This window comes from Kribbella monticola (assembly GCF_003261635.1).
GTDB classification, from domain to species: Bacteria; Actinomycetota; Actinomycetes; order Propionibacteriales; family Kribbellaceae; genus Kribbella; species Kribbella monticola.
Genome location: NZ_QFXK01000038.1, coordinates 112,347 through 166,200, shown reverse-complemented (window position 1 = coordinate 166,200; position 53,854 = coordinate 112,347). Strand labels below are relative to the sequence as shown.

The 53,854-nt window shown below is 67.6% G+C and carries 58 protein-coding genes and 1 tRNA gene (2 of these 59 only partly in view); 30 read left to right on the top strand and 29 right to left on the bottom strand.

Features of this window, described 5'->3' with window-relative positions; translation table 11 throughout:
* From DIZ26_RS31000 to DIZ26_RS30985, 4 genes are all read left to right on the top strand, one after another.
* Nucleotides 1–58, top strand: partial view of a Rieske (2Fe-2S) protein gene (locus DIZ26_RS31000; protein WP_112247982.1) — the 3' end only. It extends 419 nt beyond the left edge of the window; 58 of the gene's 477 nt are visible here — the last part of the coding sequence; its start codon lies beyond the left edge, outside the window; it ends in the stop codon at nt 56–58.
* An 11-nt stretch (nt 59–69) separates the two neighbouring features.
* Nucleotides 70–630 carry a hypothetical protein gene (locus DIZ26_RS30995; RefSeq protein ID WP_112247980.1) on the top strand — a complete coding sequence of 187 codons (561 nt, stop codon included), beginning with the start codon at nt 70–72 and terminating at the stop codon, nt 628–630.
* Between the two features lie 73 nt (nt 631–703).
* Complete coding sequence (locus DIZ26_RS30990; RefSeq protein ID WP_112247978.1) at nt 704–1,753, top strand: aminotransferase class V-fold PLP-dependent enzyme; 1,050 nt, start codon at nt 704–706, stop codon at nt 1,751–1,753.
* Nucleotides 1,754–1,787: 34 nt separating this feature from the next.
* Nucleotides 1,788–2,222: a MerR family transcriptional regulator gene (locus DIZ26_RS30985; protein ID WP_112247976.1), complete on the top strand. Its 435-nt coding sequence runs from the start codon at nt 1,788–1,790 to the stop codon at nt 2,220–2,222.
* A 70-nt stretch (nt 2,223–2,292) separates the two neighbouring features.
* Here DIZ26_RS30985 and DIZ26_RS30980 read toward each other — a convergent pair whose 3' ends face one another.
* The 5 genes from DIZ26_RS30980 to alr form a co-directional block, all read right to left on the bottom strand.
* Nucleotides 2,293–3,816 (bottom strand): N-acetylmuramoyl-L-alanine amidase, encoded by a 1,524-nt coding sequence (locus DIZ26_RS30980; RefSeq protein WP_157979869.1) that lies wholly within the window; start codon nt 3,814–3,816, stop codon nt 2,293–2,295.
* Entirely contained in the window at nt 3,816–3,965 is a 150-nt protein-coding gene (locus tag DIZ26_RS37615) for a hypothetical protein (protein WP_157979860.1), read from the bottom strand. Before DIZ26_RS37615 ends, DIZ26_RS30980 begins: the two co-directional genes overlap by 1 nt.
* Nucleotides 3,966–4,049: 84 nt before the next feature.
* Complete coding sequence (locus tag DIZ26_RS30975) at nt 4,050–4,703, bottom strand: M15 family metallopeptidase (protein WP_112247974.1); 654 nt, start codon at nt 4,701–4,703, stop codon at nt 4,050–4,052.
* Nucleotides 4,700–5,680, bottom strand: coding sequence for a D-alanine--D-alanine ligase family protein (locus DIZ26_RS30970; RefSeq protein WP_157979859.1), 981 nt, complete (start codon nt 5,678–5,680; stop codon nt 4,700–4,702). Before DIZ26_RS30970 ends, DIZ26_RS30975 begins: the two co-directional genes overlap by 4 nt.
* Nucleotides 5,677–6,804 (bottom strand): alanine racemase, encoded by a 1,128-nt coding sequence (gene alr, locus DIZ26_RS30965; protein WP_112247971.1) that lies wholly within the window; start codon nt 6,802–6,804, stop codon nt 5,677–5,679. Before alr ends, DIZ26_RS30970 begins: the two co-directional genes overlap by 4 nt.
* Before the next feature lie 243 nt (nt 6,805–7,047).
* Here alr and DIZ26_RS37610 point away from each other — a divergent pair, with 243 nt between their 5' ends.
* Together DIZ26_RS37610 and DIZ26_RS30950 are read left to right on the top strand one after the other, a co-directional pair.
* Nucleotides 7,048–8,193 carry a hypothetical protein gene (locus DIZ26_RS37610; RefSeq protein WP_157979858.1) on the top strand — a complete coding sequence of 382 codons (1,146 nt, stop codon included), beginning with the start codon at nt 7,048–7,050 and terminating at the stop codon, nt 8,191–8,193.
* A gap of 24 nt (nt 8,194–8,217) precedes the next feature.
* Nucleotides 8,218–8,781, top strand: coding sequence for a CGNR zinc finger domain-containing protein (locus DIZ26_RS30950; RefSeq protein ID WP_112247965.1), 564 nt, complete (start codon nt 8,218–8,220; stop codon nt 8,779–8,781).
* Here the strand turns inward: DIZ26_RS30950 and DIZ26_RS30945 are convergent.
* A complete protein-coding gene (locus DIZ26_RS30945; RefSeq protein WP_157979857.1) occupies nt 8,719–9,432 on the bottom strand; it encodes a GNAT family N-acetyltransferase in 714 nt (237 codons plus the stop codon). The two genes, DIZ26_RS30950 and DIZ26_RS30945, sit on opposite strands and share 63 nt — an antisense overlap.
* Before the next feature lie 38 nt (nt 9,433–9,470).
* Nucleotides 9,471–10,622: an ROK family transcriptional regulator gene (locus tag DIZ26_RS30940; RefSeq protein ID WP_198676375.1), complete on the bottom strand. Its 1,152-nt coding sequence runs from the start codon at nt 10,620–10,622 to the stop codon at nt 9,471–9,473.
* Between the two features lie 201 nt (nt 10,623–10,823).
* Here DIZ26_RS30940 and nhaA point away from each other — a divergent pair, with 201 nt between their 5' ends.
* The 3 genes from nhaA to DIZ26_RS30925 all read left to right on the top strand — a co-directional run bounded on the left by nhaA (nt 10,824) and on the right by DIZ26_RS30925 (nt 14,471).
* Nucleotides 10,824–12,761 carry a Na+/H+ antiporter NhaA gene (nhaA, locus tag DIZ26_RS30935; RefSeq protein ID WP_112247961.1) on the top strand — a complete coding sequence of 646 codons (1,938 nt, stop codon included), beginning with the start codon at nt 10,824–10,826 and terminating at the stop codon, nt 12,759–12,761.
* Between the two features lie 101 nt (nt 12,762–12,862).
* The gene (locus tag DIZ26_RS30930) at nt 12,863–13,318 is read left to right on the top strand and encodes a rhodanese-like domain-containing protein (RefSeq protein WP_112247959.1); all 456 of its coding nucleotides are present in this window, start codon (nt 12,863–12,865) and stop codon (nt 13,316–13,318) included.
* 190 nt (nt 13,319–13,508) lie between these two features.
* Nucleotides 13,509–14,471 (top strand): methyltransferase, encoded by a 963-nt coding sequence (locus DIZ26_RS30925; RefSeq protein WP_198676374.1) that lies wholly within the window; start codon nt 13,509–13,511, stop codon nt 14,469–14,471.
* Between the two features lie 5 nt (nt 14,472–14,476).
* Here DIZ26_RS30925 and DIZ26_RS30920 read toward each other — a convergent pair whose 3' ends face one another.
* Nucleotides 14,477–15,430, bottom strand: a complete 954-nt coding sequence (locus DIZ26_RS30920; protein ID WP_112247954.1) for a YncE family protein — start codon at nt 15,428–15,430, stop codon at nt 14,477–14,479.
* Nucleotides 15,431–15,546: 116 nt separating this feature from the next.
* Nucleotides 15,547–16,557, bottom strand: a complete 1,011-nt coding sequence (locus DIZ26_RS30915) for a cation diffusion facilitator family transporter (protein ID WP_112248138.1) — start codon at nt 16,555–16,557, stop codon at nt 15,547–15,549.
* A gap of 322 nt (nt 16,558–16,879) precedes the next feature.
* Here DIZ26_RS30915 and DIZ26_RS30910 point away from each other — a divergent pair, with 322 nt between their 5' ends.
* From DIZ26_RS30910 to DIZ26_RS30900, 3 genes are all read left to right on the top strand, one after another.
* Nucleotides 16,880–18,088, top strand: coding sequence for a TRAFAC clade GTPase domain-containing protein (locus DIZ26_RS30910; RefSeq protein ID WP_198676373.1), 1,209 nt, complete (start codon nt 16,880–16,882; stop codon nt 18,086–18,088).
* 92 nt (nt 18,089–18,180) lie between these two features.
* On the top strand, nt 18,181–18,462 hold the full coding sequence (locus DIZ26_RS30905; RefSeq protein WP_198676372.1) for a hypothetical protein: 282 nt from the start codon (nt 18,181–18,183) through the stop codon (nt 18,460–18,462).
* Between the two features lie 291 nt (nt 18,463–18,753).
* Nucleotides 18,754–20,079: an MFS transporter gene (locus DIZ26_RS30900; protein WP_112247951.1), complete on the top strand. Its 1,326-nt coding sequence runs from the start codon at nt 18,754–18,756 to the stop codon at nt 20,077–20,079.
* Nucleotides 20,080–20,085: 6 nt separating this feature from the next.
* On the opposite strand, the gene DIZ26_RS30895 is transcribed toward DIZ26_RS30900, so the two are convergent.
* Complete coding sequence (locus tag DIZ26_RS30895; protein ID WP_112247950.1) at nt 20,086–20,904, bottom strand: endonuclease/exonuclease/phosphatase family protein; 819 nt, start codon at nt 20,902–20,904, stop codon at nt 20,086–20,088.
* Between the two features lie 115 nt (nt 20,905–21,019).
* Entirely contained in the window at nt 21,020–21,904 is an 885-nt protein-coding gene (locus DIZ26_RS30890) for a hypothetical protein (protein ID WP_112247949.1), read from the bottom strand.
* Between the two features lie 427 nt (nt 21,905–22,331).
* On the opposite strand from DIZ26_RS30890, the gene DIZ26_RS30885 reads away from it, so the two are divergent.
* The gene (locus DIZ26_RS30885; protein ID WP_112247948.1) at nt 22,332–23,207 is read left to right on the top strand and encodes a phosphotransferase family protein; all 876 of its coding nucleotides are present in this window, start codon (nt 22,332–22,334) and stop codon (nt 23,205–23,207) included.
* Nucleotides 23,208–23,331: 124 nt separating this feature from the next.
* On the opposite strand, the gene DIZ26_RS30880 is transcribed toward DIZ26_RS30885, so the two are convergent.
* Complete coding sequence (locus DIZ26_RS30880; RefSeq protein WP_198676371.1) at nt 23,332–24,003, bottom strand: GAF and ANTAR domain-containing protein; 672 nt, start codon at nt 24,001–24,003, stop codon at nt 23,332–23,334.
* Between the two features lie 542 nt (nt 24,004–24,545).
* Nucleotides 24,546–24,806, bottom strand: coding sequence for a nuclear transport factor 2-like protein (locus DIZ26_RS30875; RefSeq protein ID WP_112247946.1), 261 nt, complete (start codon nt 24,804–24,806; stop codon nt 24,546–24,548).
* Between the two features lie 46 nt (nt 24,807–24,852).
* On the opposite strand from DIZ26_RS30875, the gene DIZ26_RS30870 reads away from it, so the two are divergent.
* A complete protein-coding gene (locus DIZ26_RS30870; protein WP_112247945.1) occupies nt 24,853–25,137 on the top strand; it encodes an SbtR family transcriptional regulator in 285 nt (94 codons plus the stop codon).
* A 198-nt stretch (nt 25,138–25,335) separates the two neighbouring features.
* On the opposite strand, the gene DIZ26_RS30865 is transcribed toward DIZ26_RS30870, so the two are convergent.
* Nucleotides 25,336–26,244, bottom strand: a complete 909-nt coding sequence (locus DIZ26_RS30865) for an NADP-dependent oxidoreductase (protein ID WP_112247944.1) — start codon at nt 26,242–26,244, stop codon at nt 25,336–25,338.
* 247 nt (nt 26,245–26,491) lie between these two features.
* Nucleotides 26,492–26,564: transfer RNA gene (locus tag DIZ26_RS30860), tRNA-Lys, on the bottom strand.
* Nucleotides 26,565–26,786: 222 nt separating this feature from the next.
* Here DIZ26_RS30860 and DIZ26_RS30855 point away from each other — a divergent pair.
* The 4 genes from DIZ26_RS30855 to DIZ26_RS30840 all read left to right on the top strand — a co-directional run bounded on the left by DIZ26_RS30855 (nt 26,787) and on the right by DIZ26_RS30840 (nt 29,407).
* The gene (locus DIZ26_RS30855; protein ID WP_112247943.1) at nt 26,787–27,188 is read left to right on the top strand and encodes a DoxX family protein; all 402 of its coding nucleotides are present in this window, start codon (nt 26,787–26,789) and stop codon (nt 27,186–27,188) included.
* A gap of 54 nt (nt 27,189–27,242) precedes the next feature.
* Entirely contained in the window at nt 27,243–27,752 is a 510-nt protein-coding gene (locus DIZ26_RS30850) for a sigma-70 family RNA polymerase sigma factor (protein ID WP_112247942.1), read from the top strand.
* Complete coding sequence (locus DIZ26_RS30845) at nt 27,749–28,405, top strand: anti-sigma factor family protein (protein ID WP_112247941.1); 657 nt, start codon at nt 27,749–27,751, stop codon at nt 28,403–28,405. Before DIZ26_RS30850 ends, DIZ26_RS30845 begins: the two co-directional genes overlap by 4 nt.
* Before the next feature lie 327 nt (nt 28,406–28,732).
* Nucleotides 28,733–29,407, top strand: coding sequence for an ANTAR domain-containing protein (locus DIZ26_RS30840; RefSeq protein ID WP_112247940.1), 675 nt, complete (start codon nt 28,733–28,735; stop codon nt 29,405–29,407).
* A gap of 187 nt (nt 29,408–29,594) precedes the next feature.
* Here the strand turns inward: DIZ26_RS30840 and DIZ26_RS30835 are convergent, their stop codons facing one another.
* Together DIZ26_RS30835 and DIZ26_RS30830 are read right to left on the bottom strand one after the other, a co-directional pair.
* Nucleotides 29,595–29,834 (bottom strand): hypothetical protein, encoded by a 240-nt coding sequence (locus tag DIZ26_RS30835; protein ID WP_112247939.1) that lies wholly within the window; start codon nt 29,832–29,834, stop codon nt 29,595–29,597.
* A gap of 97 nt (nt 29,835–29,931) precedes the next feature.
* Nucleotides 29,932–30,639, bottom strand: coding sequence for an ArsR/SmtB family transcription factor (locus DIZ26_RS30830; RefSeq protein WP_112247938.1), 708 nt, complete (start codon nt 30,637–30,639; stop codon nt 29,932–29,934).
* A 65-nt stretch (nt 30,640–30,704) separates the two neighbouring features.
* On the opposite strand from DIZ26_RS30830, the gene DIZ26_RS30825 reads away from it, so the two are divergent.
* Together DIZ26_RS30825 and DIZ26_RS30820 are read left to right on the top strand one after the other, a co-directional pair.
* Nucleotides 30,705–31,340, top strand: a complete 636-nt coding sequence (locus DIZ26_RS30825; protein WP_112247937.1) for a flavin reductase family protein — start codon at nt 30,705–30,707, stop codon at nt 31,338–31,340.
* 86 nt (nt 31,341–31,426) lie between these two features.
* Nucleotides 31,427–31,822 carry a RidA family protein gene (locus DIZ26_RS30820; RefSeq protein ID WP_112247936.1) on the top strand — a complete coding sequence of 132 codons (396 nt, stop codon included), beginning with the start codon at nt 31,427–31,429 and terminating at the stop codon, nt 31,820–31,822.
* Here the strand turns inward: DIZ26_RS30820 and DIZ26_RS30815 are convergent.
* Both DIZ26_RS30815 and DIZ26_RS30810 read right to left on the bottom strand, forming a co-directional pair.
* Nucleotides 31,819–32,712, bottom strand: a complete 894-nt coding sequence (locus tag DIZ26_RS30815) for a serine hydrolase (RefSeq protein ID WP_112247935.1) — start codon at nt 32,710–32,712, stop codon at nt 31,819–31,821. The genes DIZ26_RS30820 and DIZ26_RS30815 overlap by 4 nt on opposite strands.
* Nucleotides 32,709–33,590 (bottom strand): LysR family transcriptional regulator, encoded by an 882-nt coding sequence (locus tag DIZ26_RS30810; RefSeq protein WP_112247934.1) that lies wholly within the window; start codon nt 33,588–33,590, stop codon nt 32,709–32,711. Before DIZ26_RS30810 ends, DIZ26_RS30815 begins: the two co-directional genes overlap by 4 nt.
* 131 nt (nt 33,591–33,721) lie before the next feature.
* Between DIZ26_RS30810 and DIZ26_RS30805 the strand changes: the two genes are divergently transcribed.
* The gene (locus DIZ26_RS30805) at nt 33,722–34,672 is read left to right on the top strand and encodes an MBL fold metallo-hydrolase (protein ID WP_112247933.1); all 951 of its coding nucleotides are present in this window, start codon (nt 33,722–33,724) and stop codon (nt 34,670–34,672) included.
* A gap of 54 nt (nt 34,673–34,726) precedes the next feature.
* Here DIZ26_RS30805 and DIZ26_RS30800 read toward each other — a convergent pair whose 3' ends face one another.
* The gene (locus DIZ26_RS30800; protein ID WP_112247932.1) at nt 34,727–35,503 is read right to left on the bottom strand and encodes a GntR family transcriptional regulator; all 777 of its coding nucleotides are present in this window, start codon (nt 35,501–35,503) and stop codon (nt 34,727–34,729) included.
* A 303-nt stretch (nt 35,504–35,806) separates the two neighbouring features.
* Between DIZ26_RS30800 and DIZ26_RS38445 the strand changes: the two genes are divergently transcribed.
* Nucleotides 35,807–36,937, top strand: a complete 1,131-nt coding sequence (locus tag DIZ26_RS38445; RefSeq protein ID WP_232828720.1) for a YeiH family protein — start codon at nt 35,807–35,809, stop codon at nt 36,935–36,937.
* Nucleotides 36,938–36,972: 35 nt separating this feature from the next.
* Here the strand turns inward: DIZ26_RS38445 and DIZ26_RS30780 are convergent, their stop codons facing one another.
* Nucleotides 36,973–38,805 (bottom strand): glycoside hydrolase family 2 protein, encoded by a 1,833-nt coding sequence (locus DIZ26_RS30780; RefSeq protein WP_112247930.1) that lies wholly within the window; start codon nt 38,803–38,805, stop codon nt 36,973–36,975.
* Nucleotides 38,806–39,067: 262 nt separating this feature from the next.
* On the opposite strand from DIZ26_RS30780, the gene DIZ26_RS30775 reads away from it, so the two are divergent.
* The gene (locus DIZ26_RS30775; protein WP_112247929.1) at nt 39,068–39,868 is read left to right on the top strand and encodes an epoxide hydrolase N-terminal domain-containing protein; all 801 of its coding nucleotides are present in this window, start codon (nt 39,068–39,070) and stop codon (nt 39,866–39,868) included.
* On the opposite strand, the gene DIZ26_RS30770 is transcribed toward DIZ26_RS30775, so the two are convergent.
* Nucleotides 39,854–40,723 carry an amidohydrolase family protein gene (locus tag DIZ26_RS30770; RefSeq protein WP_232828719.1) on the bottom strand — a complete coding sequence of 290 codons (870 nt, stop codon included), beginning with the start codon at nt 40,721–40,723 and terminating at the stop codon, nt 39,854–39,856. The genes DIZ26_RS30775 and DIZ26_RS30770 overlap by 15 nt on opposite strands.
* 60 nt (nt 40,724–40,783) lie before the next feature.
* Between DIZ26_RS30770 and DIZ26_RS30765 the strand changes: the two genes are divergently transcribed.
* From DIZ26_RS30765 to DIZ26_RS30755, 3 genes are read left to right on the top strand one after another with little or no spacing between them, the layout of a single operon-like run.
* Entirely contained in the window at nt 40,784–41,176 is a 393-nt protein-coding gene (locus tag DIZ26_RS30765) for an ArsR family transcriptional regulator (RefSeq protein WP_232828718.1), read from the top strand.
* Complete coding sequence (locus DIZ26_RS30760; RefSeq protein ID WP_112247927.1) at nt 41,173–42,201, top strand: serine hydrolase domain-containing protein; 1,029 nt, start codon at nt 41,173–41,175, stop codon at nt 42,199–42,201. The genes DIZ26_RS30765 and DIZ26_RS30760 overlap by 4 nt, the downstream gene beginning before the upstream one ends.
* Nucleotides 42,198–42,533, top strand: a complete 336-nt coding sequence (locus DIZ26_RS30755) for a hypothetical protein (protein ID WP_112247926.1) — start codon at nt 42,198–42,200, stop codon at nt 42,531–42,533. Before DIZ26_RS30760 ends, DIZ26_RS30755 begins: the two co-directional genes overlap by 4 nt.
* On the opposite strand, the gene DIZ26_RS30750 is transcribed toward DIZ26_RS30755, so the two are convergent.
* Genes DIZ26_RS30750 through DIZ26_RS30740 form a run of 3 tightly spaced genes read right to left on the bottom strand, consistent with a single transcriptional unit; the run spans nt 42,525 to nt 45,567 of the window.
* Nucleotides 42,525–43,763 (bottom strand): ATP-grasp domain-containing protein, encoded by a 1,239-nt coding sequence (locus DIZ26_RS30750; RefSeq protein ID WP_112247925.1) that lies wholly within the window; start codon nt 43,761–43,763, stop codon nt 42,525–42,527. The two genes, DIZ26_RS30755 and DIZ26_RS30750, sit on opposite strands and share 9 nt — an antisense overlap.
* A gap of 12 nt (nt 43,764–43,775) precedes the next feature.
* Nucleotides 43,776–44,522 (bottom strand): esterase family protein, encoded by a 747-nt coding sequence (locus DIZ26_RS30745; protein ID WP_112247924.1) that lies wholly within the window; start codon nt 44,520–44,522, stop codon nt 43,776–43,778.
* Nucleotides 44,512–45,567 (bottom strand): alpha/beta hydrolase, encoded by a 1,056-nt coding sequence (locus tag DIZ26_RS30740; protein ID WP_112247923.1) that lies wholly within the window; start codon nt 45,565–45,567, stop codon nt 44,512–44,514. Before DIZ26_RS30740 ends, DIZ26_RS30745 begins: the two co-directional genes overlap by 11 nt.
* 148 nt (nt 45,568–45,715) lie before the next feature.
* Between DIZ26_RS30740 and DIZ26_RS30735 the strand changes: the two genes are divergently transcribed.
* The gene (locus DIZ26_RS30735) at nt 45,716–46,057 is read left to right on the top strand and encodes an MmcQ/YjbR family DNA-binding protein (RefSeq protein WP_112247922.1); all 342 of its coding nucleotides are present in this window, start codon (nt 45,716–45,718) and stop codon (nt 46,055–46,057) included.
* A gap of 8 nt (nt 46,058–46,065) precedes the next feature.
* On the opposite strand, the gene DIZ26_RS30730 is transcribed toward DIZ26_RS30735, so the two are convergent.
* Nucleotides 46,066–48,900 carry a helix-turn-helix transcriptional regulator gene (locus DIZ26_RS30730; protein WP_157979856.1) on the bottom strand — a complete coding sequence of 945 codons (2,835 nt, stop codon included), beginning with the start codon at nt 48,898–48,900 and terminating at the stop codon, nt 46,066–46,068.
* A 233-nt stretch (nt 48,901–49,133) separates the two neighbouring features.
* Between DIZ26_RS30730 and DIZ26_RS30725 the strand changes: the two genes are divergently transcribed.
* Nucleotides 49,134–49,715, top strand: a complete 582-nt coding sequence (locus DIZ26_RS30725) for a dihydrofolate reductase family protein (RefSeq protein ID WP_112247920.1) — start codon at nt 49,134–49,136, stop codon at nt 49,713–49,715.
* 215 nt (nt 49,716–49,930) lie between these two features.
* On the opposite strand, the gene DIZ26_RS30720 is transcribed toward DIZ26_RS30725, so the two are convergent.
* Both DIZ26_RS30720 and DIZ26_RS30715 read right to left on the bottom strand, forming a co-directional pair.
* Nucleotides 49,931–50,668, bottom strand: coding sequence for a response regulator (locus tag DIZ26_RS30720; protein WP_232828731.1), 738 nt, complete (start codon nt 50,666–50,668; stop codon nt 49,931–49,933).
* The gene (locus DIZ26_RS30715; protein ID WP_232828717.1) at nt 50,665–51,972 is read right to left on the bottom strand and encodes a sensor histidine kinase; all 1,308 of its coding nucleotides are present in this window, start codon (nt 51,970–51,972) and stop codon (nt 50,665–50,667) included. Before DIZ26_RS30715 ends, DIZ26_RS30720 begins: the two co-directional genes overlap by 4 nt.
* A gap of 240 nt (nt 51,973–52,212) precedes the next feature.
* Between DIZ26_RS30715 and DIZ26_RS30710 the strand changes: the two genes are divergently transcribed.
* A complete protein-coding gene (locus tag DIZ26_RS30710; RefSeq protein WP_112247918.1) occupies nt 52,213–52,929 on the top strand; it encodes a M15 family metallopeptidase in 717 nt (238 codons plus the stop codon).
* A 137-nt stretch (nt 52,930–53,066) separates the two neighbouring features.
* Nucleotides 53,067–53,477: a hypothetical protein gene (locus tag DIZ26_RS30705; protein ID WP_112247917.1), complete on the top strand. Its 411-nt coding sequence runs from the start codon at nt 53,067–53,069 to the stop codon at nt 53,475–53,477.
* Nucleotides 53,478–53,562: 85 nt separating this feature from the next.
* Here the strand turns inward: DIZ26_RS30705 and DIZ26_RS30700 are convergent, their stop codons facing one another.
* Nucleotides 53,563–53,854: the 3' portion of a pilus assembly protein CpaE gene (locus DIZ26_RS30700; protein WP_112247916.1), read on the bottom strand. 95 nt of this gene lie beyond the right edge of the window; 292 of the gene's 387 nt are visible here — the last part of the coding sequence; the start codon falls outside the window, past its right edge; its stop codon occupies nt 53,563–53,565.

The window sequence follows — 53,854 nt, the reverse complement described above, 5'->3', positions numbered from 1 at the left end:
TAAGCCGTTGCCGGCCGTTGCGTTCAAGCAGCGCGACGGCGCGATCTTCCCGGCGTAGAAGGGCTCGTCATGTTCAAGAACCTGCCCACCATGCTCTGGGTCATCGGAGCCACTGTCGCGGTCGCTGCCTTCAGCCCGGCGGTCGGCAACGTCACGACCAGCACCCCGCCCGTAGTACAGCCGCCTGCTGTGCAACCACCAGCAGTCCAACCACCTGCAGCGAAGCCATCCGCAACGCCGTCTCCGACCACACCGTCAGCTGATGCTCCAGTAGTGATCAAAGCCGGTACTACGAAGCTCGGCCCGACTGCTGTCAACGCGGAAGGGTTCACGGTCTACCTGTCGGTGCTGGACAGCACCGACCCACCTCGGTCGGTCTGTGTGAGCAAGAAGTGTTTGACCGCCTGGAAGCCTGTGTATGTAGGGAAAGCGGGGGTCGTCGCCGGTGCGGGCGTTGACCAGGCGAAGCTCGGCAAGGTGGTTCGGCCGGACGGGGACGTGCAGGCAACGCTCGGTGGCTGGCCGCTCTATCTGTTCATCAAGGACAAGGTGCCTGGCGACGTACTGGGCGAAGGCGTGAAGGGCACCTGGCACGCTCTCAGCCCAGCCGGCAAGCGCGCCGCCCACTGACGGGCCAGCCGGCTTCTCCTTCGTGATCGAATAGGTAGTCGGGACTTTGGCAACGCGCGTCGGAGGAGTCGGGATGTCGGTCAGCGAATACGCCGAGCCGTGGGAGCCCGTGCCGGGGTGGTTGAACACTGCCTCGTACGGGCTGCCGCCGCGGTCCGGGTGGGCGGCCCTGCAAGCGGCGCTGCGGGACTGGCGGGTGGGGGCGAGGAGCTGGGAGCCGTGGGACGAGTCGACGACGCGTGCCCGGGAATCGTTCGCCCGGCTGGTCGGTGCGAACGCGGCGGATGTCTTCGTCGGCAGCACGGTGTCGGCCGCGCTCGTCCCGATCGCGGACTCCCTGCCGGACGGTTCGACCGTGCTGGTCGACGACATCGAGTTCACCTCGAACGTCTTCCCGTGGAAGGTGCACGAGGACCGCGGCATCCACGTCGTCTCGGCCGGTACCGCGGACTTTCTCGACGCGATCCGGCCCGGGATCGACCTGGTCGCGGTCAGCGCCGTCCAGTCGGCCACCGGTACCGTTCTCGACCTCGCGAAAGTGGTTGCTGCCAGCAAGGAAGTCGGCGCGCTGCTGGTCGTGGACGCCAGCCAGGCCGTCGGTTGGCTGCCGATCACGGTCGACGGTGTCGATGCGTTGGTCGCCCACGCGTACAAGTGGCTGATGTCGCCGCGCGGTGCCACCTTCGGATATCTCTCACCGCGACTGCAGGAACGCTGCCGACCGCTGGCGGCCGGCTGGTACGCGGGCGACGACGTCCACACCTCGTACTACGGAACGCGGATGCACCTGGCGCCGGACGCGCGCCGGTTCGACCAGTCGCCCGCCTGGTTCAGCTTCGTCGGGGCGGCGCCCGCGCTGGAACTCATCGAGGAGATCGGGGTCGAGCAGATCCATCGGCACAACCTGGCGCTGGCGAACGAGTTCCGGGCGGGACTCGATCTGCCCCCGGGTGACTCGGCGATCGTCAGCGCGGAGCTGCCCGGTGCGGAGGAGGCGTTCGCGGCGGCCGGCGTACGGGCCGCAGTACGGGGTGGGCGGTTGCGGGCGTCGTTCCACGTGTATTCGACCGAGGCCGACGTACGGCTGGCGCTGAAGGCGCTCGACGGCGTACGGAACTCCTAGAGCCGGCTCTAGGAGTTCGGCTATCTTGGCGGGTATGACTGCGGACTTGAGTATCGGGCAGGTCTCCGAGCGCACCGGGCTGAGCGTGCACGCGCTCCGGTTCTACGAGCGGGAGGGGATTCTCGCGGAGCCGGTGCGGCGGGAGACGAACGGGCGCCGGGTGTACAGCGAGGACGACGTGGACTGGCTGGAGATGTGCATCAAGTTCCGTTCGTCGGGGATGCCGCTGGAGACGATCCGCAAGTACACCGAGCTGATCCGGCAGGGGCCGGGTAATGAACAGGCTCGGCTCGACCTGCTGCGCAGTCATCAGGAGCATGTCGCCGCGCAGATCGAGGAACTCACCGAGTGCCTGCGGGTGATCACCTACAAGGTCGACATCTACACCGACCACCTGAACCGCGGCACTGCCGACACGTTGTGGGTGGGCCCGTCCACCAACGCCAACAGCTGCGAGGAATCAGCCTGACCTCACCAGCAGTGAACACCCGGATCCAACGGCAGGACGCGGGTGTTCACGCGATGGGTCGATCGGCAGTTCAGGGCGCCAGCGATCCGCCCCAGTTGTCGGTGACCAGTTGGGCGGACGCGTCGAGGAAGACCTTGTGTTCCAGCGAGCCGTCGGCGGTGCGGTAGAAGACGTGGTGGCCGTCGCTGGTGGACAGGCCGACGGGGTCGCCGGCGACGACGCCGACCGCGCCCCAGTTGTCGTTGGCGGGTGGGTCGATGGTGGGGGACCAGTAGAAGTGCAGCAGGTCACCGTTCTCCTTGCGGGCAAAGACGTGCTGCTGATCGCGATGGGTGAAGGCGTGCGGGTTGCCGACGAACGGACCGCCCGTCCAGGTGTCGCCGAGGATCTGCCCGGACGGGTCGTCGGAGAACCGGTGCTGCAACTGCCCGTCGGTGTTGCGGAAGAAGATGTGGTGCTGCGAGCCGTTGGAGAACCCGGTCGGATCGGACGCGACCCCGGACGCGATACCCCAGTTGTCGTTGCTCGGTGAACCGCCCGGGAACCAGTACCAGTGCTTCAGCGCACCGGCCGCGTCGCGAGCGAAGATGTGCTGCTGGTCCTTGTGCACAAAGGCGAACGGGTTGCCCACGAACGGACCGCCGGCCCACACGCCGGTGGTGATCTGGTCGGTGCCCTGGTCCCAGAACTTGTGCTCCAGGTTGCCGTCGGGGTTGCGGTAGAAGAGATGCTGCTGGCCGCCGTACGCGAACCCGCTCGGGTTCGACATCACCCGGCCGGTGGTGCCCCAGTTGTCCAGCACGGGGGCGCCGGTGCCGGCCTGCCACCAGTGCCGGATCGTGTTGTCGGTACCGCGGGCGAACACGTGCTGCTGGTTGTTGTGGATGTACCCGAGCGGGCGGCCGACCAACTGCGCACCCCCCCAGTCGGGCCGGACGATGTTGGTGGACGGCGACCAGGACAGGTTGGTCAGCGTGCCGCTGGTGCTGACCGCCGCGAAGTGCTGCTGGTCGCCGTACCGATAGGCCTGACCTGGTACTGCGCCGCCTCCGGCGATGAGGGCGGCCACGTCGGAGCGCATCACATCCAGGTCGATGAAGGACGGGTCGATCTTGCCCGTCGTACTGGTCTCCCGGTGTCCCCTGGCGTACGACGCGTCGCGGCCGAGCTGACGCAGTACGGCGGCTGTCGCCTTGAGGGATTCCGTGTACTGCGCGGGAGTCATGTGCTGATTGACCCCGTCGTAGTCGATCTCCCAGCCCACCAGCATGGTGTTGCCGTCACCGGCCGGGATCGGGCCGCTCGCCCTGGCGGGGCCGGCGTGGTTGGCCCGGTTCGCCGAGACCAGATGGAAGACGCCGTTGTAGTCGACCAGCGCATGACACAGCGGGCCTTGCAGATCGGAGCGGCCGTTGATGACCGTACCCAACGCGGGCGCCGGGTTGGTCGCGCTCGACCTGGCAGCGGTGTGATGCCACAGCACGCCGATCGGGTTGAAGGAGCCGGAGACGCCGCGGTTGCGCCAGTCGCCCTCCTCGACGACCTGGACGCCCGCCGCCCGCAGTACGTCGATCAACCACGGAATGCTCGCCATCAGGACGGCCTGATCAGATCGGCGACGCACTCGGGCTTCTTCTTCAGCGCCTGAGCCGGTGCCGCCGGCGCGGCGAACCTGGCAGCTACGGCGACAGCCGGGATGCCGAGCAGAACTCGGCGGCGGGACAGCTTGCGTGGCGGTGTCATGAGTTGCTCCTTCGACCGGGTTTCTGCGCCGATCAGATCAGCGCGAAAACCCCGGGGCAACGCATGTCACCTACATCTAAAAGGTCATTCCGGCGGCGTCGAAAGGGTTGACAGTTCGGGTCCGGCGGTCGGGCCGTAGATGGCGTTCGGCTGCTGCTCGCAGTACGCCCAGTAGCGGTCGCCGTACGACCAGTGCCACCACTCGGTCGGGTAGTTCACCAGGCCGGCCGAGGTCAGTACGTCGGCCAGCAGGGACCGGTTGGTGCGGGCCTCACGGCTGATGTTGGCGGCGTCGAAGAAGCACGCGCCGTTGCTCTGCTCGGGCGTCGCGTCGATCGGCGTACCGAGGTCGTACGGCCCGTTCTCGCCGATCAGCGTCAGGTCGACCGCGGCCCCGGCCACGTGCGGCGCGACCTCGACCGGCGAGACGAACCGGCTGGCCAGGGTGTGCGCTTCGGCGTCGGAGATGTCCGGGTTGAGGCTCTTCACCTCGGCCAGGTAGCCGGCGTAGATCTTCCGCTGACTCTCGAGCGGCCGCAGCCCCTCGACGACATGCAGCCGGATCCCCGTCGGCAGGAAGGTCTGCGCCACGGCGAGCCGGTCCGCGAGACCGGCCCGGACGTACTGGCGTCCTTCGGCGGAGATACCGACGGTCTCCAGGTCGACCAGCGCCTCGCCGCTCTCGATCGCCGGGATGCTGGTGATCCGCTCGTCGCTGATCAGGACGACAGAGCTCATGCCTGCACCTTGGAGTTGCGGGCGACGGCCGTCTCGATCAGGGTCTCGACGACATCGGCGTACGACAGGCCGGCCGCGGCCCACATCCGCGGGAACTGCGAGGCCGGGGTGAAACCGGGGAACGTGTTGATCTCGTTGACCAGCGGCGGCCCCTCGGCCGGGACGAAGAAGTCCAACCGGGCCAGCCCCGCGCAGCCGAGCGTGCTGAAGACCTCGATCGCCGTACTGCGTAGCCGGTTGGCCAGGTCGGCATCCATCGGCGCCGGTACGACGAACTCGGTCGCGGTGCTGTCGTACTTCGCGGTCGCGTTGAAGAACGGCTGGCTCGGATCGGCGTGGATCTCCAGCGCCGGGCCGACCTCGACCCGTCCGTCCGGGAACTCCAGCACCGACAGGTCGATCTCGCGGCCGACGATCTCCTGCTCGACCAGCACGTGCGTGTCCAGCGCGGCCGCGGTGCTGAGCGCCTCGGCCAGCGACGGCAGGTCCGTCGCCCGGGTCACGCCGATGCTCGAACCGCCGCTGTTCGGCTTCACGAACACCGGGAAGCCGATGCCTGCGGCCTTCAGTTGCTGGATGGCCGACTCGGCGTCGGTCAGGTCCGCGCCGCGCAGGACGATGCCCGGCGTGACCGGAATGCCGTGCGCGGTGAGGATCGCCTTGGTGAGCTGCTTGTCCATCCCGACGGCACTCGCGGCCACTCCGCTGCCGACGTACGGAACCTTCAGAGTCTCGAGGAAGCCTTGGAGGACGCCGTCCTCACCGCCTTCGCCGTGCAGCGCCGGGATCGCGACGTCGCAGTCGAGCAGGATCCGGATGGCCTCCTGCTGACCGGCCGCCCAGCTGCCGTCCCGCTCGATGACGAGCGGTGTCACGGTGTGTCCCTTGCTCGCGGCCGCATCCGCGATGCCGGCTCCGCTCTTCAGGGACACCTCGTGTTCCGGGCTGGCTCCGCCACTGATCACGACCACCTTCACCGCTGTGCCTCCTCGATGTAGCGACGCGGCACCCGGGCTCCGAGGCCGCAGTAGATCTCGTGCGGGATGGTCTGCGCCCACCCCGCCCATTCGGCGATCGTCGGCTCGCCGGAGCTGCCGTCGCCGAAGATGGTGACCGGATCGCCCGGCTCCACCACCAGGTCGCCGGCATCGACGACGAACTGGTCCATCGTGATCCGGCCGAGTACCGGCATCCGGACGCCCCGGCAGAGCACACTCGCCTGCTCGGCCGCGATCCGCGGGATCCCGTCCGCATAACCGATCGGGACCAGCGCGACCGTGGTGTCGCGAGGGGTGACGTAAGTGTGACTGTACGAGACGCCTTCGCCGGCCTTGAGCCGGCGGACCTGGGCGACCTTGCTCATCAGCTTCATCGACGGCCGCAGCCCCGCGCCGACCTCGTCGATCCCGAACAGGCCGGCGCCGATCCGGGCCAGGTTGCACTCGGGCGCGTCCAGCGTGATCGCACCGGCCGAGTTGGCCAGATGGATGTACTGCGGCGCCAACCCGGCCCTCTTCGCCAGGGCGACGCCGGTCGTGAGCAACTGGAGCTGGCGGCGGCTGTGGGATGCGTCCAGCTCGTCGCCATGGGACAGATGCGACCAGACGCCCCGGACGGAGATGGAGCCCTGGGCCTCGTGGTACGCCGCCGCGCGGGTCAGTTCGATCCACTGGTCCGGCGTACTGCCGCCGCGGTGCATGCCGGTGTCGAGCTTGAGGTGCACGTTCCGCACATTCGGAGCGGCGACCACGTGCTGCAGGTCGGCGACGTTGGAGACGCTCACGTCGACGTCGGCGAGCCAGATCAGCTCGGTCTCGTCGTACAGCCAGGTGAAGATCGGCGCGGTCAGCCCAGCGGCGCGCAACTGCATCGCCTCGCCGGCCCGCGCGACTCCCAGCCAGGTGGCTCCCGCGTCGAGGGCGGTCCGTGCCACCCGTGCAGCACCGTGCCCGAATGCGTCCGCCTTGACCACGGCCATCACCTCGGTGCCCGGGTGCACCCGGCGCCGGTAGGTCCGCACGTTGTCACGGATCGCCGACAGGTCGACGACGGCCTCGGCAAGCCCGAGGACACGCTGGGCCGAAGCCTCAACCAGGTTCATGTCGGTCATTGTTGTGGCTGGCAACGACGCACCGCATCGGACATTGGGGGGATGTTCTCCGTCATCGCTGTACGACCCTGGTAGCACGGGCTGGCATAACGCAGTCTGACCCGATAGGTGCCGGAGAAGGAAATCCTCCGCCTGCGGCGCCTGTGCGGTAAGACGCCGGTTCGAACGATTTGGTTGACCCGGACGGCTCATATGATCCGGCCTGGACCAGTAGCAGTGGAGGCCGGATTCCCGATGGCGCGCACCTATCCGTCGCACCCGCGACGCATACCCCGCAGCCTGGAGGAGCTGATCGAGGCGGCCCGCGACGCCGCCGTCAAGGTGAGTGGGGCCGATCACTCCAACTGGTCCGGCCAGTTGCAGAACGCCCGGCACATCCGCGGCATGCGCGTCGTCGGCGAGGCGACCTGGGGGCAGGGGCTGCGCCTCGATTATGCGTACGTGATGGCGCCGCTACGGCAGATGTACGCCGAGCCGGGGGCGCAGCACGACGCCCAGACGCTGCTGAAGTACCGCCGCGCGCTGGAGACGCTCTTCCACGAGCACGTGCACCTGCTGAGCTCCCACGGCACGAACCACACCGAGGCCGAGCCGTACATGCGGCAGCCCTTCGTCCAGGCGCTCGAAGAAGGTGTCACCGAGGCGTACGCGTTCACCAAGCTCGACGACTTCATCGACGAACTCGGCATCGAACGGATCGCCCCGGGGATCAAAGAGGTCGAGGACACCCCGACGTACGACGCTTTCACGCCGGGAGCGATGGAACTGACCAAGCTGGCCGACCGGGTCTCCGAAGCTGTCCCGGGAGTGGACGGTGCCGAGGTGCTCCGGCAACTCGCCATCCTGAATCCCCGCGACAAGTGGGGCCACGTGACCAGGATCACCTGGGACGCCTCCGGGCTGACCGACCTCGTGCCGCCCGCCCAGCGATCCGAAGCGGAGCGCAGAGTCGGCCGCGCGATGTGGAACGCGTACGCCGAGCAGACGACCAACGACTCTCTCTCACCGAGCTCCCAGCGAGCCGCCTCCCGAGGCGTCGCCGCCCTTGCCTTCCTCGCCGGCCAGACCGAGATCCGCACCATCCGCCACGAAATAGAAACCACCGGCCGCCTGGCCGCGCCCGACCCCACCCCATCCGCGACGGCGGCAGCCCCCTCTGCGCAAGCGGGAGCGGCGCCCTCCGCTCCAGCGGCGGCGCCTTCCGGTCCGCCGGCGGCGCCTTCCGGGGAGGCGAAGGGGATTCCGGCGGATGCTGCGAAGGCGATGGAGTTGACGCAGGCTGGAGTGGCTCCGGCGTCCGGGGTGACGGGTGATTCCGCAGTACAGGGCGTCTCTCGCCCCAGCGCCGCTGCGAGTAAGCCGGCGCTGGAGCGCGACTAGTTCTTCGGTGGGGATACTTGGCGGGTGGATGCGACCGATCACCTGAAGGCCTCGCTCGAGGCGGCGATCGCGTTGGCCAATGCGACCGGTGCGGAGTGGAGCCAGGGTCGCGCTCGCGCACCTCTGGATGAGGTGACAGTGGGGGCGGTGTTACGGCTCACCACCAACCGGATGCCGTCGATCGACGATGCCGCGGTCGCCGAGTTCGCCACCGGCGGCGAGCGTCTCTATCGCGCCCTGCTGTTGCTGACCGAGGGCGAGACCGACACGGCGGCGTCGGCGATCAACGAGCTGCTGGCGTCGACCCGAGCCGCGCCGGTCCTCGTGCGACACCCCGAGTCAGCCTGGCACCTGCACTTCGCTACCGAGGACGTCTCGATCGCGACCGGCTGGCTGGCTGAATTCGGTACTGCGACCGCCATGCTCCTCGGCAGCGACGACCTCGATCGGCTTCACCCCTGTGCCGCCGAACGCTGCGACAACCTCTTTCTCGATGCCACCCGCAACCATCGGCAACGCTTCTGCTCAACGGCTTGCCAGAACCGGACGAAGGTCGCCGCCTTCCGCTCCCGAGTCGCCCGGCCCTGAGCGCCCGGTCACCATCGTTGCCCGCAGCAACCACCCGAGCCGCCGATACAGCTGTACGCCGTCCGCCGTCGCCATCAGCAACCCAGTCGTGGCACCCAGCTCGACTGCCCGCAGGCTGAGCGTCGACATCACCACACTCCCCAGCCCTCGCCGCCGATGCGCCGGATCGGTGTGAATGTCGTGCATCACCGCATCCGTCCCCACCACCGCCGCCATCCCGCGCGCCGCAACGGCCCCGGCCGGATCAACCACCCGCACCAACTCCACAGCCCCGTACTGCGAAGCTGCCGACTCCAGTTCCACGGCGTACTCCGGCCTTGCGGCGGCAACCGGGTGATCCGCCAGGTTGATCGACATCAACGCCTTCCGCTCGGCGAACACCTCGAACCCGGTCGCGGCCAACTCGGCCGCCACCTCGTCCTCGCGCTGGGTGGTCGTCACAGTCACCCAGGTCTCCGGGCCGGCTGCCGCGACCAACTCCGCGATCGCCTCAGGCTCGTCGCTCAAGGTGAAGATCTCGTGAGCCCGCCCCGGCAACCCGAGCTCCGCCTCGATCCCACGCACTACCTCGTCCTGCGCCAGAAGCCGGGCCGGCGGTAACCCCCGGCACAGTCCCCAGCCACGCTGCCAACGCCTCACCAGTTCATCCATGACACCAATGTAACTGCTTATGGCGCGATAGTCAGTTACTAGTCCTGGCCGAGGACGAAGGTCTGGATGGCGGTGACCGCCGCTCCGCGGGCCCATTCGGTGAAGTCCGGCGGCAGTTGCACGAGTGGCGGATCGACGGCCAGCGGGTCCCGGCCCGAGTGCAGCCCCTCGAGCACCTCGGCTTCGGCAAGCGTCGCGAGGCGGATCCCCTCGCCGCCGAGGATCACCCGCTCGGGCAGCGTGAAATTGGCGGCCAGCGCTATCAACCGGCCGAGCGCCTGCCCCGCAGTACCGACGACTCTCTTGGCGACCGGGTCGCCGTTCGCAGCGAGTTCGAGGCACTCGTCGTACTCGACCGGCCGGCCGAGCGCAGTACTGACCTGTCCGGTGATGGCTGAGGAACTGAGGAGCACCATGGCGCAGCCACGGTGGCCGCGGTCGCAGAGCGGGCCGTCCGGGAGGAGAGGGATGTGCCCGATCAGGCCGAGGCTGGCGTCCGCGTTGTCGACCACCTTGTCGTGGACGACGAGGCCGTACCCGATCCCGGCACCGATCGTCAGCAGACAGAACCGGGTCACCCCGCGCCCCGCACCGAACCAGTGGGTCGCCTCGGTCAGTGCGAGGACGTCGTTGGCGACGACCACCGGTACGTCGGTGTGGGTGGCGAGCAGTTGCCCGAGGGAGACGTCGGTCCAGTCGAGGAACGGCGCCCAGCGCACCTCCGCGCGCCCCGCGACCCGCCCGCCGAGCGTCACCCCGATCCCGGTCAGCCCGCCAGGGGCTTCGAGTTCGTTCGTGAGGGACGAGGCCAGGTCGGCGATCACTGCGGCAACACTTTCGGGCGCGTGGTCGGTGAGTGGGCGCTCGGCCGACGCGATCACCTCTGCCCGGAGGGTCGTCAGTACGCCGACGGCGGCATCCGCTGTGAGCTTGATCCCGGCGAAATGGTGTGACTCGGGGATGATGTCGAGTGGTTGGGAAGGACGGCCGACGCGGGGATCGGTCGGGCCGGCGGAGACCTCGACGAGCAGCCCGGACTCGACCATCGGCTTGGTGATCCTGGTCAGGCTGCCGGGCGACAGGCTGACCCGGCGGGAGAGTTCGGCTCGCGACAACGGCCCGTCGAGCAGGATCTCCAGCGCGACCTGATGCGACGGCCCGCTCAGCGGACGCCAGACCCCGTTCGCCAACAGACTTCCCTCCCTCGCCCTGCGCAGCCTACTAGCGCCCCTGCCCGGTGCGGCGGCATCGCAGCGCACTGGACCGGCGGATCGCCGTGACGTCTGCCGCGGCGCCTTCCTTGATCAGGTCAGCACCAGCGGCTGCAGCGCGCGGCGGCCTCGTCTGCAGACTGGGTTGTAGGTCCCAATCGGGGCAGTATGCTGACGGCTATGAGCGACTTCGCGGCCCGCTGGAGCGGCCGCACGAACTGGACCCGCGAGGTCGCCGCGCCGATGCGCGCGTTCCTGACGACGGAGGCCGGCAGTTCCGGCGTCCTGGCTGCCGCCATCCTGGCCGCGCTCGCGTGGGCCAACCTGGCGCCGGGGTCGTACGACGCGCTGTGGCACACCGAGCTTTCGTTCGCTTTCGGCGGGCACGAGTTCGGTCTGGAGTTGCAGGAGTGGATCAACAGCGGGCTGATGACGCTGTTCTTCCTGGTGGTCGGGCTGGAGGCGCGGCGCGAGTTCGACCTCGGTGACCTGCGCGACCGGAGCAGGTTCGTTTTGCCGGTGATCGCGGGTGTCGCGGGCATGGTGACGCCCGTCGTCATCTACCTCGCCTTCAATCACGGTGGTCCCGGCGCGCACGGCTGGGGCGTCGCGATGTCCACCGACACGGCGCTGGCGCTCGGTCTGCTCGCGCTGGTCGGCCGCGGCGTACCGGATCGCGTCAGGGTCTTCCTGCTGACAGTCTTCGTGGTCGACGACCTGATCGCCTTGCTGGTCATTGCCGTCGTCTACAGCGAGAACATCTCTCTGCTGCCGTTGGTCATCGCGGTCGCTGCGTTCGCGGCGGTCCTGATCGCGGCGCTGCTCAAGTTCCGGCATCCGTCCATCTATGTTGCCCTGGGCATCGTTACCTGGGCCGCGTTGCTGACCAGCGGGGTGGATCCGGTCGTGGCCGGCCTGGCGATCGGGCTCACCGCGTCGGCGTACTCGCCCGGGCGCGACGAACTCGAGCAGGCGACCGGTCTCTTCCGCCTCTTCCGCGAGCAGCCGACCCCGGAGTTGGCGCGCACCGCGACGGTCGGCCTCACCTCGACGCTGTCGCCGAACGCCAGGCTGCAGCACTTCTACCACCCGTGGACGAGCTACCTGATCGTTCCGCTCTTCGGCCTGGCCAACGCGGGTGTGACGATCGACGCCGGCTTCCTGTCCCGGGCGTTCAGCTCGCCGATCACGCTCGGGATCATCGCCGGGTATGTCGTCGGCAAGCCGCTTGCCGTGATCGCCACGTCGTCGGCACTCGCCCGCTTCAGCGGTGGCCGGATCCGTCCGCTGGTCGGCTGGGCCGGCGTCGCGGGCAGCGGCACGATCGCAGGGATCGGCTTCACCGTTTCGTTGCTGATAGCAACCTTGGCCTTCGACGGTCCGGAGCTCGCGGAAGCGAAGGTCGGGCTGCTGTCGGCCGTCGTCTTGTCGTCGGCGATCACCTGGGTCGTGTTTCGCCTCGCCCGGATGCTCTCCCCGATGCGCAAGGCGAAGGCGCTGCTCGGCGACGTCGACCAACTGGTCGACCTGATCGATCCGGTCGACCCCACCCGCGACCACATCCGCGGTCCCGAGACCGCCTCGGTCACGCTGGTCGAGTACGGCGACTTCGAATGCCCGTACTGCGGGTTGGCCGAGCCCGTCGTCCGCGATCTCCTCCACGACGACGACCTCCGCTACGTCTGGCGGCACCTGCCGCTGACGGACGTCCACCCGCACGCCCAGCTCGCCGCCGAGGCGTCGGAAGCCGCGGCCGCTCAGGGCCGCTTCTGGGAGATGCACGATCTCCTGCTGGCGAACCAGGAAGACCTGCTGCCGAAGGACTTGATGGCGTACGCCGAGCAGGTAGGGCTCGATCCGCAACGCTTCCACGACGACGTGAAGCGCCACGTCGCCGCAGCCCGCGTCGCCCAGGATGTCGAGTCGGCGGACCTGAGTGGCGTCTCCGGCACGCCGACCTTCTTCATCAACGGCCAACGCCACTACGGCGCGTACGACGTCCCGACCCTCACCACCGCCATCAAAACAGCCCGCGCCCGAGCCGCCATCAAGACCGACGACTCCGGCCCGCTCTTCCGCCGTCGCCGCGCACCGGCGGGCTTGGATGAGCCCGCGTAAATCGTCTGGCAGTATTTTGTAGTAGTTGGTCTTTTCTGCCACTTTCCGCGATGAGCGGTGTGGCTGACGCTTGAGGCTCCTGAACGAGAAGGAGTTCTGCGATGTCATCGGTGCTGAGTACTCTGCCCGCCGCCCAGGAGGCCGCGGTCGCGCACTTCGCCGCCCGCTTGTCGTACGAGACCGACCCGTCGGACGTCGCCGCCGACATCGGTGCCGGCGTCACCGGTTGGGTGCTGATCGACAGCCGGAGCCAGGCGAGCTGGGACCAGGGCCACGTGCCCGGCGCGATCCACCTGCCGACTGCCGAGATCGCGGCCCGCGCGGCTTCCGTAGTACCGGCTGGATCTTCCGTCGTCACGTATTGCTGGGGGCCGGGTTGTAACGGTGGAACCAAGGCGGCGCTGGAGTTCGCCAAACTCGGCTACCCGGTCAAGGAGATGATCGGCGGCTTCGAGTACTGGACCCGCGAAGGCCTCCCGGTCGAAACCGCCGCCGGCATCGACCGCCGCGCCACCGACCCGCTGACCGCCCCACTGGGAATCGCCTGCGCCTGCTGACCCTGCCGGTGTGAATCTCCAGCACTGATCAAGGTGCGTTCACCATCGTCGCCGCCAGTTCCGGTGTCAGGTCACTCACCCCACCATCGTGCCCGCGCCCGTGTTCGGTGGGGTGCAGAGGTCGGCTCTGGTGTTTGCGGGCCGGGCAGCGGATGATCGGCGCATGGGGGGACGAGAAGAACTTCAAGCGATGATCACTGGGTTCCGGCTGTCGGCTGCGCTGAGCGTGGCCGCCGAGTTGGCGATCTCCGACCGGCTGGCCGACGGGCCGCGCACGATTGCCGAACTGGCGGCCGAGGCGGGTGCCGACGAGGACGCGCTGCTGCGGTTGCTGAGGGTGCTGTGCGCCGTGGGGGTGTACACGGAGGCAGACGGGTCGTATACGAATACGCCGCTGGGGGAGAGCCTGCGAACCGGCGTACCGGGAAGTCTTCGTCCGTTGGCGAGGATGATGCAGGATCCGGCGCTGTGGGCGGCCTGGGGAAATCTCACGCACAGCATCCGCACCGGCGAGAACGCGTTCAAAGCCTTGCACGGTGTGGATGTCTGGGAGCATCGGACCGAGCATCCTGAATTCAACGAGATCTTCAACGACAACATGGCGGCGCTCAGTTCAGTGGTCGCCGGTGCGGTCGCGGAGGCCTACGACTTCAGTGAGTTGAAGACCGTTGTCGATGTGGGCGGGGGACTGGGTGTCCTGCTGGCCGCAGTACTGGAGAAGTATCCGCACCTGACCGGGACGGTCTTCGATCAGGAACACGTCGTCGGCCACAAGCCGCCGCCCGGTGCGTCGCCGTCGGTCGAGGATCGCTGGTCCTTTGCCAGCGGCAACTTCTTCGAATCGGTCCCGGCCGCCGATGCCTATCTGCTCAAGTCGATCCTGCACGACTGGCCGGACGAGGAGTGCGTCTCGATCCTGCGCACCTGCCGTCGATCCCTCGCGCCCGGGGGTGTCGTCCTGGTCGTCGAGGGCCTTCTCGGGCTACCTGGTCATGAGGCCGAAGCGGCGTTCTCCGACCTCAACATGCTGACCCTTCCAGGCGGCCGCGAGCGCACGGAAGCGCAGTACGCCGCACTCTTCGCCGCTGCGGACCTCGAGTTGTCCCGGGTCGTCCACACCTCGGCCCGGATGTCCGTCCTCGAGGCCCGCTGACATCGCTATCGCTTCAGGACAACGAGGTTGTAGTCGGTGCCGGCCGGTACGCCGGTGCCCAGTGGCGGCGGGAGGCCGACATCGAAGCGGGCGTTGACCAGGGCGAGCCGGCCGTCCTGCTCGGCGACCGCGGTCGGGATCCGGAAGGCGCCGTGGACGTCCGCATCGGTGACCACCGAGGTGATCCGCGCAGTACGGAAGTCGTGGCCGAGTTTGACCGTGACCAGTCGCTCGGCGAAATTCTCGACGACGTACAACGACCTGCCGTGCAGCAGGATGCCGTCGGGTGATCCCGGGGTCAGAGCGCCGCCGGTCACCTGAATGCTGTGGCTGGAGCCGGTGCGCGGGTTGATCGTGACCAGCGTGCCCAGCGCGGAATGGTCGGCGATCAACGTGTGGTCGTTGGGTGCCGCGATCCCGTTGAGGTTGAAGCCGCCTGGGACGATCGTTGCCGCCGGCCCGCTCAGCGTGATCTTGTGCGGCCGGCCGATCCAGCCGTGGTACCCGATCGGCACCTTGTACAGCACGGGGTTGAAGGAATCGGTGAAGTACGCCGCGTGCGTGGTGATCACCACGTCGTTGATCAGCGATGCACCCGCCGTACCGAGACTGAGGTCCGCGATCGACCTGCCGGTCCGGGTGTCGTACACGTACGCGTGACCGGTCGGTCCGCCCGCGACCCAGAGCCGGTGATGGGCCTTGTCGTACTTCATCCCGAGCGCCGTCCGCCCCGCCGGCGCATCGATGAAGACCTTGCCGTGGTGGCCGCGGAGATCGGTGCGATAGATGTCCCCGTCGACCAGCGAACCGACGTACAGGGTCGATCCCGACCCCGCGGCGATGCCTTCCGGTGAGAAATCGTTCGGCAGCGGGATGGATCGCACCGAGGGCGGCGCGCCCATCCCGAGCATCATCACCATGGCCGGCACAGCGACCAGCAGCCTCGTGACCTTTCGCATGACGTCCCTCCCCTGACCGTGCCCCTTCCTTTCGACGCTAAGCCTGTATTTGCGGACCGTCCAGACTCCGAAACCGCTGTCACTGCATGCCAGTCAGCGGCTTCATAGAGTCGCCGTCACAGCGACGGTTCGTCCGGTGCCGAAAGGCTCAGTACTGCGCCCGCTACCGCGGGGGACGCGCTGATCCGGGCTTCGAGAGCGCGCAGACGCACAGCTACATGGGATTCGGTGTCGTCCCCGGCCAGGTCGACGTCCCCGATGACCGAAATCATCCGCGGGCCGACGATCTCGAGCCGAAGATAGGTGACCCGGGCAACTTCCGGCGCAGCCAGCAACGCCTGCAACGCCGCCTCGCGAACCCGCGGATCGGCCTCCTGCCCGACCAGGAACCGCCGATTGCGGTTGATCAGCAGCAGCGCGACGTACGCAAGCAGTACGCCGACCAGGATCGACCCGATCGCATCCGGTGTCGCCGAGCCGGTCAACTGATGAGCGACGAGGCCGCCTGCCGCAATGACCAGCCCACTCAACGCGGCCGCATCCTCGACGAACACAGCCCGCAGCGTCGGATCCGAGGTAGCGAGGACATGCTCGATCAGGTCCCGCTGCAGCGTCTGGGCCTCCGCTTTGGCCTGCCTCGCCGACTGCAGGAACGAGATCCCTTCCAGCACGAAGGAAACCGCCAGTACGACGTACCCAATGACGAAGTGCCCCGCCGGCTCGGGTGTGATCAGCTCCTGGACCCCATGCGTGATGGACACCGCCGCGCCGGCAACAAACAACCCGAGCGCCGCGAACAGCGACCACACATACGCCTCCCGCCCATGCCCAAGCGGATGCAGTTCATCAGACGGCTTGTGCGCCCGCCGATTCGCGATCAACAGAAACACTTCGTTGCCCGCATCAGCCCAGGAGTGCGCCGCCTCCGCCAAGATCGACGCCGACCCGGTCATGAACGCCGCCACCGACTTGGCCACCGCAATCAACACATTGGCCCCGAACGCAACCAACACAGTCGTCAAACTCTCCGACCCACCCCCACCGGCCTGCGACCCCGGCACCTCCTTCAACAACTCATGCCGCGATTCGCCCGGCTCCACCCGCTCCTCATCCCGCTCAAACACCATCAGCCAGTCGTAGCACACCGAACTTTCGCCCGCGGGTTGAACACTTCACGTACGCCGGAAAAGCGCCCACATCGCCCCTCCTACGTCGGCGCTCGACCCACCCACCCCATCCCGCCGCTCCTCCGTCGCGGCTCGCGATCGCGCGCGGGTTGCTTGCCGTCCGGGGGTTCCCCTCATCGTCGTTTCCTCGCACTCCTCGTCTGTGCCTCGAACCTCACGCCGTACAACTGATCAGGACGAGATCGGCCGCCGGAGACCGCTCTCGCGACCCGGGCGGGGGACTGCGCAGCCAGTTGTCCGAGTCGCCGCGCCGCATCCGTGTGTGAGGTACGTTCGCGCCATGGCGAAATACCCCAGAGTCCGTGAGCAGCACATCGCGGTTTTCGGAGAGAGCGGCTCCGGGAAGACGGTGCTGGTTTCCTCGTTCTTCGGCCCGACGCAAGAGGGCTCATATTCGAACGACCTGTGGGACCTCGTCGCAGACGATACCGGCCAGGGCAATCGGCTCTACCAGAACTACCTCGGCATGAGAGATCGCGGGCGAGCGCCGGCGCCTACCCGGTTCGCGGCTACGACCTACATGTTCTCTGTGAAGCTCAAGGGCGGAGACAACTCCGAAGCGAACAAGCGGCCGTTCGACGCCCTGCGACTCGCGTGGCACGACTATCCGGGGGAATGGTTCGAGGAGACGCCGAGCAGCGAGGAAGAGGCCAATCGCCGGGTCGACACGTTTCGGTCGCTGCTGGGTTCCGATGTCGCGCTCCTGCTGGTGGACGGCCAGAAATTGCTGGACTACAAGGGCGAGGAGGAGAGGTACCTCAAGTCGCTCCTGACGAACTTCCGGCAAGGCGTGCTGCGACTCAAGGACGAACTGCTCCGCGACGACGACCTGCTTGCCGAGTTCCCGCGGATCTGGATCATCGCACTCTCCAAGGCAGACCTCTTCCCAGACTGGGATGTCTACTCGTTCCGCGACCTCGTCATCGAGAAGGCGGCCAACCACCTCGACGGCCTGCGCTCGACGCTGAAGGAGTTCGTCGAAACCCCCGACGCACTGTCGGTGGGCGAAGACTTCATGCTGCTCTCCTCGGCCAAGTTCGACCTCTCCGCGACTGGTCCGGACCCGGTAGAGATCGATGTGACCCAACGCGTCGGGCTCGACCTCATCCTGCCGGTGGCCTCAATACTTCCTCTGGAGCGCCGAGTTCAGTGGAACGAGCGGATGGAGATCCCGAGGAGGGTGCTGGACACCCTGGCGGACGGCGCCGAGACCCTAGCTGCGGTACTCGTGGCCGCGAAGGGTCTTGGTATCGAGAAGCTGGTGGCGAGGCTGCCGATAGTCGGTCCCCTCGCGGGCAAAGCGGCGGTCCCTGCCCTAATAGCGGCCACCAAGATGGGTGGAGCGCAACTCAGGGAGATCAACGCCCAGGCTCGAAAGCACCACGACTTCCTGACCGCGACGATCACCCAGTTCAAGCTGGACCTCGACCAGGGCCTCAAGGACAAGCTGCTCATCAAGAGTCTCAAGTGAGCGTCGACCTATCCGAGAGCCTCATCTGGGCTACTCGAGGCCGCTCCTGGGGTTTTCGGTTCCTCCTGAACGGAGGGCGGCCCGACCCACTCGTGGATTACGAACGCAGCTTCGCAGATCTCGATGACGAGCCGACGACTTGGCGTCGTGCCGCTGGGCAGGTCGCGCTGCGCTTTCCTGATCCGTTGGGACGGAAGGACGCAGCCGGTCGCGTCATCCCACACGAGTTCGTGGTTTCCGGAGACTTAGCCGATGAGATCGAGTCTGTCGAAGACGGCGTGCACGAGATCTGGCCGCTTGTCGCACCGGCTTACGCCAGAGTCTGGGATGCCGAGAGTCCACCCACGGCTGCTGAACTCGGCTTCACCGCCTAAGGCTGCTTGCCCCTCGACGCCTCCCGGTGTGCTGACGGCGATAGCGGCGATAGGCGGGCAGGACGGTGGGGCGACTGCTCAATCAGGGGGCCGCCGTGCGCGACCGTCGTCGTTCCACGAATTCACCTCAGCTCCAGTTGACGAGCGCTACCGCTCAATTGCAGCTTTTGCCGTAGCGAATGCTCTGTACAGAACGCCGACCGCAGTTGACAATTACGGCGGCTTTCTACCGGTGGTTGATGTCCAAAGTCTGAATCACGCGGCGGTTCCGATTCGAGGAGGCGGGGGGCCATGGCCGAGGAGGTGACCGGCGTACGGGTTTCCAGGTTTTTGGTGAATCGGGACTTTGCTCGGCTTTGGTACGGGCAGGCGGTTTCGTCGATCGGTGACTACGTCTTCGACACGACGCTGACGCTGTGGATCGCCACCGAGCTGCTGGCCCACAGCCACTGGGCGCCCGCGGCCGTCAGTGGGCTGATGCTGTGCGCGTTCTTCGCGACGATGGTGGTCGGCCCGCTGGCCGGCGTGTTCGTGGATCGCTGGAGCCTTCGCCGTACGCTGCTCCGTTCGGAAGCCATCCGCGGCATCGTCGTCGGCACCCTCGCGTTGATCACCCTCCTGCCGACCTCCACCCTCCCGGTCGGCGTCTGGCTCATACTGCTGTACGCCGTGGTGCTCGTCGTCAACTCCGCCGGGCAGTTCTTCAACCCCGCGCGCTTCGCCACCATCGGCGAGATCGTCGAAGGTGAAGCCGACCGGGCCAAAGCCTTCGGGCTCGGTCAGGCGACCGCCGCCACCGCCGTCATCCTCGGTCCGCCGATCGCCGCGCCGCTTTTGTTTGCCCTAGGCATCAAATGGGCGATGTTCATCAACTGCGCCTCGTACGTCGTCTCCTACCTCGCCATCCGGTCGGTCCGCTTCCCGGCCACCGACGCCAGCCGCACCGATGTCTCGACCGCCGAGCGGACGCCATGGCGCACGCAGTTCGCCGAAGGCATCAAGATGTTCGCCCGCAACCGCTTCCTCATCGCTCTGCTCGCGGTCATGGTCATCTCGTCGCTGGGCACCGGCGCGCTCACCGCGTTGATGGTCTTCTTCGTCACCGACAACTTGCACGTCAGCGCCGGCCTCCTCGGCATCCTTTGGATGGCGTACGGCGCGGGAGCGGTCTCGGGCTCCCTGATTTCAGGCCGCCTGACCAAGCTGCTCCACGCCCGCAACGTCACCTGGCTCGGCCTGATCCTCGGCGGCACCGGAATCGCCGCCCTCTCGCGCACAAGTCATTACCCCGTCGCAGTGGCTCTCATGTTCGTGATGGCGATCCCGGTTGCCGTCATGAACGCCGGCATCAGCCCACAGTTGCTGGCGGTGACCCCCAAGGAGTTCACCGGCCGCATGATGGGCGTCATCAACCCCGTCGTCACGGCCGCTTCGATGATCTCGGTGGTGGTGGCCGGCTCCTTGGCCAGCACCACCCTCCGCAACTTCCACGCCACCGTCCTCGGCCTCCACCTCGGCCGAATCGACACGATCTTCCTCACCTCAGCGGCCCTGATCCTCTGCGCGGGCATCTACGCCTACTTCGCCTTACCCCCGACAACCGTTGCGACCGACTGACTTCGATCAGCCGAGGTCGAACGTGGTGGCCAAGGGAAGGTGGTCGGAGGCCAGCGTGCTGGGCGTTTTCGCGGTCTTCGCCTTCAAGGCCGAAGAGTGCAAGGTGAAGTCGATCCGGGAAGTCGGGAGCAACGACGGATTGGTGAACCCCAGCCCGAAGCCGACCTCGGCCCAGGTGTCGGCCCAAACCGCGGTCAGCGTCTTGATCTCCGGCGACGTCGGTACGCCGTTCAGATCGCCGACAAGCAACGTCGGGGCAGTGGACCCCGACAACAGCTGAACGATCTTCTGCGCCTGCTCGACCCGCTCCGCCGAGGTCAGCTTCGAGAGATGAGTATTGGCGAACCGCACATCCCGCCCGCCCACATCCAGGGTCGCCACAGCCAACCCACGCTGCTCGCTACCGGCGTACAAGGGCAGCAAGGTATTGCTGAAGTCCTTGATCGGGTACTTCGACAGAATCGCCGTACCGTACTGCCTCCGCGGCTCGCCTTCATTCACCGGCGGCTGATCGAGATTTGCCGCGAACCGATATTCCATCCCGAGCCGATTCGCCAGCCAGGCAGCCTGATCCACCCAATTACTCCGCGCATCGAAGTGAACATCCACCTCCTGCAACCCGACCACGTCAGCCCCCGACTGACTGATCACCCCAGCAATCCGCTCGAGATTCACCACTCCATCCACCCCGGCACCGTGATGAATGTTGTACGTCAACACAGACAACGCACTGACCTCCCGAGCCGGCGCCGCGACGGCAACCGTCGGCGTCAGCAAAAGCAATCCGGTCAGTACTGCGAACAGGCGGCGGCTGCTCTTACGCACGGCACAACCCTTCTGGTGTAGTCCAGTTCTCCTCCCCAAACCGAACCACACCACTGGGTCACTCCCACTAGGTCACCAGGAGAGTAGGGACCGCCGAGGAACCCGCAGTACCGGTTCAAGCCTCGAAGGTTGCGATCCGCTTCAGTTGCGCGTCACGCCGTCGTCGTACCATCGCGGCGGTGCGCGTTGCCCGGTCCAGTGCCCGTTCAAGCCGTGCTGTTTCGCGCTGTGTGGCCTTCAGCTGTTGTCGGGCTTGGTCGAGTTCGTCGGTCAGCCGGCCGATCGTGGCCTGCAGATCGCTGGCGTGATGCTGGTGCGCGTCGAGGACCGACTCAGCTTCGGCCCGTTCCTTCTCGGCCTGCAGATACTCCTGCTCGAGCTCATCGGCGTGGGTCTGTAGCTCTTCCCGGCGCCGCTGCAGAGCCCGCTCAGCACCAGACTGCTGCGGCCGCGCCAACTTGGCCGCCTTCTTGGCCGGCGTACTGCGGACAGCGCGAGGTTTCATCGGCGCGAACTTGGCCGGCTCGCCGGCTTCGTCGACGACACCGAACCCGACATGCCGCAACGCGCTGGTCAGTTGCCCAGTCCGGAGCAACTGCGCGGCGCCCGGATCGATGAGCGCGGCATCAAGCGTCTCGGTAAGGCGCTCAACGACCGCGGGAGTGATCGACCGGCCGAGGACGCCTGCTTCAGTTCTGGCGGAGGCCACCAGCTCCTTGACCAGGGCGTGGCGTTTCGGGGTCAGGGAGCGCAGCCTGGCGCCGTCGGCCGACAGGTGAGCAGCGCGTAGCTCTTCGCCCAACTCGGTGAGGGCATCAACGCCGTCCGGGTTGGTCCGTACGAGCAGGTTGGCCAGCCACGCCGCCAGGGTCGGCCTCCGCAGCGCCCTGATCGCGGCGGCGGCCTGGCCGCCAACTGTCTTGGCCAGTTGGTTGCGGGCAGCAGTGAACTCCTCCGGCGCAAGCCCGTACAGCTCCACCGCCACCGCATCCAGATCCACCCCTCCACAGTGCACCGCCGCCTCTCCACCCGTCCAGACATTCCCGCGCGGCGCAGCAAATGCTGATGCCCCGGGCAATCAACGTTCGCCCGGGGACCACGATCCCGAAAGGAAATTGGCCCGAACAGCCGCACGGAGTGGTCAACTGAGGACATTCAGCAACTACCGAACTTGCCGAGGGCAACATCTCGGCCGATGTAATCAGCCGGTGACGAAGCCGCAGCGAGGACTCCGGCGGCCGTATCACCTGTCTCTGGCGGCGGCGGGGTTAGTTAGAAACCCGTATCGCCGCAGGCCTCGGACGAATAGGCTCGCGCTCATGACCGACGGCGGCTGGGCTACCGATCCGGCGCTGCGGAGGACGCTGGCGGCCGCTGGTTTGCCAGCAACGGGCCGCTTTGTTCCAAAGGCCGGCTGGGTTAGCCGCGTGTGGGTCGGCGACGAGTACGTAGTACGGCTGAACACGAACGGACAGTTCCGCGGTGCGTATCGCCACGAGGCTACAGTCGTCAACCTGCTCGCCGGCAGCGAGGTTCCGCACGCCCGGCACCTCGCGCACGGCGACGGCCCGGACGGGCCGTGGTACGTCTCCGAACGCCTGCCCGGCCGAACCCTGTACGACGCATGGCCGGCGGCCGACTCGCACACGCGCCAAGCAATGATCGAAAGCCTCGGGGCTGCGTTGCGCGCACTTCACCGTGTTCCTGTCCCGGCCGACCTGCTGCCGCCCTGGCTGGCCGACGCGCTCGCCGGCAAGCCGTGGCCTGCGTTCCACCCACCCGTAGTGAGCGCGACGCTCCAGCAGGTCGAGGCTGCCCGGCGACTGCCCAATCATGACTCGCGCCTGCTCGCGGACGTCGCCGACTGGGTCCAGGACCGGCTGGCGCTGTGCGCCGCCGACGAACCCGTCCTCGTCCACGGTGATCTCCATGGCTCCAACGTGATCGTCGACCAAGGACGCGTCACCGGTCTTATCGACTTCGCGGAGGCGTTGGCTCAGCCGGCGGATGTCGAGCTCGACACCATCCTGCGCTGGTGCGCGAGGGCGCGAGAGTACCCACCCACACCCGACGAACAAGGCCTCGACGAGACCACCCTCGCTGAGGTCCCCGGATGGCTGCACGGCGCGTATCCGGAGCTGTTCGAGCGCGAGCATCTACGCGAGCGGTTGAACTTCTACGACATGTACGTGGAGCTCGCGCTCTACGCACACCACCCCGAGCCTGACATACGTGCAGCGGCGCAGGACCGCATCGCCCGCCTGCTTGCCGGCCGCAACCATCTGGACGGACTCGTCTGGTAGTACCTGGAACTAGCCCGGGCCAAGAACAAACTTCCCAGGTCCAATGCCGGGTGGTTCGCGGTTCAAGTTGAAGCGGATGGCTTCTTCCACTGAACCGTCAAGGTCTCGGGCGGAGCGCGAACTACTACTGCGGGAGATTGCCGGTCTCGATGACGTGGAGAGCGACCGTGCGTAGGCGCTCGTTGCGGGTTTGGGAGTAGCGCTGAAGTACGCCGAAAGCGTGGATGGCGTCGAGGCCGTACCGCTCCATCAGCCGCCCGACCGCCTGGCCGACTTCCTTGCGCGAGTCGATAGCTTGACGCAGGTTGGCCTCAACCTGAGCCGAGCAGATCGCGATTGAGGCGTGCAGTGCGAGCAAGTGGGCTGCTTGACGGTCGCTCTCGTTGAAGATGAATGGTTCCGAGGAGACCAGGTTCAGGGCGCCGCTCGTGGTGTGCGTGGTGAACAGCCGGATCGCCAGCGCACTGCGAATTCCGTTGGCGGCGGCGGTTGGTGCCCACTTGGGCCAGCGGAGCTCGGTGGTGGTGTCCTCGACCAGCACATCGTCGTGATCGGTGATGGCCAGCAGGCTCGGCCCCTCGCCGAGGTCGATCTGGAACTGGTCCGCGGCGGTGATCAACTCGTCGGTTGCGGCAATGGTTTGCGCGTGCTTGCGGTGCATCAGCAGCACGGAGGCGTGGTCGTAGTGCAGTACTTCGACCGCGAACTGCAGGACGCCTTCGACTGTGCCCAGAACGGTGCTCTGGTTGTGCAGGCTCATCGCCAGCTCGCCGAAATCGCCGGCTTGGTCGGTCATCCGTCTTCTCCTCGCGCAGACAGGGTGCGGTGGCCAAGGTGTGGAGCTTGCACTAGAACCCATTCTTGTATCAGCGCCGACGTGGAACCGTGTACCGACACTTTGTCACGGGGCAGTTGACCGCGAAACAGGACGGCCGCCCGCGCTGTTAGCTCAACGCGTGCGACCTGAGCCGACCAGCAGTCTCGAGCCCAAATAGCCAACTTGAAGCGACCGGTGCCCTCCGATCCGCCATGGAAACTCCCGTCTCGCCGCTTGAGACCCAACCGTGAGGCGAGCAGGTTCGAATGCCGGTCTCGATGATGGCGCGTTCTCGTCGTGATCCAGCAATGCGCGGCTGGTGCTCGGCCGCTTCGGCAATCCCACGATCTCCGACACCCACTGTCCCCAATAGACGCGGTCAGCCTCAGCCCAACGCCTGCACCCTGGCATACGTGTTTTGGTATTCACGCCAGCCCGCGATCTTGCCGTCCCGCACTCGCAGTACACCGACGAATTGCCCAGCAGCTTGCTCACCGGTGACAGGGTGCGCACCCGCCAGCTCATACTCCAGTACGGCGATCTCTGGGGCCGTCGTCTCGTACACGACCAACGGCGTAAACCGGTCGAACCGCACCGGGGTATCCCGCGCGCGCCGGCACCGCGAACGCCAGCCACTCCTCGCGCCCATCCCACCGCGCCGGACCGCCCGCCGCGAACGGCGCTTCGATCACCACATCGTCGGCCAGCAGGTCGTCCATCGCAGCTCGATCGCCGGTCCAGCTCCGGCCGAGACTCTCGATGATCATCCACAGATCAGTCATGACGACCTCCAAAAATGAGTGTCCACTCAGGTTGTCGCGGACTACAGTGAGTGTCTTCGATGCCGTCGTCGACGAAGCCGTCCGGACCAGGATGGTCGTTATCACACTCGGCGATCCAGGGCTGGACATCGGCGACGCGCTGCAGAGTCTGACCGACAGCGTCGCGCAACTGCTCGATCAGGCGAAGGCGACCGGCGCAGCCCGGCCAACCGCACAGGTCGATGAGGTGATGGCGCTACTGACGGCAGCGACGTACGCCGCCCAGCAAGCATCCTGGACGGCAGACCTCCGTCAGCGCACGCTGGCCGTGATTCTCCGCGGCCTCAAGTAGCGGCTCACAAAGCAACGCCGACTTCGATCCGCTCAAGCCGACCGCCTGGAGTGCCGAGGATTTTCTGGGCTACCTGCCACCAGAAACAATGACCGCGGCCGTTTCGCGGGAGATGATCCACGGCATGCCGCCGAAATTGACTGTCGTTTAGGCCGCTTTCGGTCCTACGGCGTACCGGTAAAAGGACGGTTGATTCATTCATTTCACCGTGATGATGATCCTGTCGCGTGTGCGCTCTGTGAAGGCGGCGGGGGCGTCGGCCAGGTCGCGGACGGCCGTGACGAGCGGTGTGAGCCTCCCATCGCGCAGGCGAGCAGCCAACTGGGCCGTCTGTTCGCGATGGGGCTCGACGACGAAGAAGATCGCCCTGCCGTTGGCAGGGTGGACGGTTGGCGGCGCGGCAACGGTGACGAGGGTGCCGCCGGGGCGCAACAGCGCGGTGGAGCGGTCGAGGATCTCGCCGCCGATCACGTCGAACACCACGTCGACCTCGCCGGCGTCCTCGAGGCGCTCGCTGTCCAGGTCGAGGAACTCATGGGCGCCCAGTGTGCCGGCCAGATCCCGGTCGGCGGCCCGGCCAGTGCCGATGATGTGGGCTCCGATCTCGCGCGCCAGTTGTACGGCGACCGAGCCGACCGAGCCGCCGGCGCCATGAATAAGGACGGTCTGGCCCGCTTCGAGATGACCGTGGTCGAACAGCGCCTGCCAAGCCGTCAGCCCCGGCATCACCACAGCCGCTGCGGTCGTGTGGTCGACGTCGGCTGGCAGCGGTGCCAGGTTGCGAGCCTCAACGGCGGTGTACCCGGCGAGTGAACCGTTGCGGGCCCAGTCGGTCAGCCCGAAGACTCGCTGCCCGATCGTGAGGCCGGTCGTTCCGTAGCCCAACTCGACAACTACGCCGGACACCTCGTGGCCGAGGACACTCGGTGTGCGATCACGCCCCGCACGGTCGGTCCAGGTACTAGGCCACTCCGGCTCGCCCCGAAGAAACCCGGCGGCGTGAACCTGCACGACAACGTCATTCTCGGCAGCGCTAGGAGACGGCAGCTCGGTCAGAGACAACCCATAACCGTCGGCCTCCCGGTCCCGGACAGTGATGGCACGCATGAGAATCCTTCGCAGTCGTCGTTTGTGATGCCTCCCCTCGACCGTAGGCACCCGCCCCACGCAACCACTGGTCCATTCAGAAGCAGTTTCGATGGGCCACTGGGCGGCTCAGCGATCGCCTGAGCGAACCGGCAGAACCCGCACCCGACCGCGAGCCGCGACGGAGGAGCGGCGGACTGGGGTGGGTGGGTCGAGCGCCGACGGAGGAGGCGCGACGCGGGCGTACTTCCCCGGCGTACGAGATGCGTAGGCCCCGTCGGACTCGAACCGACAACCCGCGGATTAAAAGTCCGCTGCTCTGCCAATTGAGCTAGAGGCCCCTGGGTGGTGGGGACAGTGTGTCAGGTTGGGGGGTGGTTTGGCTCGTTGGGGTGGTCTAGCGGGTCGGAGGGTGGGATGTCAATGGATTCGGAGGGTGATTAAAAGATTACGGACGGTTGAACCGGATGGTGGGGTGGTTCGTTCCTGCGGGAGAAGGGCGCTGCTGGGCGGGTGAGGCCGGCCGGTGGCGTTGAACCCGTCCGTTCACCTGAGGAGTGAGTATGGAGCGCTGGCGTCACGAGGTACTGGGGTTGTTCCGGATCGTGGTGGGATTCTTGTTCGCCACCCATGGAGCTGCCGCGTTGTTCGGGGTGCTCGGAGTCGCGAAGATCGAGCCGATGGTCTGGCCGGGGTGGTGGGCTTCGGTGATCCAGGCGGTCGGTGGACTGTCCGTGATGCTCGGGTTGGGGACGCGGTACGCCGCGTTGCTGTGCTCCGGGTCGATGGCCTACGCCTATTTCACCGTGCACCAGAAGGACGCGCTGCTGCCTGTGCAGAATGGCGGCGAGAAGGCGGCGTTGTTCGCGTTCGCGTTCCTGCTGATCGCGTTCCTCGGGTCGGGGGCGTGGGCTCTGGAGAGCAGTCTTCAGCGCAACCGTGAACTGGTTGCTACGGCAGACTGACCCGACTGACCAAGAATCGAAGCCGCACCGACGATGACAGAAGCGGGAGCGCCGATGGCCGACGACCGGGCGGCGCTGTTGCGTGAGTTGCACGATGTGCACGCGCCTTCGTTGTGGCGGTTCGTGGTCCGGCTGACGGGAGACGACCGGTTCGCCGAGGACGTCGTTCAGGAGACGCTGCTGCGCGCTTGGCGCCGGCCGCAGATCCTGACCGAGGACGAGGCGGGGGCCCGGGCCTGGCTGTTCACGGTGGCGCGCAATCTGGTCATCGATGATCGGCGCAGTGCCCGGGTCAACCGGGAGGTGGCCAGTGACGACCTGCCTGAGCGACCGAGCGCCGACCACGCGAACGCAGTACTGGATGCGTGGTTGGTGTCCGATTCGCTCGCGCAGTTGTCGCATGACCATCGGCAGGTGATCGTGCGCGCGTACTACGGACGTCGCACGGTCACCGACATCGCCGAGGAGCTCGACATCCCGGCCGGGACGGTCAAGTCGCGGTTGCACTACGGGTTGCGGGCGCTGAGGCTGGCGTTGCAGGAGAGGGGGGTGACGAAGGAATGAGCGATCCGTACCGCGAGTGGGATGCGGCGTACCTGCTCGGCGCCTTGTCGGCGCAGGAGAGACGCGAGTACGAGGAGCATCTGCGCGCCTGCCCGGATTGCGCCGAAGAGGTGGCCTCGCTGGCCGACGTGCCGAGCACGCTCAAGGCCCTGCCGGACGACCGGGCGCTAGCGACGATCAGCCCGCCGAACCTGCTGCCGGGGCTGGTCCGGGCTGCCCGCAAGGACGGCCGGCGCCGCAAGCTGCGGCTAGCCGGACTGATCGCCGCGACTGCCGCCACCGCTGCCGCGGTCGGCGCGGTGGTGGCGGTGCCGCTGGCCGGGAACGAGCCGTCGGGCGACTACGTGGTGCTGGCGAAGACGGTGGCGAGCAAGTTGTCGGCCGACGCGCGGCTGGTCGACGAGCGGTGGGGCACGACGATCGAGATCAGCTGCCGGTACGACGAACTGGCGACGCCGAGTGAGCGCGCCCGGGGGTACGAGCTGTTCGTGACCGACGAGTCCGGAAAGGCGACGCTGATCGCCAGCTGGACCGCTGCCCCCGGTACGACGGTGAAGCCGGCCGCCACCACCAAGCTGCACCGCGGCGAGATCCGGGCGCTCGACATCCGGAGTTCGGAGACCGGCCGGATCCTCCTCGCCGTGCATTTCTGAGTGTTCGCTGAAGTCAGGGGTCGCGGCAACGAATGGGCACCACCGTTTAGGGCACCAGTGAGGTCAGGAGTGACCGGTCGCTCGAGAGGCCGTTCAATCCAGGTCCCGGCGTCCAGACACGTGCGTCGGGATCGCCCCTTTCCAGACCACTTTTCAGATCAGTTTCCAGACGGCTTTCCGGGCCGCCGCGCTGAACGCCCGGGTGTTAAAGTTCAACTCGGTTGGGAAGTCAGCCGGCGACGGAGCATGCCGCCACGAGCGGTTCCGAACCCCTGAGGACCAGATCCCCGTGACGACAGTGCCTCTGCCTTTCCCGGACAAGGCAGCGTGAAGGACGGCTTTGCCCAGGATCTGGCCCGGATGGCGCAGGTCCTGCATGACCAGCCTGACGTCGAGCAGACCGCCGAACGATTCCTCGAGTTCGTGCTGACCGCGCTCGCCACCAACCACGCCAGCGTCGTGCTGACCCAGCGCGCGGGCCGGCTCGAGCCGGCGGTCAGTACCGACGCCCTGGTCGAGGAGGCCGACCGGCTGCAGGTGGAACTCGGCGAAGGACCGGCGTACGACGCGGTCCAGGAGGAGCGGAGCGTGCTGAGCGGGAACGCGGCCGCCGACGAGCGCTGGCCTCGATGGTCGGCCGAGATGACCGAGGTCGCCCTGCGGAGCGTGTTGTCGGTCCGGCTCCGGACGCCGACCCGGACGGTCGGCGTACTGAATCTCTTCGATCCGGCGACCGACCGGTTCGGCGAGTCCGACGACGTGACGGCTCAGATGTACGCCGATCATGCCGCCGTCGCGGTGGCGAACGCCCGCAGCGAGTCCAGCCTGTGGGAGGCGATCGACTCGCGGCGGCTGGTCGGCCAGGCGCAGGGGATCTTGATGGAGCGGTTCGGCCTGACCGACGAGCAGGCGTTCGCAGTACTGCGCAGGTACTCGCAGGACAACAACGTGCGGTTGCGGGAGGTGGCCGAGCGGCTGATCCGGACGAGGAAACTTTCCTGATTCGTGTAACACCTGGGGTGTGATCACCGATACACCGTGTGTAACGCCACTGAGGATCCCGCCCCAGGTCAACCGCCCGAAGGGCCTGGGGCGGGGTTCTCGTCTGTCGCTCGAGGCGCCCCGACCTTGTCGTTACGCGCGAAGGCCCCCTGGAGATCTCCAGGGGGCCTTCGCGCTGTGCCTCCTCCTACGACGCTCGCTCAGTCGGCCGGTCCGACTCCGGCAGAGCGATCCGGTCCGCCGGCAGGCGTTCCGTCCGTTCCGTACCGTCGTCGGCCTCGTACTGCACCGTGCCGGTCCATCCCGTCTCCTCGTGCTCGCGGCCGATCAGCCAGCCGCGGTACCAGCGGCCGTCCACCAGGACGACCACATGGCTGGGCAAGGAGAGACGGGACACCAACTCGGTGTCGGGCTCGAAACCAGTCATGGCCGAAGGGTAGGCCGAATCCGCGCGGAATGCTCATCCGCTGCGTGTCCCGGCCGGCGATCTCACGCCCTGGCGGGAACGGCGGATTTTTCCCGGCTCAGCCTCGGGACAGTAGATCTCGTACGACGCCCGCGGGTAACCCGAGATCGCGCACCGATCCGGTCACCTTGAGTGCACGGCCACCCGTGATGTGTGTCACCCAGCCTTGTTTCAAAGCGTGTTCGCACAACGCCGCACCCACCCGGCCGGCCAGGTGCGGCCGCCGCTCGGTCACGTCGAGGCACGACCGGACCAACGGCCGGCCGCGGCCGGGGTCGACCTGGATGCCGAGGTTCTCCAGCCAGCGTTGACCTTCCGTGGTCAACGCGACACCGTCGGACCAGTCGAGCAACCCGCGCTCGGTCATCGCGTCGGTCAAGGCGACCCCGAGTCTCCCTGCGAGGTGGTCGTAGCAGGTGCGGGCGCGGGCGAACGCGTCCCGCTTGCTCGCCGCCGCGAGGCTGGTGGCAATTTCCGTACGCCGAGGCGCCAGCGCCGCCAGTCCTTCCAGCAGCTCAGCCGTCTCGGGTCCGGCCAGCTTCACATAGCGGTGCCGCCCTTGCCGTACTTCGGTGAGCAGGCCGCCGGCCACCAGCACGTTCAGGTGTTCGCTGATCGTCGGCCGCGAAACGCCTGCCAGCCGGGCGAGTTCGGTCGCCGTCCACGCCCGTCCGTCGAGCAGCGCGAGGCACGCCGTGGCGCGGGTGCCGTCGGCGAGCATCCGTGCCCAGGACGCAAGCTCCTGGCCTTCGCTGGCGATGTTCACCCCACCATCCTGCCTCGCGGATGGTTCGGCGGGCACCGAAGCATCTCGCTCCTAGCGTCGAACGCATGGCTCATCTCACCATCGAACCGTCCATCCTGTACGTCGGAACGCCGGTCGAGCTGTTGTCGACGGAGAACCCCGACGGCACCTTCAACCTCGCCCCGATGTCGTCGGCCTGGTCCCTTGGGGATGTGGTCGTCCTCGGCCTCGGCAAGGAGGGGCAGACGGCTGGCAATCTGCGGGAACGACCTGACCTGGTGATCAACTTCCCGTCACCCGAGTTGTGGCAAAACGTCGAGCGGATCGCCGGCTGCACCGGTCGCGACCCGGTCCCGGCGGCGAAGCAGGACCGGTTCCGCTACGAGCCGGCCAAGTTCGAGACGGCCGGGCTGACGCCGGTCCGGGCCGAGTTGGTCCGCCCACCGCGGGTCGCCGAATGCCCCCTACAGTTCGAGGCGCGCGCGGACGACGTACAACTGGATGCCGGGGGCAACTTCTACATCGTCCAGGCAAAGGTCTTGCGAGTCCACGCTGACGAGCGCGTCGTCGTACCGGGCACCTCGTACGTCGATCCCGGCGCCTGGTCGCCCTTGATCTACAACTTCCGCCACTACTTCGGCCTGGGCCCCGAACTCGGCGAGTCCTTCAGAACCGAGACGCCGCGAGCCCGGGTCGCGGCCGGCGCCAGTGGCCATTCCTGAGCGGCATGCCGGGTATGCGAAGTATGTGGTGGTGCGGGGCGAGTGGGTCGGCGAGGATGGGGGTCTGATCGACTCTGGAGGAATCCTTGACGAATCTCTCGTATCCGAAGCCCGAAGATGTTGCTCCAGGCAACGGTTATAGCCATGTGGTGACCGGGCCGGGACGCTGGGTGGCGATCGCCGGGCAGGTCGCGCTGGATGCCGACGGCAACCTGGTCGGCGACGGCGATCCAGCAGCGCAGGCGAAGCAGATCTTCACCAACCTGGAGCGCTGTCTCGCCGCTGCCGGAGCGACCTTCGCCGACGTGGTGAAGTTCGGCGTCTATGTCACCGACATCGCGTTCCTGCCGGTCATCCGGTCCGTGCGCGATACCCACATCGACACGGCCAACCCACCGGCCAGTACTGCGGTGCAGGTGGTCTCGTTGTTCAGCCCCGAGGCGCTGATCGAGATCGAGGCCTTCGCGGTGGTGAACGACTAGCGCAACAGATCGACCGCGACCCGGGCGGCCTCGCCGATGGCGGCGTCGACCCGGGGAAGGCGGCTGTCGCTTCGCGCGGCGAGGGTGAGTACGGCGACGGCGTACGCGTCCCCTCCGGGCAAGGTCACCACGGCGGCCTCGTGCCGGAGCGCCCCGAAGGTGCCGGTCTTCCCGGCGACGCGCACCCCGTCGTACGGGAATCCCGCGGCGATCCGGTGCTGGAAGATCTGACGTTCCATCGTGGTTCGGGCGAAGTGGGTTTGTTCGGCCGAAAGCAGGTCGCCGGTCCACAGCCGGCTCAGGAGCCGGGTGAGCTCGCGAGCGGTGCCGGACGACGCGTTGGCGGCTTCGTAGACGCCGGGCGGATCGGTCCGGTCGTTGTCCGCCAGTACTGCGAGCGCCGCGTCGGCGTCAGGTGCGCCCGTACTGCGCTGCAGCGCCCGGAGGTTGTCGGCGGCTCCGCGTCGGATCCGGGTCCGGGTCAGGCCGAGCTCGCCCAGGATGGTCCCGAGCCGGTCGAGACCGACGTGGTCGAGGAGCGCGTCCGCCGCGGCGTTGTCGGAGACCGTCATCATCAAGACGGCGAGGTCGCGCCGCGAGATCGTGATCGGATCGGCCAGCAAGGAAAGGCCGGTCGGACCAGGAGTCCTTGCTTCAGGCAACAGAGTGACCTGCTCGCGTGGGTCCAACCGGCCTTGGTCGACGAGCTGGCAAAAGCCCACGAGCAGGGGCAACTTGTAGACCGACGCCAGCGGTACTACGGCGTCGGAGTCGATCTCGATGGTCTCGTGCGGTCGGTCGAGCGGGGTCGCGTGCAGCCAGCCGCGAACGCCGGCGTCTTCGAAGATCGCCCGGATCCGGCCGGTGGACTGCGCTTCGGTGGCGTTCATGAGGCGGCCAGCGCCTTCGTCAGGTGGGGAATGACCTCGGCGGGGAGCGCGGACGGCGTACGGGACTGGGGCCAGACCAGGCGGAGCCGGACTGGGAGTGGATCGTCGACCAGGCGGTGGCGGCCGACGCCTGCCGCTTCCAGCTGAGGGTCGGCGGTCACCAGAATCGCCTGTCCGGCTGCAGCCATTGCCAGCCCTGCGCGCTCGTCTGTGACCACTACCGTGCCGCCGGTCGGGCGGTGCAGAGCAAGTGTGTCGAGGAACAGGTCGCGCGCCGCGGGTGCCTCGGCGCGCGGTCGGACCGCTACCGGGAGCCCGCTGAGCTTTCCGAGGCGCAGTGGATCGCCGTCGTCCGGTACGAGCGAAGTCGGTACCAGAGCCCACGTCGGCAGCAGTGTGACTGGCCCGGCTTGCAGTCCGTCCAGCACTGCAGGATGCAGTACTGCGGCCAGCCCGAGCCGCCCGCTCGCTACGGCAGCCACCAGCGAGCTTGTGGGAGCTGTCACGACGGAGACTCGCGTACTACGAAGGGCCTCGGTGCAGGCGGCCGCTACTGCGGCACCGACGGCCGCGGGGACTTCAGGCGCCAGGCCGAGGCGTAGCTCGGGTGCCTCTGGGTCCTGGGCGCTCGCCGCCTGGTGGAACTCTTCGAACGAGTTCAGGGCGCGGCGGGCGAAGGGAAGGAGGGCCGCGCCGGCGGGGGTGAGTTCGACCTGCCCGGGGCCGCGCTCGAACAGCTTGGCGCCGACCAGAGCCTCCAGTCGGCGCAGGCCCTGGGATAACGGTGGCTGGGTGATGCCGACGACTCGGGCTGCGTCGCCGAAGTGTCGTTCGTCGGCGATCGCCACAAAGATCTGCAGGTGCCGTTCAGTCAGCATGACCTGGCTGACCTGCGTCGATATCACCAGCGGATCGGTTCATGTTTAAGAGCATATTCGACATGAACCGTCGTCGGCACTTTGACTGAGGACCGCTTGCCGGGCAGGCCGGCGGGCGGGAGGAGGCGAGAATGTCGGTCAGTCGGAGACGGGTCCTGCTAGGTGGAACGGCGGCGACTGCAGCGGCGGTGGCCGGAGCGGCCGGAGTACGGGCTGCTGAAGGCGCCGATGCCGCAACGGGATCGGCAGCTCGAGTCAGCGGTGGGGCGCGGGAGCCGGTGGAGTTCACGTGGTGGGGGAATCACGCTTGGCAGATCCGGTGCGGGAAGTACGTCGTACTGACTGATCCCTGGTTGACGCGGTTTCACACCGGGACGTATTCGGCCGCGGGTGCCGATTCGGCGACGCGGATCGTGAGCTCGCCGGCCGTGATCGACCGCTACGTGACCGCGGCCGACGCGATCCTCGTGCATCACGGTCACTACGACCATCTCCCCGATGTGCCGTACGTCGCGCGCAAGACGGGCGCGACCGTACTCGGCAACGAGAGCCACCTGAACCTTCTCCGGGCTCTCCGTGCGCCGGCGGACCAGCTGTCGCAGGTGTCGGGTGGTGAGTATCTGCCGTTCGAAGGGTTCACGGTCGAGGTGTTCCGGTCGGTGCATTCTTGTGGCGGGAAGCGGCATCAGTTCGCCTTCCCCGGGACGCGGCCGGGCGCAGTACCGGCCAGGCCGCGGACGATCGCCGATCTTGTCGAGGGCGGGACGTTGGCCTATGTACTGACCATCGGTGGGCTGCGGATCTTGAGTCTCAGTACTGCGGGGTTCGATCCCGGGGCGCTGCGCGATCTGCAAGTCGACGTAGTACTGGCTGCGCCCGGTGGTGAGCCGGGTGTCACCGATCGGCTGCTGGCGACGCTCAAGCCGGTGAAGACGGTGATCGCCACGCACTGGGACGACTTCGACCAACCTCTGGACAAGCCGGCCGTCGACTGGGGCGGCCTCAGCAAACTCCGTACGTCGGTAGCCACCGCCGGGGCCGAATTCGTCGTGGTCGACCATCTCCAGTCCACCACGCTCTGACCGAGGGGGCCGCGTGGCTGGCGGTGGCGACCTGGCCCTCGGTCACGTCCTCGGTCAGGGGAGCGAGGTGGCGGTGGTGGCGGGGGTCAGGCGGTAACCCTGGTGGGCGGAGAACTCGGCGGCGAGGGCGAAGCGGTCGCCGCGGACGACGGTGTGGCGCCATTCGATCTTGCGGCCCTGAGCGTGCCCGAGGCGGTTGATCGAGAAGGCTGCGGCGTCGGCGGGGCAATGGAGGAGGGCGCGCTCGGCCGGGGTGGGGTTGACCGCGCGGATGTCTTCGCGGCCGTGGTCGAGGCGGAGGCCGGTGCGCTCGGCGAGCTCGTTGTAGAGGCTGGTGTGGCTGAAGTCGGCGTCGAGCAGTCCTTCAGCGACGGCCTTCGGCAGCCAGACCCGGTCGAGCGCCAGCGGTTCGTCGCCGGCGAAGCGGACGCGCTCGAGATAGACGAGCGGGCTCGATGCTTCGAGGTCGAGGCGGCTCGCGATCACGCCGTCGGCGCGGACGTCCAAGGCGCGTACGACGCTGTGCTGGGGGAGGCCGGATGCTTCGACCGAGGAGAACAGGCTGTACAGCGCGCCCATCGGCTGACGGATCTCCGGGGTGGTCGCGACGCGTGGTTGGCGGCCGCGCTCGGCGACGATCAGCCCGTCCGCGCGCAGTTTGGCGAGCGCCTGGCGGACGGTGTGGCGGCTGACGGCGTAGTCCTCCACCAGGGCGAGTTCGCCGGGGAACAGGTCGTCGAACTCCCCGGCCCGGAGCCGTCGGACCAGGTCCTGCTGCAACTGCTTCCACAGCGTCTGACCACCACTGCGGTCGAGCCTGCGCTCGGTCATCCGGTCGTCAGCTCCCACTCCTCCAGGGACGGCGCAGCCCGCCGTCTTGCCAAATGTCCGGTCATCTCTTAGCGTAAATGTGCGTACATTTACTCCGGAGAGGTCCGCCGCATGCTGCACGTCGAGGTTAGGTCACCCAAGCACCCCCCGACCCCAACCCCGTCCAGCACCGCAACACCAACCGCGACCGACCGCGACTCCGCCGTGCCGGCGCACGCCGTACCCGCGTCCGTACTTGGTGTTTCCGCCGCTCCTGTCGGGTCTCTTGCCAGGTGGGTGGGGCGATTGCCTGGGGTTGGGGTTGTGGTCGTGTTGGCGGCGGTCGCGGTTGGGCTGGGGCGGTTGGTGCCGGTCGTCGGGGGACCGGTGTTCGGGATCGTGCTCGGCGTACTGGCTGGAGTTGTCGTGCCGGTGTTGCGGCGTGAGCGGTTGCGGCCCGGGTACGAGTTCGCCTCGAAGAATCTGCTGCAGTTGTCGATCGTCGTGCTCGGCACCGGGTTGTCTCTGCAGCAGGTGGTGCGCGTGGGTGGGTCCTCATTGCCGGTGATGCTCGGCACGCTGACCGTCGCACTGGGTGGCGCCTGGGTGTTCGGCCGGCTGCTCGGCGTACGGGGGGATACGCAGACGTTGATCGGAGTCGGTACTGCGATCTGTGGCGGGTCGGCGATCGCCGCCGCGACGGCCGCGATCGGGGCGAAGCGATCGTCGGTGGCGTATGCGCTCGCCACGATCTTCACGTTCAATGTCGTTGCTGTGCTGGCGTTTCCGCCGCTCGGCCATCTTCTCGGGCTCAGCCCGGAAGCCTTCGGCCTCTGGGCCGGTACTGCGATCAACGACACCTCATCGGTCGTCGCGGCCGGCTACGCCTACTCCCAGTCGGCAGGCGACCAGGCGCTCGTCGTCAAGCTGACACGCTCACTCACCCTCGTCCCCATCGTCCTCACCCTGGTCCTCCTCAAGTCCCGCCGAGACGCCCGCACAACGCCCGCCACCGCCGAGTCGACGCACCCCGCGGGCGCCGAGCCGACGACCCTCACCGCCGAGCCGACGCCCCCCACCGCCGAGCCGACGCCCCCCACCGCCGAGCCGACGCCCCCCACCGCCGAGCCGACGCCCCCCACCGCCGGGTCGGCGCAGGTCGACGCGGTCGAGCGGCGGAAGTTGCCCTGGCGGAAGCTGGTGCCGCTGTTCCTGGTCGGCTTCGTCGCGGCCGCGGCACTGAGGAGTGCGGGCCTGGTCCCCGACGCCTGGCAACCGGGCCTGACGCTGACCGGCACCTTCCTGATCACCTGCGCCCTCGCCGCGATCGGCCTCTCGCTCCGCCCCGCCGAACTCCGCGCCGCCGGCCTCCGCCCCCTCCTGCTCGGCGCCATCCTCTGGGTCGCAGTAGCCGCCACCAGCCTGCTCCTGCAGCTCGTCACCAACACCCTCTGACCCGGCGCTGGGTCAGAGGGTGTTGCTGAGCTGAGCTATTCGCCGGCTTCGAAGGCAGCGGGCCGGATCTGCGCGGCACGGATCCGTTCGACGTCCAGCTTGACCGAGCGGTCGAAGCGGTAGATCCCGTTCTCCTCCTGGAAGACGTCGGTCAGTTGCGTGTAGCAATAGCCGAACATCAACGGGTTGTCGAGCAGCACGTCGACCAGGCCGGTGAACCGCTCGTAGAAATCCTCCTCGTCCGCGACTCGTTGCCCATAGCCCCAAGATTCGGTGTTGTCGTTCCCCGACGAGCTCTCGGCCGCCTCCGGGTTCCACCAGATCCCGCCGAACTCGCTGCAGAAATAGGGCTGCCCCGCATAGGCCAGCGAGATCGGCCGATCGTCCGCACCGCCGGTGTTCCCGTACGGCGTTCCGTCGACCAGGCCGGCCATCTGCTTGCCGAACTCGACCGGGTCCTGTTCGTAGTTGTGCGAATCCCAGATGTCCGTTTCAGGCACGCGGTGCGAGTAGCCCGACGCGTCGAGCACCGGTCGCGAGGTGTCGGCGGCCTTCGTGGCAAGGAACATCGCGCGGGTGACGTCATCGAGTTGCGTGATGCGGTCGTGCAGTAACTGATGCGTCTCGTTCAGCGGGCACCAGCCGATGATCGACGGGTGGCTGTAGTCGCGCTCGACCGCTTCGAGCCACTGCGTCACGAACGATGCCGTCGGCTGCTGGTTGTCGTCCCCGGTCCCGGCGACGCTCGCACCCCAGTCACCGAACTCGCCCCAGACCAGATACCCGAGCCGATCCGCGTGGTACAGGAACCGCTCCTCGAAGACCTTCTGGTGCAACCGCGCCCCGTTGAACCCGGCCGCGAGACTCAACTCGATGTCGGCCACCAAGGCTTCTTCCGAAGGAGCCGTCATCAGGCTCTCGGGCCAGTAGCCCTGGTCCAGCACGAGCCGCTGGAACACGTGCTTGCCGTTGATCAGAACGGCCTGCCCGTTGATCGACACCGACCGCAGGCCGGCATAGCTGTCGGCACTGTCGACAATGTTGCCGGAGGCATCGATCAGCTCGAGCCGTACGCCGTACAGGTGGGGGTCGGTCGTGTCCCAGAGCCTGACCCGGTCGGCGGGGACGGCCAGCACGAGTCGCGGCGCGAGATCGAGATCGGCCCGGACCTCGGCGCTCACCACCTCGCCCGCGTCGTCGGTCACGACGGCGCGCACCTTCCAGCCCGGCTTGTTCGCCGAGATCGGAACGGAGAGATGGAACGAAGAGCCGGCCACGTCGGGGGTGATTCGCGGCCGCAGCAGATGCACGGTCGGGACAGCCTCCAGCCAGACGGTCTGCCAGATCCCGGTCGTCCGCGTGTAGTGGCAGTCCGCGTTGAAGTACGGCTGACTCTGCTTGCCACGAGCCTGTACGCCGTACCGCGTGTCTCGCGCACGGACCACGATCACGGCCTCGTCGCCGGGCTCGGCCACGCCTGCCAGCGAAGCGCTGAACGGGGTGAAACCGCCACGATGGCGGACCACCTCGACGCCGTTCACCCAGACGGTCGCGTCGTGGTCGACGGCCTGGAAGTGCAGCACTGCCTCCCGGCCGGACCAGGAGGCCGGGACGGTGACCGTCGTCCGGTACCAGACGGCTTCCAGGAAGTCGACGTTCTCGATCCCGGACAGCTGCGACTCGGGGGCGAACGGGACGACGATCCGCTGCAACAGGTCGCGATCGCGGACGCCGCGCTCGAGGCCGGAGTCGGAGCGGTCGAGTTCGAACTGCCACTCGCCGTTCAGGGTCAGCCAGTCGGGCCGGACGAACTGCGGCCGGGGGTGCTCGGCGCGGGGTGGTCCGGACTGGACCGGGGTGGATGACATCGAGGGCCTCCGATGCAATGAGTGCGCGGTCGCGATGACACTACAACGTTGGAATAACTGCGGCAATGGCCTGCCCATCGGTGAAGACAGCGTTGTCAACACTTTTCGAGAAACCTCGAATTGCAGCAAGTTGCAGGCCCGGGACCAACCGAACGGTGCCGAGCCTCGTTAGAAAGGAAGTCAGCACCGAACCAACTCGTGGTTCGGCGCATCATGCTGGGGGAGATGCGGTCGGTACGGGGAGATGGGTGGAGGTCGTCGGGTGGGAATCGAGCGAACTGCGGAGGTCCGGGAGCTCCGGCTCCAGGTGCCGCAGGCCGAGCTGGAGTCGCTGTACCAGCGGCTCCGGACGTTCCGCGCGGGCGGTGACTACATAGCAGCGGGCCTCGACCGCATCGTCCCGGCCGTCTACGCCGACGACCTGCTCGACTACTGGGTCACCGGCTACGACTGGCGGGTGCACGAGCGTCGTCTGAACGCCTACAGCCACTACAGCACCGAGATCAGCGGTCAGTTCGTGCACTTCCTGCACCTGCGGTCCGCCCATCCCGACGCCCGGCCGGCACTGCTCACCCATGCGTGGCCGAGTGGCGTGATGGATGTGCTCGACGCGGCCGGCCGGTTGGAGGCGACGGGCAGGTACCACCTGGTGATCCCGTCGATCGCCTGGACGGCGCTGACCGGTCCGCCCGGCGGTTCCCCGAGCCGCCGGAGCGCGGCCGGCTGGGACGAGCTGATGCGCCGCCTCGGGTACGACGAGTACCGGGTCGGCGACGACCAGTTCGGGCTCGACGCGACCCCGGCGTACACGGAAGTGACCGAAGCGCAGGCCCAGCAGCGTGGGCTGGACGCGGCGGAGCTCGCCGAAGTGCGCTGGTTCAACGGGAACCTCACTGCGTTCACCGAGAGCCAGCAGATCTCGGCGCTGGTGCTCAGCACAGCACTGCTGGCCTGGAACGCCCAACTGGTCAACCTGGACCTTGACCGCGATGCTCTGCTGACCGGGCTCACACTTGCCTGGTTCGCATCCCGGCTGCCGACCCAGGAGCTACCCGCCGAGTAGCCGCGCGCCGTTGTAGTGGCAGACGGCGCGCAGCCAGTCGTCGCCGAGGTCGAGGCGTTCCAGCGATTCCAGTTGTACCGCGTACTCGTAGGGGATGTTCGGGAAGTCCGACCCGAGCACGATCCGCTCCTGCAGTGCGGCCAACCGCGGCAGCAGCGAGCGGTCGACCGGCATCATCGCCTCCGCGAACGGCGTGAACGCCATCGTTGTGTCCAGGTGCACTCCTGGATACGTCTCGGCCAGCGCGAGATGCTCGGCGTACTCCGGCATGCCCAGGTGTGCGATGACCGCGGTCAGTCGTGGGTGCCTGCGCAGCACTTCACCGAACGGCCCAGGGCCGGTATGACTGCCGGGAATCGGCCCTGATCCGCAATGCACCACAGCCGGCACGCCGGCCTCGGCCAGCTGGCCCCAGACCGCGTCGAGCTCGTCGTCGCGCGGGTCGTAGTCGCCGACCTGGACATGCACCTTGAAGATCCGAGTGCCCAGCTCCAGAGCCTCTTTCACGTACTGCGCTGCGCCTGGTTCCGGGAAGAACGTTCCGCTCGGGACGCAGCCGGGTGTCGCGGCCGCGAAGTCCCGTGCCCACTGGTTCAGCCACGCGGCCATGTCGGGCTTGTGCGGGTAGACGAGCGCCGGGAACCGCCGTACGCCGAGTGCGCGCAGCGTCTCCAATCGCTCGGCCACGGGCGTTCGATAGGTGATCGGCCAGGCTCTGCCGTAGTGCTCTTCTGCCTGGTCGAAATACCGCCACACCGCGTCCAGCACCGCGTCCGGCAGGAAGTGGACGTGCACGTCCATCAATCCGTCCACCCCGAGCCGCTGCCACCACGCCGGTACCTCGTCATCGCGCACCACGACACTTTAGAGTCTCGGGTTGTTGCAATAGCTACGTAACTACGTACTATCCACAATGTGGAAGAAGCTGTGGATAACCGGCTCGCCGAGCTGGAGCGGCGGATCGCCGCGCTGGAATCCGGCGCCTCGGCCCGGCTTCGTCCACAGGCCGTCGAGCCCACAGAAGACGCCGTCCTGGAGCTGGACTGGACGGTGTGGGCTGGGGCGCTCGCAGCACTCGGGAACCCGGTGCGGCTGACCTTGATGCAGCAGATCCTGCGCGGGACCAGCACAGTCAACGCACTCAGTGCGGTCCAGGGTCTTGGCACGAGCGGGCAGATCTACCACCATCTGCGGCAGTTGACTGCCGAAGGCTGGCTGCACAGCCCGAGCCGCGGCGTCTTCGCCGTACCGCCGAATCGGGTGGATGCGCTACGGGCGATCTTGGTTGCTTTGGAGAGGTCAGTATGAAACTCATCGCCGTACTACTGGCGATCGCGGTGACAGCCGGCGGCTGGCTGGTCCGGCCGCGCAGCCTCGACCTGGAGGCGGCGCGGACCGGTGACGACAAACTGCAGGCCTTCATCGATAAGAACTACGAAGGGCCCGGGCACCGGCTGGCCGTTGCGGTCATCGGTGACAACTCGATGGTCTTCGCCGGCCGAGGTGCGAACGAGCACGGCCGGTTCGAGATCGGCTCGATCAGCAAGGCCCTGACCGGCTTGCTGCTCGCCGACTCGGTACGCCGTGGCGAGGTGAAGCTGGATCAGCAGGTCGGCTCACTGCTTCCGCTCGAGGGAGCAGACGTCGCCAGCGCCTCGCTCGAGGAACTGGCGACCCACACGTCCGGCCTCCCGAACACCTCGCACCAGCCGCTCGTCGTCGCACGGTCACTCCTCGCCAGCTGGTCCGCGGGCAATCCCTACCCGTACGACGTGAAGCAGGTGATCGACCAAGCCAAGGCAGCCGGCACCGGGGGACGTGGCAAACCGGCGTACTCGAATCTCGGCGCGGCGCTGCTCGGTCAGGCGCTCGCCCACAAAGCAGGGAAGAGCTACTCGGAGCTTCTGTCGGAGCGAGTGCTCCAACCACTGCAGATGAACGAGACCCAGGTGAACGCGACAGCACCCGTCGGCTACAGCTCGGGCGGTCGGAAGGAGGCGCCGTGGGCCCAGGACGGGTACGGCCCGGCCGGAGGGGTCGTGTCCACCTCGGGCGACATGGCGCTGATGCTGCAGTCGTTGCTGAGAGGCACCGGCGTCGAAGCACTGGCTGCTAGGAAGGATTTCGGCGACGGCGACCGCATCGGGCTGTTCTGGCTTACCAGCCCGCTGACCGGAACCGATCACTCGATGGTCTGGCACAACGGAGGTACTGGCGGCTATCGCTCGTTCGTCGGCCTCGACCTGGAGCGGAAGCGCGCAGTGGTCGTGCTGTCCGATGTGGCGGCCTCGGTGGACGACTTCGGGACCAAGCTGCTTGCGGAGCAGTCATGAGAACCGCCTTCGCGCTGGTCCTGGCGATCGGCTACCCGCTGCTCGCCCTGTGGCAGATCCACCGGCGCAAGCTGCGGGACCGGCTCGACCTCGTACTGATCGTCGCGGCCGGGATTCTCTTCCTGTTCTTCGCACGGGCGACTGTGGATTGGCAGGCGTTCCCACCGTGGCTCTGGCTGATCGGTCTCGTCCTGCTGGCGGTAGATGTCGGCCTGGCCGGCTGGGCATGGCCGGACCTGCACTGGACGGATGCCAGACGGCCAGGGCGGCGCGCGACCTCGGTGACGATTCAATTGGCGATCGCCGCCACCCTGATAGCCGTTCTACTTTGACTGGTCGGTGACCCACAGACTGGTCAGGCCGCGGAAGTGGGCCAGGAACTTCTCCTGCTCATGGGCCGGGTACGTCGCTGCGACCGTCTCGCGCAGGATGCGGTCGAAGTCGTCGCCGCGAACCCAGTCGACGAGCCGCTCGTCGAAGTCGGTCAGGTTCTCGGCACACCACTCGCGGTACTTCGCGGTCTCGAAGTACTCGTCGGCCAGGGCCAGGTAGGCGTCGATCTTCGCGTCGTAGTCGAGCGAATCGTCGTCGGCGATCGCGAAGTAGCGCTCGGTGTGCAGGTCGACCTTGGTCCGCCGGCCGGTCGCGAGCGAGAACACCGACCACTTCACCAGCGCGCTGATCGCCCACGGGAAGTAGTAGTGCAGTGAGGTGATCGCGACGTCCGGGCAGGCGTTCGCGTAGTCGATCGGGTGCACCGAATCGCCGTGCACGAGCATCTCGCAGGAGTTGAACTCCCAGCCGAAGAATGCGTTGACGATCCGGCTGATCGCGACCGCCTGGTGGCCGGCCGACGGACTGAGGAAGTCGTGCGAGACGGCGTACCGGTTGTGCATCGGCTCGTCGGGGCGGAAGTCCATCACCATCGTCTCGGCGCCGATCGACAGCGCCCGGGCGAACTTCTCGTACTCGACCGTCGCCTGCAGGTGCATCAGCATCTCGCCGGACTCGTCGTAGGCCTTGTGCAGGTCGTCGGGGTTGTTGATCCGGGAGACGCCGCGCCAGCCGCCGCCGTCGAACGGCTTCATGTACATCGGATAGCCGAGGTCGTCCGCGATCGCGTCCAGGTCGAACGGCTTGTTGTACTTCGCCGACGTGTACGCCCAGCGCACGTTGTCGACCGGGTTCTTGTACGGCACCAGCACGGTCCGCGGGATCTTCAGGCCGAGCCGGAGCATCGCGCAGTACGCGCTGTGTTTCTCCATCGACTGGAAGGTGAACGGCGAGTTCAGCAGGTAGGTGCCGTTCATCAGCGCGGCCTTCTTCAGCCACTCGCGCGGGTGGTAGTACCAGTACGCGAGCCGGTCGATCACCAGCCCGACCCGGACCGGGTCGTTCAGGTCGAACGGCTCGATGGACAGCCGTTCGGTGCTGAACTCGTGGGTGGTCCCCGCCGTGTCGGTCACCGGCCCGACCTGGCGAAGGAGCGCTTCGAAAGCCTGCGGCCAGTCCTCCTCGGCGCCGAGCAGTAGGCCGATCAGATGCTGAGAGCGGTCAGACATGTGCGAGGCTCCTTAACAGAATCGGGGCAGGTGGTGGGCGATCTGCTTGCGCCACCAGGGCCAGTCGTGCGCGACGTCGTACCCCCACAGGTCCAGGTCATGCGGGATGCCCTTGGCAGCCAGTACTGCGCTGATGGCGCGCGCCGACGGCAAGGAACCGGTCGGGTGGGTCTCCCAGTCGCCCTGGCCGACGGTAAGCACCAGGAACACCCGGTTGCGCAGCCACTCCAGGTGGTCGCCCTCCAGGTTGGGCAGGTAGTCCGCCGGGTTGTTGAAGTACAGCGCGTCGCCGCGCTCGCCCCACGGATGCCAGCTGGCCGCGTCGTAGTTGCCGGACTGGCAGATCGCGATCGGGAACAGGTCGGCGCGCTTCATCGCGAAGTTGAGCGCATGGAAAGCGCCCAGGCTGCAGCCGGTTGTGATGATGTCCGCGGCACCCGGGGTGTCGCTGCCGATCGCCGGCACCACCTGGTCGAGGATCCAGGACTCGTACGCCCCGTGCCTGCGAGCGCGCTCCTCCAGCGGCAGACTCCGGTCCGACCAGCTGACGTGGTCGTAGGAGTCCACGCAATACAACTTGATCCGGCCAGCTTCGATCAGGTCCGCGACGGCACCGACCATGCCGTTGCTCTCGTAGTCCCAGGCCCGGCCTTGCTCACTCGGGAACACCAGCACCGGTCGCCCGTAGTGCCCGTACCGGATCAGAGTCCCGGGACGGTCCAGCCCGGGTGCCTCCAGCTCGACCTGTTCACGTTCCATCAGCCTCACTCCAGGTGCGCCGCAGTAGACCCGTCAGACAGGGATCAAGCACATCACGCCAGGCGGTGAAATTGTGCATGTCCGGCGTTTCGTCGAAGGCTACGCGGAGACCGAGGTCAGTCAAGTGCGCCGCCATCACCCGGTTGTTGTGCACGTTCTCCTCCGGCGTCCCGGCGGTCATCGCGATCGCGGGCCGGCTCGGGGGCTCGGTTGCCGCGAGCACCTGGTTCACGAAGGCGGTGACCTCGGCGTAGTACTCGAACTTCGCTTCCTGCGGATCCGTGTCGAGCGTGAAGAAGGACCCGGACTGCAGAAAGAGTCCCGCGAAGGTGCCCGGGTGGTTCCATTCGGCGTACAGGGCGGCCAGCGCACCGAGGCTCGCGCCCATCAGTACGGGCAGCTTGCTCTTGTACTGCGAGGTGACGGCCGGCAGCACGTTCTGGGTCAACGCCTCGGCGTACTGCGGGTTGGCGGCGTACCAGAGGTTTCGCGAGGTGGGCCGGACCAGCGCCAGCCGGAAGGGCGGCAGGGTGCCATCGGCAACCATCGCGCCGGTGTAGTGCGTGAGGCCCGCGTACGCCGCGAACTCCGGGCCGTCATGGGAGATCAGCAACGGCAGCTCGAAGCTCGGGGCGATCCCGCTCGGAGCCCAGACCTCGACATCGACCTGTCCCACCGGCGTCGGGTCGACGGGCAGCGCGGTCACGTCGGCCGCGATCGGCTCGATGTCGATCCACCGCGGTTCGACGTACCCGGGCAGCGGTAGCCACGAGTGCTCACCGAACGCACCGCCGACCACTCGCGGGTTGGTCGGATCGGTCCGCATCCCGGCGTCGGCGATGTCGAACAAGTACTCCATCCGGTGCACCGACGGCCGCGGCAGCCGCAGCTCCCAGCCGTAGTCGACCAGCTTGAACTCCAGCAGCTCAGCGGCGATCCCCAGCTCCTCCCAGAGCCGCACCCCGTGCAGCGCGCGCTCAGGGTCCGCGAGGCGGAACACCACCTCGGCCCCCTCCACCGCACTCACCACCGCTGTCTCAGACATCCGCCCACGGTACGGCGTCCCGCCCGGCCAACCGCAAACGGAAGCGCGCTGTCGAGTCCGAGATCACAACGCGATCACTGAAAGTAGCCAGGCGGGTGGCTTTCAACGCTGACACCGGTTGTCAGTGTTGCTGCGTAGGCTCGGGGGCATGGTCGGGCTGGCGGACATTCGGGCGGTGGCGGAGGGGCTGCCGCGCAGCTACGAGGTCGTGGTGCGGGACCGGATCAAGTTCCGGGTCGGGCGGATCGTGTACCTCGCGCTGTCGCGGGACGAGAAGCAACTGGGCATCGGCTTCCCGAAAGAGGAACGGGAGGCCGCGATCGCGGCGTACCCGGACAAGTTCCTCCCACCCAGCAAGTCCGACGAGCGCTACCAATGGATCGAGGTCAACCTCGCCGCCCTCGACCCAACCGAACTGCGAGAACTGATCCTCGACGCCTGGCGCATGTGCGTCCCCAAAAAGGTCGCCGCCGAGTACTTCGGCGAATAGAACACCGGCTACAACAAGTTGTGATGGTGGGCTGTGGCGGCGGCTTCGGTTCGGGTGGTGGCGGAGAGTTTGGTGAGGATGCGGGCGACGTGGGTGGCGACCGTGTTCACCGAGATGAACAGCTCGTTGGCGATCTGGGCGTTGGAGCGGCCGAGCGCCAGCACCCGTAGTACCTGGACTTCTCGTGGCGTCAGGCCGAGTTCGGCGCCGGGGCCGACCTCGGGCTGATCCCCGGTGAGCTGGGCCCGTACTGCGAGTTCGTCGATGCGCCGGAGCAACGGCTTGGCTCGCAGGGTCGTGGCCAGCGACCGAGCCTCCCGCAATCGCGTCCGGGCGCCGGACTTGTTGCTGGTCGACAGTGCCACCTGCGCAGCGGTCGCCAGCGAGTCGGCCAGCTCGAAGAGGTCTTCCAGTTCGCGCCAGAACTCGGCGATCCTGTCCCACTCCTGCAGGGGCGCGTCCTGGAGAGTGGCTGCAGCCGTCAGGCGGATTCCCTTGCTCCCCAGCGTTTGCCGCGGCTCCGCTGCGGCAAGTACCGCGAGTTCGCGCAACTGGTCCAAGGCCTTGGCTTTCCTGCCGGCCTGGCGCAGGGGCAGCAGCCGGAGACTGCCCTGGAGTGCGAAGAGCGCGTCGCTCTCTTGCTGGGGCTCTGCGGGCCCCGCCCGCAGCACGGCGTCGATGAGGTCGTCAGCCGTACTGAGCTCGCCGGTCGCCACCGCATGGTCGAACTGCAACCGCAGCAAGCCACCACGGACGACGTTCGGCCCCGGGTCGTTCCGGACGAACGAAGTCGCTTCGGCGAGGATCTCGTCGTACTGGTCGACCTCACCGCGGCGGGCGTGTATGTCGGCGCCGAGCAAGGCGACCGCCATCCGGTACAGCGGCGGTGGTTCGTCGGCGATCACGTCGTCGAGTACTTCGAGTGCCTCGTCCCAGTGGCCGAGGGTATCGAGCGCGGCTGCGCGGCAGCCGCCCAGCATGCTCCCGCGGGAGCGACCGAGTCCGAACCGTTCTGCCTCCTGTTGGCCGGTCCTCGCCAGCTCCGCAGCCTCCGTGTTGCGTCCGGCGTACAAGAGGCTGAGTGACTCCCACTGCAAAGCGGTCAGGTAGGCGTGGTGGCTGCCCGAGGCGAGGGCTGCCTCCCGTCCGGCTGTGAACAGGGGGACGGCTTCTGCCAGCTCACCTGCCCATCCGTGGGTCGCCGCGAGTGCGATCAGTCCGCGCGCCCGGCTCGCATCGTCCTGCAGTTGTCCGGCGAGTTCGATGGTGGCAGTGGCCACGTCGACGACCTGCTCACGACTTTCGATCGTCATGCCGACCATTGCCCAGTACGACAGCAACCGGGCCCGGGTGACGTCCGCTGTCCCTGGCGGAACGAGGGCGACAGCGGCGGCCAGGTCGTCCAGTCCACCGCCGTTCTCCTGGACCAGCAGGATTCCGCGGACGCCGAGCAGTTTGGCGACTCGCTCCGGTTCTACGGCTGCGTCCAGTTCCGCCAAGGCGGCGGTGCTGTGCTGAATACCTGCTGCGGACCGTCCGGCGACGTGGGCTGCGGTCGCGGCCCGTTCCCTGACCTCGGCCCGGTCGACCGGTGCGTCGGGGACCCGGTCCGCAAGTGCCAGCACCAGCTCCAGCAGGTGCAGCTCCTCGTCGTACGCGTACTGGTCGTGGGCACTTGCTGCTGCAGCGAGCGCGGCGGGCAGTGCGAGTGTGGGCTGGTCTGCTGCGATCCAGTGCTCGGCCAGTGCAGCCGTCGACTCGGGCTTGTCGGTGAGAGCCTCGGCGTACCGGGTGTGCAGTCGCCGACGCTGGGCGGGGAGTAGTGCCTGGTAGACGGCTTCGCGGATCAGATCGTGGCGGATCCAATAGCCGTCGTCGCGGATCACCAGCTGCTGCCGCTCGACCAGCGTTCGCAGTACGGGTTGCAGCTCGTCGTGGGAGAGTCCCGCCACGGTCTGCAGGAGCTCGTCCGGCACCGGCGTGCCCGCGACCGCGATCAGCGCGAGCAGGTCTACGGCCTGTGGGGGCAGCTCGGAGATGCGGTCGAGCAGCAGGTCCGTCAGGCCGGCGGTCGATACGCCGCCGACGCTCTGCAGCGCCTCGACGAACAGCGGATTGCCGCCGCTGCGCTGGTGCACCCGACTGGTCCAGGCAGGATCTGCGACGCTGCCCTCCAGGGCTGTCAACAGCGCCCTGACGTCCTGCCGATCGAGCGGCTCGAGTTGAACCTGTACTACGTCGGCTCGGCGACCCAGCTCGGCGAGCAGCCTCCGACCGGGGTGGCCCGGGACCAGCTCGGCGGTACGGACAGTGCCGATCAACAGCACCGGGTGGCTGCCGAGGTTCCTTGCCAGGTAGGCGAGCAGCTCGCGGCTGGAGGTGTCGGCCCAGTGCAGGTCCTCGACCACGATCACCACAGCGCGCTCTTCGGACGCCCGGGTGACCAGGCTGAGGAACTCCTCGAGTAACTGGATCCTGCTGTGCGGCACGTCCGCCGGGCGATGGCCGGGCAGCCAGCCTGCGAGGCTCGACGCCGCCAGCGGCAGCATGCGGTCGACCCGCTCCTGGCCGTACTGGCGGACGAGGTCGCGCAGGATCCCGACGAACGGCACGTACGGCGCGCTGTCGGCGCCCAGCTCCAGGCAGCCACCGGTCAGCACCAGCGGTTGACTCTCAGCCAGCTCGGAGAGCACGGCAGTGACCAAGCGCGACTTGCCGATGCCTGCTTCGCCGGAGACCAGAACGGTGACCGCTTCACCGCTCCGGCAGCGCTCGTACGCCGCCGTGATCGCTGCCAGCTCGATCGTCCGCCCGACGAGCACCGGACTCACTGTCGACGGCACCCCAACCCCCTCGCTTACCAGGACCAGCCTGAGCCGTCCGGTGCCTGCGAACCGGGAAGACCGGACCGCGATATCACCAGATCTGACGACGACGACCGAGGGGCGGATCGGCAACGCTCGTCGCAGGCTACCGGGCCGACAGGCCCACCCAGGCAGGAGGAGTGTGATGCGCACGCTGCGATACGTGCCGGCCTGATCCACCAGAAAACCCCTGGAACAAGGAGAAAAACACCATGCGAAACCTCAAGATCGTCGAGCACATGTCGCTGGACGGCGTGATTCAGAACACCGCGGACGGCGACGACTTTCCGTACGTCGACTGGACGGCGCCCTATCGGAGTGCCGAGGCCGGCGCCGCCGTGTTCGAGGGCCACGGCGACAGGTTCGATCTGCTCCTCGGCCGTCTCACCTACGATCTCTGGACGGAGATCTTCCCGCAGATGCCGAGCAACCCGGTCGCGGACCGCATCAACGCGGCCACGAAGTACGTCGTCACCAACCGCCCGGAAAGCCTCGAATGGGGCCCGGTGGAGAGCGTCGGCAGCGACATCGTCGACGGCGTCCGACGCATCAAAGGCACCTCCGGCCCGAACCTCGTCCTCTCGGGCAGCTCCACCCTCACCACCACCCTGCTCGAACACGGCCTCGCCGACGAGATCTTGCTGATCACCTACCCGGTCCTGATGGGCACCGGCAAACGCCTCTTCGCCGAAGGAACCCCCGGCCAGACCTACGACCTGGCCGACACCAAAGCCCTCCCCTCCGGCCTCATCCTCACCACCTACAAACCCACCGGCCCCCTCAAGCCGACCTGACCGACGGCGCTCATCTCGTACGAGGAACGGTTGTCATTCCTAGGGATGAGGGGGGAACCGTTCCTGGGGAGGATGGGTGGGCGGGATTCGCGAGGCACGCTTGACGATATGACCGGGGACTTCTTGCCGCAGCGCCGTCAGGCGTCGATTCGTGTTCAGTTGTTGGCTGTCGGATTGATCATCGCCGCGGCCGTGGGGGCTGTCTACGCGTTGACTTAGGCGTCCCAGTTGACGTCGGCTTCGCCGGGGCGGACCACGCCGGCTTCGTAGGCGACGACGACGGCCTGGACCCGGCTGGACAGGCCGAGCTTCGAGAGAACGTTGCTGACGTGGGTTTTCACCGTCGTTTCGCTCACGAACAGCTTCGTCGCGAGGTCGCGGTTCGACAGGCCGCGGGCCATCCAGACGAGGATCTCCCGTTCGCGATCGCTCAACTGGCTCAGTGCTCCGGCCCACCGCGCGTCCGGGGCCGCCGTCGGCGCCGGCTCGTCGCCGCCCACTCGTCGCTCCAGCTCGACACAACGCTCCAGCAGTACCCGCGTCGACGCCGGGTCGACCAGCGAGTCGCCGCGATGCACGGCCCGTACCGCAGAAACCAGCAGATCCGGATCGGTGTCCTTCAGCAAGAACCCGGAAGCCCCCGCCCGTACGGCGCTCAGCACGTAGGCCTCGTCGTCGAAAGTCGTCAGCACCAGTACGGCGGGCCGGCTGCGGCCGGACTCCTTGCTCGCGCGGGTGATCCGTTCGGTAGCGACCAGGCCGTCCATCACCGGCATCCGGATGTCCATCAGTACGACGTCGGGGTCGTACTGCTCGATCATCCGGAGAGCTTCCTCGCCGTCGCCGGCCTGCGCGACCGTGGTGAGGTCCGGTTCGTGATCCAGGATCATCGCCAGCCCCATCCGGATCACGCCCTGGTCGTCGGCGACCAGGACCCGGATCTGTTCCGTCACCTCTGCGGCGGCAACCATGCCTGCACTCTCCATCCACCCAGTGGTCCGGCGGCCAGGGCGAGGGTGCCACCGACCGCGTTCGCTCGTTCGCGCATTCCGATCAAACCGTTGCCCCGCCCGCTCTCGTTCCGCCGGGCGGTCTCCAGCGCGTTCACCGGCGGCGGTCCGCCGGTGCCGTTGTCGTCGATGGTGAGTAGTTCACCCTGCGGCCCGCTCTGCCAGCTGACCTGGGCCGCGGTGGCCTTGGCGTGCACCATCACATTGGTGAGCGCTTCCTGAATGATCCGTACTGCGGTCAGGTCGGTCGCCGAGGCCAGTTGCCTGCGGGTCGGCAGGTCCATCGTCACCTCGACACCGACCGCCTTCAGCCGCTCACCCATCCGGGTGACGTCCGACAGATCCGGCACCGGCGCGGTCTCGGCGCCGCCGCCGGACGACGCGGTGTTCAAGACCCGGACGGTCTCCCGCATCGCGGTCAGCGCTTCCTTGCCGCTGGCAATGATCCAGCGGATCGCCTCGCGCAGCGCCTCGGGGTTGCGGTCCGCCACCCGGTCGGCGGCCTGGGCGCGGATCACCACCGCGCTCATGTGGTGCGAGACGACATCGTGCAGGTCGCGGGCGATCCGGGTTCGTTCGGCGGCCGCGGCCCGCTCGGCCTCGATCGCCCGGAGGCGGACCAGGGCGGCGTTGCGCTGCTCGAGAACCAGCATCGTCTTGCGGCGGCGCAGCGCGTTGGCGCCGAGCAGCACCATGCCGCAGATCAACGCCTCGGCGAAGACGAACAGAGACACGTCGATGTAGCTGTACAAACTGGAAATGTCGGTCGGAAGAGTCTTGTACCGCGGGCCGTACCGGGTGATGTCCGGCCGGTTGCTCAGCACGATGGCGACCACCGCGGGCAGGCAGATCATCAACGCGAACAGACTGCCCATGGTGAAGAACAAGGTGGTGAACCGGCGTACCCCGCTCGACGCGGCGAGGTAGCCGACCACCAGCAAGGGGACGAGGTGCAGCTCGGACTGCAGCGCCGCGTCGCTGATCGCCGGCGCCCGGAAGATGTCGAGCCCGATCTGCTCGGCGAGCCCGGTCTCTGCAGCCGCGTAGAACAGGGGATACAGCACGGAGACGACCAGCAAGGTGACCCGGGGGAGTCGCCGTACGAGGGCCACGGTGAAGACCAGGAAGATCCCGGTGACCACGGAGACACTCGGATTGGCCGGGCGTAACCCGCTGCCGTTGATCAGGGCGAGGCCGAAGAACCAGCCGATGCCGATGACCGCCGCGAGCAGCACATCTTGCTGCACGGACGGTAACCGTCGCCAGAAGTTCAACACCCGGATGCCTCTCGACGGCTCGCTCGACGCAATTACTTGCTCAGAGTAGTCGCGCGCGCCAATCGCCGGTTCCTGCGCCCGGACGGCTGCCGACTCCAACTTTCGGAGGAGCCCCGGCGTCCGACCCCATACCCAGGTCCGACTTCCGGCCGCTGAGGACGGTCCCTGGGGCCGATGTGGTGACCGTGCTGAACCGAGAGGCTGTACCCCATGACCCACGAGCTGCCGCCGCGCCGTACGAACCGGGCGCGAACCCGGTTGCTGTCCGTGACCGGTCTGGTCGTGGTCGCGCTCGCGGTCGGATCGCTGCTGGTGTGGCACGCCCAGCTAAGCGAGTTGCTCGACCTCGACTCCGCCGCGGACAAACACCCGGTCGTCGCCGGTTCCGGTGCCACCGGCAACAAACCGCCGGTGACCGAGACCAGCGCGACGCTGCCGCCCGACGGCGAGCCGACGAAAGCTCCCACCACCCCATCGAAGAGCAATCCCACCGCGGACCCGACCAAATCGGTGCAGACCACCGGCCCGGTGTACGCCGAGGAGAGCGATCTCGGGCTGACCCCGAAGATGAGGTCACGGCTGCGCAAGGCGACGGCTGCTGCCAAGGCGGACGGGATCACGATCAGCATCACGTCCGCCCGGCGCAGCGTCGCCAAGCAGAAACAGTTGCTGAAGGCAGCGATCGCGAAGTACGGCTCGTACCGCGAGGCGATCCGCTGGGTGCTGCCGCCGGAGAAGTCCGCGCACGTGAAGGGCAAGGCGGTCGACATCGGGCCGCGGAGCGCGATGACGTGGCTGGAGAAGAACGGCTGGCGGTACGGGCTGTGCCGCCGCTACGACAACGAGCCCTGGCATTTCGAGGCGCTCACCACCCCGGGCAAGCGATGCCCGGCGCTGCAGGTCAGCGGCGCCGCCGAGGCCGGCTGACCCGTGGTCACGATCGCCGAGCACGACCAGAGCCGCCCCGTCCGCGAGGACGGCGCCCACCGAGACGACGGCGCCCACCGAGACGACCGCGTCGACCGAGACGACATCTGCCAGACGAGAACGAGGAGCGCAAAGCGATGACGACCTATGCCCCGATGATCACCCGTGGTTCCACCCGGTCACGCCGGCCCGTAGTACCGGCGTTGTGGCGGCAGGTCGTGCGGGGTGCGTCTCTCGACCACAGCGCTTCGAAGGGGGACGATCGAAGCGTGCACCCCGGAGCGATCGAGCCCGACCGGTCGGCATACACGCAGCTGGAGATCTACGAGGGCCTGCTGCGCGCCTTCGACCGGCGTACCGAGGTGCTCGACGCGATCGCGGACGCGCCCGACCGGGAGGCCGCCGTACTGCGGTTGCGCGAACTCCTCGATCTCACGCATCTGCAGGCGGCCGCGATCCTCGACACCCCGTTGCACCGGTTCGCCGCCGGCTCCCGGGAGCGGGTCGCCCACCGCGCCGCCGAGTTGCGTGCGGCCCTGATCCGCTGACCCATCAGGTGAGGCGGAGCCAGCCGGCCGAAGGCGCGACCGCCGTCGACGACGACCGCACCATCCTCCGAGGAGGCCTTCGTCGTCAGCCGTTGAGGAGGTCGAGGAGAGCTTCGGCGTACGCCTGCTCGGCGTCGGCGGAGACGTACGTACCGTCCGTGGTCACCACCGCGAAGCCCTCCGGGACCGCCTCCATCCGCTGGAACCGCGCACCGAGCAACGCGCGCAGCTGTTCCTCGCGTGGCAACCAGATCACCTCGCGCTGCTCGATGCTGTCGAGCGCCCATTCGGTGGTCCCGTTGAAGCCGATCACCTTGCCGCCGGGATAGTCGTGCACCTCGACGGTCATGTCGCTGACCACGAACACGTCGTCGTCC

Excerpts from the sequence above, each read along its gene's own strand:
- DIZ26_RS37615 (WP_157979860.1), bottom strand. The coding sequence starts at position 3,965 with ATGACACCGCCACGCAAGCTGTCCCGCCGCCGAGTTCTGCTCGGCATC.
- DIZ26_RS30945 (WP_157979857.1), bottom strand. The coding sequence starts at position 9,432 with ATGGATGAACTGGTGAGGCGTTGGCAGCGTGGCTGGGGACTGTGCCGG.
- DIZ26_RS30750 (WP_112247925.1), bottom strand. The coding sequence starts at position 43,763 with ATGTCTGACCGCTCTCAGCATCTGATCGGCCTACTGCTCGGCGCCGAG.
- DIZ26_RS30865 (WP_112247944.1), bottom strand. The coding sequence starts at position 26,244 with ATGCGTGCCATCACTGTCCGGGACCGGGAGGCCGACGGTTATGGGTTG.
- DIZ26_RS30880 (WP_198676371.1), bottom strand. The coding sequence starts at position 24,003 with ATGACCGACCAAGCCGGCGATTTCGGCGAGCTGGCGATGAGCCTGCAC.
- DIZ26_RS30995 (WP_112247980.1), top strand. The coding sequence starts at position 70 with ATGTTCAAGAACCTGCCCACCATGCTCTGGGTCATCGGAGCCACTGTC.
- DIZ26_RS30900 (WP_112247951.1), top strand. The coding sequence starts at position 18,754 with ATGGCCGAGGAGGTGACCGGCGTACGGGTTTCCAGGTTTTTGGTGAAT.
- DIZ26_RS30920 (WP_112247954.1), bottom strand. The coding sequence starts at position 15,430 with ATGCGAAAGGTCACGAGGCTGCTGGTCGCTGTGCCGGCCATGGTGATG.
- DIZ26_RS30845 (WP_112247941.1), top strand. The coding sequence starts at position 27,749 with ATGAGCGATCCGTACCGCGAGTGGGATGCGGCGTACCTGCTCGGCGCC.
- DIZ26_RS30705 (WP_112247917.1), top strand. The coding sequence starts at position 53,067 with ATGACGACCTATGCCCCGATGATCACCCGTGGTTCCACCCGGTCACGC.
- DIZ26_RS30780 (WP_112247930.1), bottom strand. The coding sequence starts at position 38,805 with ATGTCATCCACCCCGGTCCAGTCCGGACCACCCCGCGCCGAGCACCCC.
- DIZ26_RS30925 (WP_198676374.1), top strand. The coding sequence starts at position 13,509 with ATGATCACTGGGTTCCGGCTGTCGGCTGCGCTGAGCGTGGCCGCCGAG.
- DIZ26_RS30815 (WP_112247935.1), bottom strand. The coding sequence starts at position 32,712 with ATGAACGCCACCGAAGCGCAGTCCACCGGCCGGATCCGGGCGATCTTC.
- DIZ26_RS30805 (WP_112247933.1), top strand. The coding sequence starts at position 33,722 with ATGTCGGTCAGTCGGAGACGGGTCCTGCTAGGTGGAACGGCGGCGACT.
- DIZ26_RS30810 (WP_112247934.1), bottom strand. The coding sequence starts at position 33,590 with ATGCTGACTGAACGGCACCTGCAGATCTTTGTGGCGATCGCCGACGAA.
- DIZ26_RS30985 (WP_112247976.1), top strand. The coding sequence starts at position 1,788 with ATGACTGCGGACTTGAGTATCGGGCAGGTCTCCGAGCGCACCGGGCTG.
- DIZ26_RS30740 (WP_112247923.1), bottom strand. The coding sequence starts at position 45,567 with ATGTCTGAGACAGCGGTGGTGAGTGCGGTGGAGGGGGCCGAGGTGGTG.
- DIZ26_RS30850 (WP_112247942.1), top strand. The coding sequence starts at position 27,243 with ATGGCCGACGACCGGGCGGCGCTGTTGCGTGAGTTGCACGATGTGCAC.
- DIZ26_RS30875 (WP_112247946.1), bottom strand. The coding sequence starts at position 24,806 with ATGACTGATCTGTGGATGATCATCGAGAGTCTCGGCCGGAGCTGGACC.
- DIZ26_RS30930 (WP_112247959.1), top strand. The coding sequence starts at position 12,863 with ATGTCATCGGTGCTGAGTACTCTGCCCGCCGCCCAGGAGGCCGCGGTC.
- DIZ26_RS30990 (WP_112247978.1), top strand. The coding sequence starts at position 704 with ATGTCGGTCAGCGAATACGCCGAGCCGTGGGAGCCCGTGCCGGGGTGG.
- DIZ26_RS30835 (WP_112247939.1), bottom strand. The coding sequence starts at position 29,834 with ATGACTGGTTTCGAGCCCGACACCGAGTTGGTGTCCCGTCTCTCCTTG.
- nhaA (WP_112247961.1), top strand. The coding sequence starts at position 10,824 with ATGAGCGACTTCGCGGCCCGCTGGAGCGGCCGCACGAACTGGACCCGC.
- DIZ26_RS30800 (WP_112247932.1), bottom strand. The coding sequence starts at position 35,503 with ATGACCGAGCGCAGGCTCGACCGCAGTGGTGGTCAGACGCTGTGGAAG.
- DIZ26_RS37610 (WP_157979858.1), top strand. The coding sequence starts at position 7,048 with ATGGCGCGCACCTATCCGTCGCACCCGCGACGCATACCCCGCAGCCTG.
- DIZ26_RS30745 (WP_112247924.1), bottom strand. The coding sequence starts at position 44,522 with ATGGAACGTGAACAGGTCGAGCTGGAGGCACCCGGGCTGGACCGTCCC.
- DIZ26_RS30735 (WP_112247922.1), top strand. The coding sequence starts at position 45,716 with ATGGTCGGGCTGGCGGACATTCGGGCGGTGGCGGAGGGGCTGCCGCGC.
- DIZ26_RS30755 (WP_112247926.1), top strand. The coding sequence starts at position 42,198 with ATGAGAACCGCCTTCGCGCTGGTCCTGGCGATCGGCTACCCGCTGCTC.
- DIZ26_RS30825 (WP_112247937.1), top strand. The coding sequence starts at position 30,705 with ATGGCTCATCTCACCATCGAACCGTCCATCCTGTACGTCGGAACGCCG.
- DIZ26_RS30975 (WP_112247974.1), bottom strand. The coding sequence starts at position 4,703 with ATGAGCTCTGTCGTCCTGATCAGCGACGAGCGGATCACCAGCATCCCG.
- DIZ26_RS30915 (WP_112248138.1), bottom strand. The coding sequence starts at position 16,557 with ATGGTGTTTGAGCGGGATGAGGAGCGGGTGGAGCCGGGCGAATCGCGG.
- DIZ26_RS30855 (WP_112247943.1), top strand. The coding sequence starts at position 26,787 with ATGGAGCGCTGGCGTCACGAGGTACTGGGGTTGTTCCGGATCGTGGTG.
- alr (WP_112247971.1), bottom strand. The coding sequence starts at position 6,804 with ATGAACCTGGTTGAGGCTTCGGCCCAGCGTGTCCTCGGGCTTGCCGAG.
- DIZ26_RS30725 (WP_112247920.1), top strand. The coding sequence starts at position 49,134 with ATGCGAAACCTCAAGATCGTCGAGCACATGTCGCTGGACGGCGTGATT.
- DIZ26_RS30980 (WP_157979869.1), bottom strand. The coding sequence starts at position 3,816 with ATGGCGAGCATTCCGTGGTTGATCGACGTACTGCGGGCGGCGGGCGTC.
- DIZ26_RS30760 (WP_112247927.1), top strand. The coding sequence starts at position 41,173 with ATGAAACTCATCGCCGTACTACTGGCGATCGCGGTGACAGCCGGCGGC.
- DIZ26_RS30710 (WP_112247918.1), top strand. The coding sequence starts at position 52,213 with ATGACCCACGAGCTGCCGCCGCGCCGTACGAACCGGGCGCGAACCCGG.